Below are 56,875 nucleotides of genomic sequence, written 5' to 3'. Positions count from 1 at the left end.
TCAGCGGGCTCAGACCCAGCGCCTCGGCTATCTCGGTGTTGTTGAGGCCCCGCGCGACCAGCGCCAGCACCTCCCGCTCACGGCCGGACAGGCACTCCGGCCCGCCGGTCTCCGGTGCCGAGGGGCTGCGCAGGAACCGCTCGATCAGCCGTGCCGTGGGCCCGGGCGACAGCAGGGACTCCCCGGCCGCGACCGTACGGATGGCGTCGAGGAGTTCGGCCGGCCTGGTGTCCTTCACCAGGAACCCGGAGGCGCCGGCGCGCAGGGCGTCCACGATGTTCTCGTCGGTGTCGTACGTGGTGAGGACCAGGACCCGGACGCCCGCGAGGTCCTCGTCGGCCGCGATGAGCCGGGTCGCCTCGATGCCGTCCAGGTCGGGCATGCGGATGTCCATCACCACGAGGTCGGGGCGCTCGCTGCGGGCCAGCCGCACGGCCTGCCGGCCGGTGGCGGCCTGCCCGACGACCTCCATGTCCCGGGCCGACTCCACGAGCATCGCGAACGCCTCCCGTACCAGCGTCTGGTCGTCCGCGAGCAGCACTGTGATGGTCATCCGGCCATCTCCCCCGTCGTCAGCGGCAGGACCGCGGTCACCTCGAACCCGCCCCCGGTGCGCGGTCCGGCGTCGAGTGTGCCACCGACGCTGCGCGCCCGCTCCCGCATTCCGACGAGCCCGAACCCCGGGGTGCCGCCCGGTGCCGGTCCGGTGCCGTCGTCGCTGACCGTCAGGTGCAGGGCGCCCTGCCGCTCGTCCAGTTCGACGCGGACGGCCGGTTCAGGTCCGGCATGCCGTACCGCGTTGGTCAGCGCCTCCTGCACGATGCGGTAGGCGGCGGCACCGACGGCGGGCGGTGCCTGCCGTACCCGGACGCTCTGCTCGACCCGGGCACCGGCGAGCCGCGCGGCCTCCGCCAGGTCGGTCAGACCGTCCAGGCCGGGCAGCGGGCCGCGGACGTCCGGGGCATCGTGCTCGCGCAGCACCTCCAGTGTCGTACGGAGTTCGCCCCGGGCACTGCGACAGGTCTCGGCGATGTCGTCCAGCGCCTTGGCCACCGTCTCCCGGTCGAGCCGCTCGGGGTCGGCGGACAGCACGTGGGCGGCGACCGAGGTCTGCACGCCGATGAGGGTGATGCTGTGGGCGAGCAGGTCGTGCAGGTCCCGGGCGATCCGCAGCCGCTCCTCGGCGACCCGCCGCCGGGCCTCCTCCTCGCGGGTGCGCTCGGCACGTTCGGCGCGTTCCACGATGGAGGCGACGTACTGGCGGTAGAAACGCACGTCGACGCCGAGGAACAGCACGGCGACGACCCAGCCGGATGCCTTCAGCAGCCCCAGCGCCTCGTGGGCGCTGATGGTGAGCATCACGCTCACCGACAGGGTGATGACGCCGACGCCGACCAGGGCGGTGCGCAGCGGCCGGCCGGTGACGGCGACGGTGTAGAGGGCGACGTACGCGGCCTGGGTGGCCGCGGTGTGCGGGTAGTCGAGGAAGTGGTAGGGGACGACGCAGGCCACCACGGCGAGCAGGACGAGCACGGGGCGGCGCCGGCGCCACACCAGCGGCACGTGGGAGACGAGCAGCAGGGCCCAGCCGAGCGCGTCGGGCCTGCGGCCGTCGTCGACGAACAGCGCGAGGACGACGGCGAGCGCGGCCGTCAGAACGGCGAGCAGCGCGTCGTTGCGCACGGCGTGCGGAGCGGTCAGCGGATCACGGTTGATCACCGCCATGACCCGATTACCTGTGGTGGGCACCTGCACGGACACCATCCTCGGCCACAAAGAACCTAGCTGCGGGCAGTCGTGCCGCCAGGGGCGGCACGGGTGGGCGCAGCGGCACCCCGCTCCGCCGGGCTGCGCAACCCCCCGCCCTCAGCAACGACAGGCAGCTCCGGTGCACGCGAGAGCCTCCCCGGCCACCAGACCCTCCGCCGCAGCACCACACTCGCCGTCGTCACCAGATACGTCCTCACAAGAAACGTATCCAGCAGCACCCCGACCGCGATGACGAACCCGAGCTCGACAAGCCCGACCAACGGCAGCGTCGTCAGCACAGCGAACGTGGCCGCGAGTACGACACCCGCGGACGCGATGACCCCGCCGGTCGTCCGCAGAGCGGTCAGCGCCGCAGCCTCCGGCTCCGCCCCCTTTACCGACTCCTCCCGCATTCGATGCATCAGAAAGATGCCGTAGTCCACGCCAAGGGCAACCAGGAACACGAACGACAGCAACCCGAGCCCAGGATCCGTACCACCGAACCCGAACACCGGCTCGAACACCAGCCCCCCGATGCCGAGGGCCGCGCCCCACACCGCCACCACGGCCGCCAGCAGCAGCAACGGCGCGACAAGACCGCGCAACAGCCCGACCAGGATGACGAACACGGCGGCCAGCACCAGCGGCACGATCACCTTCCGGTCCCGGGACTCACTGTCGGCCAGGTCGATCTGCTGCGCGCTGGGCCCGCCGACGTAGGCGCCCTCGGGGTCGAGCCCGGCGCGCAGGGCCTCGATGGTGCGGGTTTCGGCCGGTGTCTCGGGGGCGGCCGTGGTGAAGACGGCGATCTCGGTCCAGCCCGAGCCGCTGCGCCCCGGGGCCACTTCGGCGACTTCGTCCGTCGCACGGGCCCGGTCCAGGACCCCGTCGGCCCGGTCGGCCGGGGCGATGACGGTGAGGGGCCGGCTGCTGCGCTCCGGATACTCCCGCGCCAGCGTCCGCATCGCGCTGATCGACTCGGGCCGTTCCGTGAAGGAGTCCTCCTGCTTGATGCTGCCGGACAGGTTCAGCGTGCCGAGGGCGAGCGCACCGAGCAGTACGCCCCCACCCACGAGCACGGTCACGGGCCGGCGCGTCGCCGAGGTCCCCATCGCGGCGAACAGCGACCGGCGGGCCTTCGGCTCGCTGCCGAACGCGGGGATCAGCGGCCAGAAGACCCGCCGTCCGAGCAGCACCAGCACGGCGGGCAGCAGGGTCGTCATGGCGACCAGCGCGGCGAGCACCCCGACCATGCCGACCGGGCCCATGCCTCTGCTGCTGTTGAGGTCGGCGGCGAGCAGGCACAGCAGCCCCGCCGCGACGGTCCCGGAGGAGGCGAGGATCGCGGGCCCGCAACCGCGCAGGGCGGTGCGCATGGCGTCGTACGGCCGCTCGTGGCGCCGCAGTTCCTCGCGGTAGCGGGCGATGAGCAGCAGCGCGTAGTCGGTGCCGGCGCCGAGGACGAGCACGGTCATCACGCCGCCGCTCTGGCCGGTGACGGTGACGTCGAACAGTTCGTGGAGTCCGTACCCGGCGGCCATCGACACGGCCGCGGCCACGCCCGCGACGGCGAGCGGGACCAGCCACAGGAACGGGCTGCGGTAGATCAGGATCAGCAGGACCGTGACGACGGCGAGCGTGGCCAGCAGCAGGGTGCCGTCGATCGTCTCAAACACCTTGCCCATGTCGGTGTTGAGCGCCCCGGGCCCGCCGACCTCGACGCTCAGCCCGCCGCCGCCCTCGGCGACCTCCCGTACGCCGTCCACGAAGGCGTTCCGGGCCTCCTCGTCCTGGCCCGGCTGGGTGCTGGAGACCGGGTACATCAGGGTGGAGCCGTCCTCGGACGGCACACCCCGCGGTTCGCCGGTCAGGTCGTAGGCGCCACGCACCTCGGCGACCTGCTCGGCGGCCGTGCGCCGGTCGGCGTCGGTCAGACCGCCGTCCCGGTGGTACACGAGCACCAGGTCGGTGGACTCGCCTCCCGGGAGCCGGTCCTGGATCCGTGCCACCTGCGTGGAGTCGGCGCTGTCGGGCAGGTAGTCGACCGCGCGGTTCTGCTGGATGCCGGCGAACTTCCCGGCGAGCGGCCCGAGCAGTACGAGGGCGGCGAGCCACAGCCCGACCACCGCCCAGGGCACGGCTCGCCGCCGTGCGGTATTCCTCGTGTCCCCCGCTGTCCTTGTGTCCCCCACTGTTCGGGCTCCCTCCGGTCCGGGTGTCTGGAACGGTCTCCAGACTCCCGGCACACGGGGGCCGATTCGTCGGGCCCGAGGCCGAGTCGGGGGGTACTGCACAGGGCGGTTCAGGCGGCGGATTACTCCTCGGGGAGTAACGGCCTCCAGGCGGCTGGGGAAGGGCCCCCGCTCTACGACGGCGTACGCGCCGCCGCCGCCAGGACCCGTGTCACGTCGTCCGAGCAGATGGTGAGCGCCGCCCCCACCGTCGCGAGCACGTCCCGCTCGGCCGGTGTGTAGGGCCCGTCCGCCAGGGCGATGCGCGCCCCCTGCAGCAGGATCGATTCGCGGCCGACCGTGGCGAGGTGCGGGGCGAGCGGGTCCAGCGCCTCGTGCAGCTCTATGGCCAGCCCCGCACCGCAAGGCTCCCCGGTGATCCGGCCGGTGTCCGCCTCCAGCGCCTCCACGAGGGCGGCGAGTTGCTCCTCCGTGCAGTCGTCGAAGCCGGCCGCGCGCACGGCGAGCACCGCGGACTCCAGCGCCGTACGGGAACCGGCGCCGCCCGCGGCCAGCACGGCCAGGGCGACGGTGTGCACGGCGTCGCGGAGCATCGCGGAGAAGCGGGTGGTGGTCGGGTGGTCGAGGGCCTCCGTGCCGAAGTGGCGGCGGCAGGCGGCGCACTCCACGACCGGGCCGGTCTCGCCGCGCGGCAGCACGGGCAGACCGAGCAGGGTGAAGCGGCGTTGTCCGGTCAGCCGCTGGTAGTTGCGGTCGCCGCCGCAGCCGGGGCAGAAGAACTCCCCGTCACCGGCGGGCGTCCACGCGGTACGGGTGCCCAGGATGCTCGAGAACCTGGCGGCACGGCCGTTTCGTACCCGTCCTGGCAGCACGTCGCACCTCCGTCACGCCGCACGGCAGCGTCGCCGCGCTTGCGTGATGTTAGCCACATCCGTGAGGAGGAGTCAGTACCCCGGAGGAGACCTTTCCGTGACCCTCACAGGGATTGGCCGGTATGCGACGGGGCTCCGACCGCCGGACATCAGCGGACGGAGCCCTCAAACCGCCTACGGGGCTGGTCAGCGCGTCGCGCGGTTGACGGCCGAGACGACCGCCTTCAGCGAGGCCCGCGTGGTGTTCGCGTCGATTCCGATCCCCCACAGGACCTTGTCGTCGATCGCGCATTCGATGTAGGAGGCGGCCTGCGCGGAGGCGCCCTCGCTCATCGTGTGCTCCTGGTAGTCCAGCAGGCGTACGTCGATGCCGACGGACTGGAGCGCGTCGAAGAAGGCCGAGATCGGTCCGTTGCCGGAGCCGGTCAGGACGGTGTCCTGGCCGTCGACCGTGGCCTCCACCGTCAGCGTGTCCACGCCGTCGGTGTCGGTCGTCGACTGGTTGTTCTTGACCTGGATCCGGCCCCACGGGTTCTCGGGGTTGGGCAGGTACTCGTCCCGGAAGGTCGCCCAGATGTCCTTCGGCGTGACCTCTCCGCCCTCGGCGTCCGTCTTCGCCTGGATGATCTTCGAGAACTCGATCTGCATCCGGCGGGGCAGTTCCAGCTTGTGGTCGTTCTTCAGGACGTACGCGATACCGCCCTTGCCGGACTGCGAGTTGACCCGGATGACGGCCTCGTAGGAGCGGCCGACGTCCTTGGGGTCGATCGGCAGGTACGGGACCGCCCACTCGATGTCGTCGACGGTGACGCCCTTGGCGGCCGCGTCGGCCTCCATCGCGTCGAAGCCCTTCTTGATGGCGTCCTGGTGGGACCCGGAGAAGGACGTGTAGACCAGGTCGCCCACGTACGGGTGGCGCGGGTGGACCTCCATCTGGTTGCAGTACTCCCACGTGCGACGGATCTCGTCGATGTCGGAGAAGTCGATCTGCGGGTCGACGCCCTGGGAGAAGAGGTTCATGCCCAGGGTGACCAGGTCGACGTTGCCGGTGCGCTCGCCCTGCCCGAACAGGCAGCCCTCGACGCGGTCGGCACCGGCCATCAGGGCCAGCTCGGCGGCGGCGACGGCCGTGCCGCGGTCGTTGTGCGGGTGGATCGACAGGCAGACGTACTCGCGGCGGGAGAGGTTGCGGCCCATCCACTCGAAGCGGTCGGCGTGGGTCGAGGGGGTCGAACGCTCCACCGTGGCGGGCAGGTTGAGGATGATCTCGCGGCCCGGGCCGGGCTGCCAGACGTCCATGACCGCCTCGCAGACCTCCAGCGCGAAGTCCAGCTCGGTGTCCGTGAAGATCTCGGGGCTGTACTGGTAGCCGAACTCGGTCTCCGGGCCCAGCAGCTTCTCCGCGTACTCCATGACCAGCCGCGTGCCGTCGACGGCGATCTGCTTGATGTCGTCCTTGGAGCCCCGGAAGACGACCCGGCGGAAGACGGGGGCGGTGGCGTTGTAGAGGTGGACGGTGGCGCGCTTGGCGCCCTTCAGCGACTCCACCGTGCGCTCGATCAGGTCCTCGCGGGCCTGGGTCAGTACGGAGATGGTGACGTCGTCGGGGATGGCCCCGGGCTCCTCGATGATGGAGCGTACGAAGTCGAAGTCCGTCTGGCCCGACGCCGGGAAGCCGACCTCGATCTCCTTGTAGCCCATCTTGACCAGCAGGTCGAACATCGCGCGCTTGCGGGCGGGCGACATGGGGTCGATCAGGGCCTGGTTGCCGTCGCGCAGGTCCGTGGAGAGCCAGCGGGGGGCGGTGGTGATGCGCTGGTCCGGCCAGGTGCGGTCCGGGATGTCGACCTGCTCGTAGCGGCCGTACTTGTGGATCGGCATGGAACTGGGCTGCTGGCGGTTCGCCATGATGCGGGGGCTCCTCAGAGTGTCCGGAAGGACGGCCGACGACGCAGCACCAAGCTCCGCGGGGAGGGAGTCGGCCTCGACTACAGGCCCTCGCCGCGGCAGCTAAGGAGAAGCAGCCCGAAACGCATGATGCGCAGCATGCTAGCCGAGGCCCTCCGGGTGCGCGGGTCCGTATCAGTATGCGGGACCGGGCGCGCATACGGGACAAAAAGTGCGCTATACCACTTCACCACGGAGCGTGAGGGCCCTTGTCCCGGTATTTCACCAATCATGGTGGCGACTAGTGACAGTATCGTCACGCAGTGCAAGGGTGCCGGGCATGACGACTCACGGGGGCTTCGAGCCCGTCTTCTGCACCATCGTTCCACCGCATGTCCTCGACAAGCTCGCCCAGGCCGAGGACCCCGCGCTCGCCGGGCCCGCCCGCCGGACCCTGGAGCGCGACGCCCTGGAGCGCACCCATCGCCGGCTGACCACGGTCGTCGGCGCCCCGTCCGTGGCCTCGCCCGCCGGAACCGAGCCGGCCAAGCCGCACCGCACGGTCCACGACGCCCGGCACGGCACGGACCTGCCCGGGCACAAGGTGCGGGGCGAGGGCGACAAGCCCGGCAAGGACGCCACCGTCAACCGCGCCTACGCCGGCCTCGGCGCCACCTTCGAGCTGCTGCTGAAGGCGTACCAGCGCGACTCGATCGACGGCAACGGCCTTCCGCTGAACGCGACCGTGCACTACGACCGCGAGTACAACAACGCCTTCTGGAACGGCGAGCAGATGGTCTTCGGCGACGGGGACGGCGAGATCTTCCTCGACTTCACCATCCCGATCGACGTCATCGGCCACGAACTCGTCCATGGCGTCACGCAGTACACCGCCAACCTCACCTACTTCGGCCAGCCCGGCGCGCTGAACGAGTCCGTGTCGGACGTCTTCGGCTCGCTGATCAAGCAGTACACGCTCGGCCAGACCGCCGCCGAGGCCGACTGGCTGATCGGCGCGGGCCTGCTCGCCCCGCGGGTGACGGGCAAGGCGCTGCGCTCCATGAAGGAGCCGGGCACGGCCTACGACGACGACGTCCTGGGCAAGGATCCGCAGCCGGCGACGATGGACGACTTCGTCCGCACCGGCCGCGACAACGGCGGCGTCCACATCAATTCGGGCATCCCGAACCACGCCTTCTACCTGGCGGCCACGGCCCTCGGCGGCCACGCCTGGGAGCGGGCGGGGCTGATCTGGTACGACGTGCTGACCGGCGGCGAGCTGAAGCAGCAGGCGATGTTCGCCGACTTCGCCACGCTCACCGTCAAGGCCGCGCGGGAGCGGTTCGGCGACGGGAAGGAACTGGACGCCGTGTCGAAGGCCTGGGAGCAGGTCGGGGTGCGGACCCTGTAGTTCCGTACTAGACAGGTGCCATGCGTATTCAGGTGAGGCGCACGGGCGGGTTCGCGGGCATCGAGCGGCATGCCGAGGTGGACACCTCCGGCCGCCCCGATGCCCCCGAATGGCACGCACTGGCCGAGCAGGCGGTCGCCGCCGGCCGGCACACGCCGCCGATCGGGGTTCCGGACGGGTTCAGCTACCAGATCACCGTGGACGGGAAGACGGTGTACGCGGCCGACCCGCGACTGACGGACGAACAGCGGAAGCTGATCTCGCGGGTGCTGAAGGAAGGTGCGTAACAGCTCTTCCGCAGCGGCCTGTTGACTTCCGTTACCGGCGGTACGGATGATCCAGCGCATGGCGACTGACGCAGGCAATCCGATCCCCCGCTTCCCGGCCGGCTTCCTCTGGGGCGTGTCGACCTCGGCGCACCAGATCGAGGGGGCCGCGGACGAGCGCGAGCCGTCCGTGTGGGACGCCTTCACGGCCGAGCCGGGCCGGGTGAAGGACGGCTCGACGGCGGCGGTGGCCTGCGACCACTTCCACCGCCACCGCGAGGACGTGGCCCTGCTGGCCGGCCTCGGCGTGAACGCCTACCGCTTCTCGGTCTCCTGGCCACGCGTGCGCTCCGAGAAGGGCCTGGACTTCTACGACCGGCTGGTGGACGACCTGTGCGCGGCGGGCGTCCGCCCGGTGCCGACCCTGTTCCACTGGGACCTGCCGACGGACCTGGACTGGCTGCAGAGGGACACGGCCGCGCGCTTCGCCGAGTACGTCTCGCAGGTCGCCGGCCGCCTCGGGGACCGGGTGACCAAGTGGATCACTCTGAACGAGCCCGCCGAACACACCCTGCTGGGCCACGCCCTGGGCGTGCACGCGCCGGGCAGGCAGCTGCTGTTCGACGCGCTCCCGGCCGCCCACCACCAGCTGCTGGCCCACGGCCTGGCCGTACGCGCCCTGCGCGCCTCGGGCGCCACGGACATCGGCATCGCCAACTCGCACGGCCCGACCTGGGCGGCGTCGACGGAGGCGGAGGACGTGGAGGCGGCCGAGTTCTACGACGTGCTCCTGAACCGCCTGTTCGCGGACCCGCTGCTGCTGGGCCGGTACCCGGACGGCATCGGCGAGCTGATGCCCGGGGACGTCGAGGCCGACCTGGAGGTGATCGCCGAGCCGCTCGACTGGTACGGCGTCAACTACTACGCGCCGACGCGGGTGGGCGCCCCGCAGGGTACCGACATCACCTTCGGCGGTGTCGCCATGCCCGCCGAACTCCCCTTCGCGGTCCGGGAGATCACGGGCCACCCGGTCACCGACTTCGGCTGGCCGGTGGTGCCCGAGGGCCTGACCGAGCTCCTCACCACCTTCCGGGACCGCTACGGCGACCGGCTCCCGCCCGTCGTCATCACGGAGAACGGCTGCTCCTACCCGGACATCGACGACCAGGACCGCATCACCTACCTGGACGGCCACCTCCGGGCCCTGCACCGGGCACTGGAGGCGGGTGTCGACGTGCGCGGCTACTTCGTGTGGTCCCTGCTCGACAACTTCGAGTGGGCGGAGGGCTACGCACGCCGCTTCGGCCTGGTCCACGTCGACTTCGAGACCCTTCAGCGGACCCCGAAGTCGTCGTACGGCTGGTACCGGGAAGTGCTGCGGGCCCAGGCGGCGGGGACTACGGCTTGATGCCCACCCCGGTCCACAGGCTGACCTCGGCGTCCGTCGGGGCGTCGCCGTCGGTGGCGTCGGGCCGCCAGCGGTGGCCCACGGTGACGCCGGGGTCGAGCAGCTCCAGGCCGTCGAAGAAGCGGGCGACGTCCGCCCGGGAGCGGAACTGCACGGGCGTCCCGGCCGAGGTGTAGATGTCGGTGACCTTCTGCCAGGTCGCCGGGTCGAAGTCGGGCGTGCAGTGGCTCAGCGCCAGGGCGCTGCCGGAGGGCAGGACGTCCAGCAGGCGGCGCACGATGCCGTACGGGTCCTGGGCGTCGGTGACGAAGTGCATCAGGGCGTTGAGGGAGAGCGCGACCGGGCGGCTCAGGTCCAGGACCTCGGCCAGTTCGGGTGCGGTCAGCAGCGTCTGTGGGTCGTTGACGTCCGCCTCTATGTACGTCGTCCGGCCCTCGGACGTGCTGCGCATCAGGCGCTCGGCGTACTTGAGGACGAGCGGGTCGTTGTCGGCGTAGACCACGCGGGCGTCGGGGACCACGGACTGGGCCACCTGGTGCAGGTTGGGCTCGGTGGGGATGCCGGTGCCGATGTCCAGCCACTGGCGGATGCCGTGCTCGCGAGCGAGGACGCGGGTGGCGCGGTGCATGAAGGCCCGGTTCTCGCGGGCGCAGACGAAGATGGCGGGGTAGGCCTCGGCGACCCGCTCGGCCGCCTGCTTGTCGACCTCGAAGTGGTCCTTGCCGCCGAGGTAGTAGTCGTACATGCGGGCGGAGTGCGGCCTGCTGGTGTCGATGTCCCGCGCGGCCTGCGAGTTGCTCATGGGGGTGCCTCTCGTGGGGGGGTGGTGCGAGTCCGGCTCGGTGGGGGCTCAGTGGGGGTCAGTGGGCCGAGTGGGCCGAGTGGGCCGAGTGGGCCGTGAGATGGTCGGCGAGGCCCTGCTTGACCCCCGCGACGAACGCGGTGATCTCCTCGGGCGTGTAGATCAGCGCGGGACCTGCGGGATCGGCCGACTGGCGGACCGCCACGCGGCCGTCGGCCAGTTGCTTGGTCTCCACGCACTGGCCCCCGTTGGGGCCGCTCCACGGACGTTCCCAGCCCTGTTCCCCGAGGTCCGACGCGGGCATCCCGTTGTAGACGGTGCCCTCGGCGATGGTCATGAGTACTCCTTCCGCATGCGGTGCAACAGCGCCTTGCTGTCCGCGGACGAGGTCTTCAGCGACAGCCGGTTGTGGGCCTCCAGATGGGCCACGACGTCGGCGCGCTGGTCGAGGTAGACGGAGGCGGAGAGGATCTCGCTGTAGACGATGTCGGGCAGCTCCCGCTCCTCGAACCGGAAGTAGGTGAAGGGCGCGCACGCCCCGACGTGGGCGGCCGCGTCGAACGGCACGATGTCGACGCTGACGTGGTCCAGCTCGGAGGTTTCCAGGAGCCGGTCGATCTGCTCGCGCATCACCTCGGGGCCGCCCACCACCCGGTGCAGCACGGCCTCCTCCATCACCACCCACAGCGTGGGCGCGTCCGGCTTGGTGAGCAGGCTCTGGCGGCGCAGCCGCAGCTCCACGCGCCGCTGCAGGTCCTCGTCGTTGTCGTTCGGGAAGCCTCCGCGCAGCACGGCACGCGCGTACCCGGGTGTCTGGAGCAGGCCCGTGACGTACTGCGGCTCATAGGTGCGCAGGGTTTTCGCGCCGGTCTCCAGACTCACGTAGGCGGTGAACCAGGACGGCATCACATCGCGGTACGGGTGCCACCAGCCGGGCTCGTTGGCCCGCTCGGCCAGGGTGACGAACTCGTCGATCTCCTGCTGCTCCGCCCCGTAGGTCTGGAGCAGCTTCTCGACGTAGAGGATCTTCAGGCCGACCTCGGCCTTCTCCAGGCGGCGGATGGTCAGCGGTGTGACGCGCAGGGCCTTGGCGGCGGCGTCGAGGGAGAGGCCCGCGGTCTGCCGGGCCTCCTGGAGGCGGCGTCCCAGGATCATGCGGAGAACGGTGGGCGCGCCGGCGCCGGTGCCTGATCGCGCGTCGCTCACGCCGTGCCTCCCGAGGGGTCGTCACCGGCGCAAGCGTGGCAGGGAGTTGATCGTTCCGCCAAGCGGCCCGGAGCAGCGATACCTTCCTTCTGAAATTATCAGGCAGATGGTTGCAGCGTGAACTGCTCTGCGAGCATAGTTACTTGTGCGAACAGGACACCGGAACCCCCAACTCCCCTTTCCGGCCGCTCCGATTCGCGCCTCGCCCCTTCCTTGACTGCGCCCACCCCCACGGAAGGCGAACGCCGTGTCCCCCCACACGACTTCCACCCCCCAGTTCCTGGACGCGGTGCGCCCGGGCCGCACGCACTGGCTGGAACTGCCGTCCCACCGGACCAGCGTCAGAGTCGCCCGTCATGCCACGCAGGCGCGGCTGGCCTCCTGGCGGATACCCGACGACGTGTGCGCGAACGCGGTCCTGCTGGTGTCCGAGCTGGTGACCAACGCCGTTCTGCACACGCCCGGCGCGTGGGTCCTGTGCGGCGTCGGCCGCAGGACGCAGGGGCGTTTCCGGCTGGAGGTGCACGACGGCGACCTCACGGGCCGGGGCATCCCCGACCACTGTCCCGGCCTCGACGACGAGGGCGGCCGCGGCCTGCTGCTCGTCCGCGAGATAGCCGACAGCTGGGGAGTCACACGCTCGCCCCTCACCGGCGGCAACGCGGTCTGGGCGAGCCTGGCGACAGCGTTATAGCGCGCCCTGCAACCTCAGAACCCCAGCTTGCGCAACTGCCGCGGATCCCGCTGCCAGTCCTTGGCGACCTTCACATGCAGGTCCAAGAACACAGGGGTGCCCAGCAGCGCCTCGATCTGCTTGCGGGACTTGATGCCGACCTCCTTCAGGCGCTTGCCCTTGGGGCCGATGATGATGCCCTTCTGGCTGGGGCGCTCGATGTAGACGAAGGCGTGGATGTCGAGCAGGGGCTTGTCGGCGGGGCGGTCCTCGCGCGGGAGCATCTCCTCGACGACCACGGCGATGGAGTGCGGGAGCTCGTCGCGGACGCCTTCCAGCGCGGCCTCCCGGATCAGCTCCGCGATCATGACCTGCTCGGGCTCGTCGGTGAGGTCGCCCTCGGGGTAGAGCGCCGGGCCCTCCGGCAGGAGCGGGACGAGCAGGTCGGCCAGCAGGTCCACCTGCTGGTCGGCGACCGCCGACACCGGGACGATCTCCGCCCACTCGAAGCCCAGCTCCTTGCCGAGCTGGTCGATCGCGATGAGCTGCTCGGCGAGCGTCTTGCTGTCCACCAGGTCGGTCTTGGTGACGATGGCGATCTTCGGCGTCTTCTTGATGGACGCCAGTTCCTTCGCGATGAAGCGGTCACCGGGGCCGAGCTTCTCGTTCGCCGGCAGGCAGAAGCCGATCACGTCCACCTCGGCCCACGTCGTGCGCACGACGTCGTTCAGCCGCTCGCCCAGCAGCGTGCGCGGCTTGTGCAGCCCCGGGGTGTCGACCAGGATCAACTGGGCGTCCGGACGGTGCACGATGCCCCGCACGGTGTGCCGCGTCGTCTGCGGCTGGTTCGCCGTGATCGCCACCTTCTGGCCGACCAGAGCATTCGTGAGGGTGGACTTGCCCGCGTTGGGACGGCCCACGAAGCAGGCGAAGCCGGCCCGGTGGACAGCCTCGGCCGGCTCTTCGGATGACTGGGTACGAACGCTCATGGCGCCCATTCTCCCTGATCCACGGAGCCCTGCCGCACAGGCGCCCGAACCGCCCGCCCCGTGCCTCCGGCCACAGACGCCCCGGACCTTCCGGCGCACTCCGGGACGGCCTACGATCACGGCATCCCGGGCCACGGCGGCCCCGGTCTCCCCGCCCCTCGTCTCCCCTGCCCAGAAGGTCACCCCAGGCATGAAGCTCATCACCGCGATCGTCAAGCCGTACCGCCTCGACGAGATCAAGAACGCCTTGCAGGAGCTCGGCGTGCAGGGCCTGACCGTGAGCGAGGCCAGCGGCTACGGCCGGCAGCGCGGCCACACCGAGGTGTACCGCGGTGCCGAGTACCAGGTCGACCTGGTGCCGAAGGTCCGGATCGAGGTCGTCGTCGAGGACGCGGACGCGGAGGCCGTCATCGACGCGGTCGTGAAGGCCGCGCACACCGGCAAGATCGGCGACGGCAAGGTATGGGCACTGCCCGTGGACACGATCGTGCGGGTGCGGACGGGCGAGCGCGGGCCGGACGCGCTGTAACGTGCGCGCCCGGCCCGGCCGGGATCAGTCGAACACGAACGGGCCCGGCGACTGCGGCCCGGTCGCCGTGCAGGTGATGGTGATGCCGAAGACGGTCATCTTCAGCGAGCCGCCGAAGGCCTCCAGGCTGTCGCCGGAGGCCACGGTGCCGCTGAGGGGGCCGACCTCGACGGGGGCGCCGGCGGCCATCGCCGGGTTCTGCGTGCCGGTGAAGTCGACGGTGCCGCCGCCGGCCTTCACGAGGGTGAGGGTGGACGCGATCGAGTCCTCGCCGAGGGCGATCGGCGCCGTGATCGCCGAGGACTTGACGGTGAGGGTGGCGGCGGTGCCGTCCTGCGTGGCCGTGAGCGTGGCCTCGCCACTGCCGAAGGTGCCGCAGTCGGCACTGATCGTCGCCGTCTGGGGGGTGACGGCGAGTGCGGCGGGGGCGAAGGCCAGCCCGGTGACCGCGAGGGCCCCGGCCGCCAGGGCGGCACCTGCTCCGATTCGCTTGCGTCTCATGGGATTCCGGCTCCGTTTCCGTGTGGGGGGACGCTCGGCCGTGCGTGCGGGCACGTCATGCGAGCGCCGAACCTGACGGTCCGTCGGAACTTGCGGTTCCCATTGATGCGCCTGGGACAGACGGCGGCAAGGTTGAATTCGCGCCTAATTACCGCCGGTTACAGCAGACTTCAGCCGGCCGTCACGGTGGTCCGGACCGTCCCGTCGGGCCCGGCCACCAACACCGGCGTCCGGGCGCCACCGAGATCCCGTACCGCCGCCCGGTCCTCGTCGGACGCGGTCTCCGCCTCCGTCACCACGGCCGCGGCCTCCAGGGACGTCGCACCCGAGGCCACCGCCATCGCCACGGCCGTCCGGAGGGCACTGAGCTTCAGGGAGTCGAGGGCCACGGTCCCCGCGACATACGTACGTCCGGTCTCGTCCCGTACGGCCGCCCCCTCGGGCACGCCGTTGCGGGCCCGCGCGGAACGGGCCAGGGTGACGATCTTGCGGTCCTCGGGGTCGAGCGCGCTGCTGTCGGTCATGATCCGAGCATACGGAAGCTTCAGGACCGGTCGAGGCGGAGGCGGTCCGCTCGCGGCAGGCCCGCGACGACGAGGTCGTACGAGTCCTCGATCAGCTCCCGGACCAGCCGGTCCGGGAGTCCCCCGTCACACGTGACCGTGTTCCAGTGCCGCTTGTTCATGTGCCAGCCGGGGACGATCAGGCCCTCGTGCTCGCGGCGGAGCCGGATCGCGTCGTCCGGGTCGCACTTGAGGTTGGCCTTCAGGGGACGCGCGTCGAGGTGCGACAGGGCGAAGAGCTTGCCCTGGACCTTGAAGACCGAGATCTCGGGGCTGAACGGGAAGTCCTCGACCGCGGCGTTGAACGACAGGCAGAACGCGCGCAGTTCCTGCGGAGTCATTCCGGCTGCTCCTCCTCGTCCGGTGGAGGATCCGCCGGGTCCACCGGCTCCACCAGCACCGTCACGATCTTGTTCCGGCGGCCTGCCGCGGCCTCCGCGGTCAGGCGCAGTTCCCGGCCGTCCGGGAGGGCGACGACGGACGACGCGCCGGCGATGGGAACCCGGCCCAGCGCCTTCGCCAGCAGGCCGCCGACCGTCTCGACGTCCTCGTCGTCGAAGGCCTCCAGGCCGTACAGCTCGCCCAGGTCGCCGATGTCCAGGCGGGCGGTGACCCGGTAGCGGTCCTTGCCGAGGTCCTCCACCGGCGGCAGTTCGCGGTCGTACTCGTCGGTGATCTCGCCGACGATCTCCTCGAGGATGTCCTCGATGGTGACGATGCCGGCGGTGCCGCCGTACTCGTCGACGGCGACGGCGACGTGGTTGCGTTCCTTCTGCATCTCGCGCAGCAGGTCGCCCGCGTTCTTGGTGTCGGGCACGAAGAACGCCGGGCGCATCGCCGTGGACACCTGCTCGGACTCGGCGTCGCGGCTGATGTGCGTCTTGCGGACCAGGTCCTTCAGATACACGATCCCGACGATGTCGTCCTCGCTCTCGCCGGTCACCGGGATGCGGGAGAAGCCGGAGCGCAGGGCGAGGGTGAGGGCCTGGCGGATGGTCTTGTAGCGCTCGATGACCACCAGGTCCGTGCGCGGCACCATGACCTCCCGGACGAGGGTGTCGCCCAGCTCGAAGACCGAGTGCACCATGCGGCGCTCCTCGTCCTCGATGAGCGACTCCTTCTCGGCGAGGTCGACGAGCGCCCGCAGCTCCGCCTCGGAGGCGAACGGGCCCCGGCGGAAGCCCTTGCCGGGGGTGAGCGCGTTGCCGATGAGGATGAGCAGCGACGGGATCGGGCCCATGATCCGGGCCAGCGGCACCAGGACGTACGCCGAGACCGTCGCCGTGTTCAGCGGGTGCTGGCGGCCGATGGTGCGCGGGGAGACGCCGACGGCGACGTACGACACGAGGACCATGACCGCGATGGCGATCAGGAGGGCCTCGGTCGTGCCGTCGAACTCCTTCAGGCAGCCGTAGGTGATCAGCGCGGCGGCGGCCATCTCGCAGGCGACGCGCACCAGCAGCGCCACGTTCAGGTAGCGGGTCGGGTCGGCGGCGACCTGGGACAGCCTGGCGCTGCCCCGGCGGCCGGAGCGCACGGCCTCCTCGGCGCGGAAGCTGGAGACGCGCGCGAGGCCCGCCTCCGCGCAGGCGAAGAGCCAGGCCACGACGACCAGGGCCACCGCGCCCAGGGCCAGTTGCGGACTCATCGGCGGGCTTAAGAGACCGTCGGCGCCGGGGAGGGCCCGGTCAGGCCCCGCTCCGCGCGCCAGCCGTCCACGATGGCCGCCTGGAGGCCGAACATCTCGGCCTTCTCGTCCGGCTCCTCGTGGTCGTAGCCCAGCAGGTGCAGCACCCCGTGGACGGTGAGGAGCTGGAGCTCCTCGTCCATGGAGTGCTGCGTGTCCGCTTCCTTGCCCTGCTTCTCCGCGACCTCGGGGCACAGCACGATGTCGCCGAGGAGCCCCTGCGGCGGCTCGTCGTCGTCCTTGGACGGCGGGCGCAGCTCGTCCATCGGGAAGGACATGACGTCCGTGGGGCCCGGCAGGTCCATCCACTGGATGTGGAGCTGCTCCATGGCGGCGGCGTCCACGACGATCACCGAGAGCTCGGAGAGCGGGTGGATGCGCATCCGCGCGAGCGCGTAGCGGGCGATGTCGAGGATCGCCTGCTCGTCGACCTCGGTACCGGACTCGTTGTTGACGTCGATCGACATGCTGGTGCTCGGTCTACTTCCCCTTGTGCCCGGACTTGCCGCGGCCCTTGTGCGTGCCGTTCTGGGTGCCGTGCTTGGTGTCGTACTGCTCGTACGCGTCGACGATACGGCCCACGAGCTTGTGCCGGACGACATCGTGGGACGACAGCCGGGAGAAGTGGACGTCCTCGACGCCGTCCAGGATGTCCTGCACCTGCCGCAGACCGCTCTTCGTCCCGTCCGGGAGGTCGACCTGCGTCACGTCACCCGTGATCACGATCTTCGAGTCGAAGCCGAGGCGGGTGAGGAACATCTTCATCTGCTCGGGGCTCGTGTTCTGGGCCTCGTCCAGGATGATGAAGGCGTCGTTGAGCGTGCGGCCGCGCATGTAGGCGAGCGGCGCGACCTCGATCGTGCCCGCCGCCATCAGCCGGGGGATGGAGTCCGGGTCGAGCATGTCGTGCAGCGCGTCGTAGAGCGGGCGCAGGTAGGGGTCGATCTTCTCGTAGAGCGTGCCCGGCAGGAATCCGAGCCGCTCTCCGGCCTCGACCGCCGGGCGGGTCAGGATGATGCGGTTGACCTGCTTGGACTGCAGGGCCTGCACCGCCTTGGCCATCGCCAGGTACGTCTTGCCGGTGCCCGCCGGGCCGATGCCGAAGACGATCGTGTGCTTGTCGATCGCGTCCACGTAGCGCTTCTGGTTGAGCGTCTTGGGGCGGATCGTGCGGCCTCGCGAGGACAGGATGTTCTGCGTGAGCACCTGGGCCGGGGTCTCCTGGCCGTCGCTCTCCCCGTTCTCGCTCGCCTTGAGCATGGCGATCGAGCGTTCCACTGCGTCCTCCGTCATCGGCTGTCCGGTGCGGAGCACCAGCATCATCTCGTCGAACACGCGGGCGATGAGGGCGACGTCCACGGGGTCGCCGGCCGCGCTGATCTCGTTGCCCCGGACGTGGATGTCGGCCGCCGGGAAGGCCTTCTCGATCACGCGCAGGAGGGCGTCGCCGGAACCCAGCACGGTCACCATGGGGTGCTGGGCGGGGACGGTGAACTGCGCTCTCGCCTGCTCCTGCGCGGGGGTGTGAGCTGTGGGTGTCTGAGTCATGGGCCGGCGCTGAAGGCCTGCGGTTCCTCCTCTTCACGGCCGCGTAGCTGAGGGCGGCCTCGCGATTCCCAGGGTACGACGGGGGACTGACAACGCCGTAGGGGTTTTGGGGGCGGGGTTTCCCACCAGGGGATCTGGAGCGACGGTTTCGGAGGCGAGGGCACTTCTTGGCCGACCGATTCGGGCGGTGGGTGGACATAGGTCCGGGGGTCCAGGAGCGGAGCCCCCTGGACGGCCAGGACGGTCACGCCGAGCGCCGGAACCCGATCGTCGGCACGGCACGCCGCAACGGCCAGGGCCTGACCAACTCCTCCGACACCAGCCCCGCCAGGAACCCGTACCGCCGCAAGGCCTCCGGATCCTGCCCCTCCACCGACTGCACCCGCCGCCACCACGCCGCGATCTCCGACCACCCCGGCGCCGACAACGACCCCCCGAATTCCTGCACCGACAGCGCCGCCGTCAGCCCGGCGAAGGCCAGCCGGTCCGCCAGCGGCCAGTCCGCCAGCGTCCCGGTCAGGAACCCGGCGACGAACACGTCCCCCGCCCCCGTCGGATCGAGCGCCTCGACCTCGATCGCCGGCACCTCCGCGGTCTCCCCCGTGCGCCGGTCCACCGCGTACGCCCCGTCCGCCCCGAGCGTGACCACCGCGAGCGGCACGTAGTCGGTCAGCGCGTGCGCCGCCGCCCTGGGGCAGTCCGCGCCCGTGTACCGCATGGCCTCCTCCGCGTTCGGCAGGAACGCCTCGCAGTAGCGCAGGTCGGGCAGCGCCGCCAGGTCCCACGCGCCGGTGTCGTCCCAGCCGACGTCGCCGAAGACCCGGGTGCCCTTGCCCGCGGCCTGGGCGATCCAGGGCGCGCTCACACCGGGGGCGAGGGAGGCGACGGCGGCACGCGCGCGGGGCGGGCACTCGGGGGCGGGCTCCTCCGGGGGCGGCTCGTGGCCGTGCGAGACCATCGTGCGCTCCCCCTCGTAGGCCATGGAGACCGTCACCGGGGAGTGCCAGCCGGGCACCGTGCGCGACGGGGAGAGGTCGATGCCCTCGCCGTGCTCCAGGGCGTCCCAGCAGTAGTCGCCGTAGTGGTCGTCGCCGAAGGCCGCCGCGAGTGACGTGCGCAGGCCGAGGCGGGCCAGGGCGGTGGCCATGTTGGCGACGCCGCCGGGGCTCGACCCCATCCCGCGCGCCCAGGACTCCGTCCCGCGCACCGGGGCGGAGTCGAGGCCGGTGAAGATGATGTCGAGGAAGACGGTGCCGGTGAGGTAGACGTCCCAGGGCGGGTCGTCCGGCGCGCGCAGCGGGGCGAGGGGATCGACCTGGCTCTGGCGGTGCGATCCCTTTCCGGCCGGGCCCTTTCCTGCCGGGGCGGTGGACGCGATCACGATGCGCTCCCTGACGTGGTGCGGATCAGGCCAGTCTGCACCACATCACTGACAACGTGACGCCGATCACGCCGGACCCACCCGTTCCGTCAGCTCGCACCGGCCGCCCGCGCGCCCCCTGAGCGACCGGAGAGCCGGGGCTACCAGCGGGGCATCGAGGGCGCCACCCACTCCGGGTCGGCGACCCGCATGGCCGCCGCGTCGTCGCGGTCGCGCAGCGCACCGTCGTCATCCAGCCACCGTCGGTGCAGCACGGCCAGCCGCTCACGGTCGAGCTCCACGCCGAGCCCGGGGGCGTCGGACACGGTCACCGTGCCGCCCTCGAAGGTGAGCCGCTCGGTGAGCACGTCCTCCGACTGCCAGGGGTAGTGGGAGTCGCAGGCGTGGTGGAGGTTCGGGACGGTGGCCGCGACGTGGGTCATCGCGGCGAGCGAGATGCCCAGGTGGGTGTTGGAGTGCATCGACACGCCGACTCCGAAAGTGCGGCAGATGGCCGCCAGTTGCTGGGTGTTGCGCAGTCCGCCCCAGTAGTGGTGGTCGGAGAGCACCACCTGGACGGCGCCCCTGGTGAACGCTTCCTTGATCTCGGCGAAGGTCGTCACACACATGTTGGTCGCGAGCGGCACCCCGGTCCGCTCGGCGACCTCGGCCATGGCGGGGGTACCGAGGGTCGGATCCTCCAGGTACTCCAGGACGTCCCCGAGCTCCCGCGCCACCTTCAGCGAGGTCTGAAGGGACCAGGCGCCGTTGGGGTCGAGCCGCAGCGGGTGCCCGGGGAACGCCTCGGCGAGCGCCCGGACGGCCGCGATCTCCTCGTCGGGCGGGAAGACACCGCCCTTGAGCTTGAAGGAGGTGAAGCCGTACCGCTCGGTGAACCGGCGGGCCTGTGCCACCACCCCGGCCGGGTCGACGGCGGCTCCCCAGCCGTCCTTCTCGCAGGCGACACCCTCCGGGTGGCCGGCCCACTTGTAGAACAGGTAGGCGCTGTACTCGACGGCGTCGCGCACCTTGCCGCCGAGCAGCGCGTGCACGGGCAGTCCGAGGGTCTTGCCGAGGGCGTCGAGGCAGGCGACCTCGAAGGCGGAGACGACGGAAAGACGCAGCTTGTCGGCGGTCTGGACGCCGCGCAGCCCGCCGACGTCGACGGCGTTGTCGACCCGGGACCGGTCGACGGCGACCTGGTCCGCGACCGTGAACAGCCCGTTGAGGTCGCTGACCTGCCGCCCCTTCAGCCGCTCGGCGAAGGGCCGGGCCAGCTCCAGGTACTTGGTGTCGCCGTAGGTCTCCCCCAGGCCCGTGACCCCGTCCGCCGTGACGACTTCGACGATCAGCCGGGGCGTGTAGGGCTGGTGCACGCCCTGCGTGTTGAGCAGCGGCGGGTCCGCGACCAGGATCGGCGTCAGCCGTACGTCGGTGATGGCGAGGTTCACAGGGCGGCTCCTACGAGGTCGAGTCCCGCGGTGAGGAGGGCGGTGAGGGCGGCCAGGTCGGCGGGCGAGGGGTCGGTGAGCGGGGCGCGGACGGGACCCACGGGGTGGCCGCGCAGCCGGGCCGCCGCCTTCACCAGGGACACGGCGTACCCGGGGACGCGGTCGCGCAGTTCGACGAGCGGGACGTAGAAGCCGCGCAGCAGTTTGTCGACGGTGCCGTGGTCGCCGTCGCGCAGGGCGGTGAAGAAGGCGCCGGCGATCTCGGGGGCGAAGGCGTGGACGGCGGAGGAGTAGGCGGGTACGCCGACGGCGGCGTAGGCGCGGGCCTGGACCTCGGCGGTGGCGGCGCCGTTGAAGAACAGGAAGTCCTCGGGCGCGGCGAGGGTGAGGCGCTGGAGCCGGTCGAGGTCGCTGTGGCCGTCCTTGAGGCCGATGACGCCCGGCAGGGCCGCGATGCGCCGGAGCGACTCGGCGGTGAACGTGACCTGGCCGCGCTGGTAGGCGATCAGGGGCAGCCGGGTGCGGGCGGCGATCTGTTCCAGCTGGGCGACGAGTCCGTCCTGCGGGGCGGCGACGAGGTAGTGCGGCAGCACGAGGAGCGCGTCGGCGCCGGCGTCCTCGGCGATGCGCGCGAACCTGACGGCCTGCGCCCAGCCGTAGCCGATCCCCGCGACGACGGGGACGCGGCCCGCCGCCTCCTCGACCGTGATGGTGACGACCTGCCGGTACTCGTCCTCGTCGAGCGAGAAGAACTCGCCGGTCCCGCAGGCGGGGAAGACGGCTCCGGGCGAGGCGGCGAGCCGGTCCGCGACGTAGGCGCGGAAGCCGTCCGGGTCGAGGCCGCCGTCGTCGCGGAAGCTGGTGAGCGGGAAGGACAGCACGCCCCCGGCCATGCCCTTCCGCAGCCGGTGTGCGACCGCACCCGGGCCGGCGCTCACGGTCGTCTCCTCGGTCATCCCCCGCCATCTCCTTATGTAGACGTCATTTATGTATGAGAATGAGGGCTGGGTAGGCGAACGTCAACCGCACGGGGCGGCCCGATTACGATCGGCACATGTCAGACACAGGTGGCGTCCGCGAAGTGAAGTCCGCGGCCCGCACGGTCGAGTTGCTGGAACTCCTCGCGGCGCGCGGCGACCGCCCGGCCCGGCTCCAGGAGCTGGCCGACGCACTCGGCGTGCCGCGCAGCTCGATGTACGCGCTGCTCCAGACCCTGGTCTCGCGCGGCTGGGTCCGCACGGACGTCACCGGATCCCTGTACGGCATCGGCATCCACGCCCTGCTCACCGGCACCAGTTACCTCGACTCCGATCCGCGGGTCAGGGTCGTGCGGCCGTATCTCGACGAGGCGTCCGAGGCGCTCGGCGAGACGATCCACATGGGCCGGCTGGACGGCCGGGACGTGGCCTATCTGGCGACGCGGGAGTCGCACGAGTACCTGCGCACGATCAGCCGGGTGGGGCGGCGCCTGCCCGCGCACGCCGGGGCCCTGGGCAAGGCCCTGCTGGCACAGCGCCCGGACGCGGACCTGCCCGAGGGGCCGTACGAGGCGCTGACCCCGAACACGCACACCAGCAGGGAGTCCCTGGCGGCCGACCTCGCACGGGTCCGGGCCCGCGGCTGGTCCGTGGACCGCGAGGAGGGCGTGATGGGCATCGTCGGCTTCGGGTTCGCGCTGCGCTACGACACCCCGGCGCTGGACGCGATCAGCTGCTCGGTGCCGGTGGCCCGGCTCACGCCGGAGCACGAGGAGCGGATCGTCGCCGTGATGCGGGAGATCCGGGCCAAGGTGGAGGCGACGGTTCCGGGGGCCGGATCGGTGCACTGGCGTTAGCGGAAACCCCCACGCCACCTGGCGAAAGGCCCTCGTCTACCCGGCCTTCACCGCACCAAACGCAACGTGCGCCACATCACACCCCGCGGGTTAACTCGTACGACTACTTGCTTGATACAAATTGCCCGCGCGTTCCTGTCCGTCGACGGTCGTCGCCCTCCCCCACCTCCACCGCTCCTTTCGCATGCCCTGGGAACGCCCGTGCTCGCCCCCCGCACCACCCCCTGGCCCCTCGTCGCCCTTTTCACGGCCGGGTACCTCGCCCCGTACCTGCTGCCGACCACCGTCGGCAGACTCGACTCGGGCCTTCCGCTCTCCGCCACCCAGGCCGGCGCCGTCGGCAGTGCGCTGCTGCTGAGTTCGGCTGCCGCCGGATTCGCCCTGGCCTCACGGGTCGAACGTGTCGGGGCCCGCAGCCTCGCCCGGCTCGGACTCGCGCTGGCCCTGCTCGGCTACGGCAGCGCCGCCCTGACCACCACGGTCCCGGCGGTCGTCGCCGGCGCGATGGTCGGCGGATTCGGATCCGGCACGGCCACCACCGTCGCCGCCACCCTGATAGCCGCCCAGCGGGATCCGCACCGGGCCTCCACAGCCGGGCTGCTCACCGTCTCCGCCCTCGCGGGCGCCGTGTATCTGACGGTCCCGCACCTCGGCCCGGGACACGGCCTGCCCCTGGCCGCGATCGCCCTCACGGCCCTGGCCGTATGGCCGTTGACCGGCCGCCTGCCCGCCGGTACGCCCGCCGCGCCCGCGCGGCACCACAACGCCCGGCTGCCCCATGCCCGTTCGGGCCTGGTGCTGGCCGCTGCCATGCTGTGCTGGTCGCTCGCCCAGAACTCCCTGTGGGGCGTCAGCGGACAGATCGGGCTGACCCAGGCCCGCCTCGGCGAGGCCACCGTCGGAGCGGTCTTCGCCGTGGCGCTGGGCGCCGGACTGACCGGCGTCCTCGCGGCGGGCGCGATCGGGGCGCGGTTGGGACGTGCGGTGCCGATCGGGGCGGGCACGGTCCTGATCGCCGGCTGCATCGTGCTCAGCGCCTCCGCGACCGACCTGACGAGCTTCGCCACCGGCGAGATCGCCTGGAACACCCTGTACCCGGTGGTGCTGTCGTACCTGATCGGGCTCGCCGCCTCGCTCGACCCGCGCGGCCGCTGGGCGGTGCTCGTCGGCTCGGCGTCCTCGCTGGGCACGGCCGCCGGGCCGCTGGCCGGCAGCGTGCTGTCGGCGCAGGCCGGGTTCCCGGTCATGGGCGCGATCCTGGCCGCCGGTCTGCTGGTGATCGCCCTGCCGATGACCGCCGTCGCCCTGCACACGAGCGGGCGCCCGCTGCTCGCCGGGGCGATCCGCCGCCGCGGCGGCCACCCGGCCGCCCTGGTCGCCGCCACCACGGGCACCCCCACCGGCGCGGTCCCCGAGATCGGCGCCCGGGAACAGCAGGTGGTGGAGATCCCCGTGGACGCCCCGGCCGTCCCGGCCCGGCGCGCCTACGGCCAGGCGGGGTCGGAGGTCTTCTGACGCCTACGGGTGGTTCCTCAGCGGAACTCGTAGGCCTCCACCTCGGCGAGATACCGCGCCCGCAACTCCTCGTCGTCCTCCAGGAACGAGGCGAGGAAGGAGTTGCGGGCGAGCTCGCGCAGCCGCTCCTCGCCCAGGCCTAGGGTGTCGCGCACGGCGTCGAAGTTGTCACCGGCGTACCCGCCGAAGTACGCCGGGTCGTCCGAGTTGACCGTGCACACCAGCCCGGCGTCCAGCATGGCGGGCAGCGGATGGTCGGCGAGGGTGTCGACGGTCCGCAGCCGGACGTTCGACAGGGGGCACAGCGTCAGCGGCACCCGCTCCCGCACCAGCCGCTCCACCAGCGCCGGGTCCTCCACGCAGCGCAGCCCGTGGTCGACCCGCTCGACGCCGAGGACGTCCAGGGCCTCGGTGATGTACTCCGGCGGCCCCTCCTCACCGGCGTGCGCGACCCGCCGCAGCCCGAGCGCGGCGGCCGCCTCGTACACCTCGCGGAACTTCGCCGGCGGATGCCCGACCTCGGCCGAGTCGAGTCCGACGCCGGTGATCCGGTCCAGGTACGGCTTGGCCGCGTCCAGGGTCGCCAGCGCCGACTCGGCGGACTCGTCGCGCAGGAAGCACAGGATCAGCCGGGTCGAGACACCGTGGTTCGCTTCGCTGTCGCCCAGCGCCCGCCACAGGCCCTCGACGACCGTGCCGAGCTCCAGCCCGCGGCTGGTGTGGGCCTGCGGGTCGAAGAAGATCTCCGCGTGCCGCACGCCCTGGGCGGCGGCGCGTGCGAGGTAGGCGTTCGCGAGGTCCTCGAAGTCCCGCTCGGTGCGCAGGACGGCCATGAGCTCGTAGTACAGGTTCAGGAACGACTGGAGGTCCTCGAACCGGTACGCCTCGCGCAGCTCGTCCGTGTCCGCGTACGGCAGCGTGACGCCGCTGCGCGCGGCGAGCTCGAAGGCGAGTTCCGGCTCCAGGGTGCCTTCGATATGAAGGTGCAGTTCGGCTTTGGGGAGGGACATCAATTCATCGTACGGGCGTTTCACCGACGCTTCGGAACCGGCACCCGCAGAAGGTCGTGCGCCACGGTCAGCTCCCCGTCGTACCCGGCGGCCCGCGCCTGCCGCTCGAACTCGTCCGGGTCCGTGTAGCGCTGGCTGAAGTGGGTGAGCACGAGGTGTCGCACCCCCGCGTCCCGGGCCACCCGGGCGGCCTGACCGGCCGTCAGGTGCCCGTGCTCCACCGCGAGTTGCTCGTCCTCGTCGAGGAAAGTCGACTCGATGACGAGCATGTCGCAGCCCTCGGCGAGCGCGTACACTCCCTCGCACAGCCGGGTGTCCATGACGAACGCGAACCGCTGCCCGCGCCGCACCTCGCTGACGTCCTCCAGCAAGACCCCGCCGAGCGAGCCCTCGCGCTGGATCCGGCCGACGTCCGGCCCCTTGATGCCGTGCGCGGCGAGCCGCTCGGGCAGCATGCGGCGGCCCTCGTGCTCGGTGATCCGGTAGCCGTACGACTCGATCGAGTGCGACAGCCTGCGGGTGTCCAGCGTGTACGACGGCGTGACCGCGAGCACGCCGTCCCCGTCGGCCGGGGCCTCGGTGAGGAAGACGGTCGCGCGGTAGGGCGTGGCGTACTGGAGCCGCTCGTAGAAGCGCTGCCCGGACTTCGGGTAGTGGGCGGTGATCTCGTGCGGCACCTGGTCGAGGTTGATGCGCTGGATGACCCCGGGCAGACCGAGGGCGTGGTCGCCGTGGAAGTGCGTGACGCAGATCCGGTTCAGGTCGTGCGCGGCGACCCCGGCCCGCACCATTTGGCGCTGGGTGCCCTCGCCGGGGTCGAACAGGATGCCCTCGCCGTCCCAGCGGAGCAGGTAGCCGTTGTGGTTACGGTGGCGGGTCGGGACCTGGCTGGCCGTGCCGAGCACCACGAGTTCACGTACGGACAAGGCGTTGTCCCGTTATCCGGGGGGCCATTCGAGGCCGCGGCCTCCGAGCACGTGGCCGTGCACGTGCCAGACCGTCTGGCCGGCGCCGCTGCCGGTGTTGAAGACGAGGCGGTAGCTGTCCAGCTTTTCCTCGTCGGCGACGGCCTGGGCCTCGCGGAGGACGTCCGCGGTGAGGGCCGGGTCGGCGGCGGCGAGGGCGGCGGCGTTCTCGTAGTGCGCCTTGGGGATGATCAGGACGTGGGTGGGGGCCTGGGGGTTGATGTCGCGGAACGCGACGGTGGTGTCCGTCTGGCGGACGATCGTCGCCGGGATGGTTCCCGCGACGATCTTGCAGAAGAGGCAGTCGTCCTGGGGTTCCCCTGCCATGTTCCCTCCGGGGGTTGGCCGAATTTCGGTCTTGCCGGGCATCGTATCGTCGTCGGGTGCGGGTGCCTTGTGGCTGGTCGCGCAGTTCCCCGCGCCCCTTAGGTAGGCAAGCCTGGGGGCGTTTTCGCCGGTACTGTCTCCAGGCTTTCCAGTGCCAGTCGGATGGCCTCGTCCAGTTGGGCATCCCTGCCCGCCACGTGGTCCTGGGGGCGCTGCACCACTTCCACGTCCGGATCGACGCCGTGGTTCTCCACCCTCCACTCGTAACCCTCCAGCCAGAAGGCGTACTTGGGTTGGGTGACCAGGGTGCCGTCGACCAGGCGGTAGCGGCTGTCGATGCCGATGACGCCGCCCCAGGTGCGGGTGCCGACCACCGGGCCGAGGCCCAGGGCCTTGATCGCGGCGTTGACGATGTCGCCGTCGGAGCCGGAGAACTCGTTGGCGACGGCCACGACCGGGCCGCGCGGGGCGTCCTCGGGGTAGCTGTAGGGGCGCATGCCGCGCGGGACGGCCCAGCCGACGATGCGGCGGGCGAGTTTCTCGACGACCAGCTGGGAGGTGTGGCCGCCGCGGTTCTCGCGGACGTCGACGACCAGGCCCTCGCGGGCGACCTCGATGCGCAGGTCGCGGTGGATCTGGGCCCAGCCGGGGGCCTGCATGTCCGGGACGTGGAGGTAGCCGAGGCGGCCGCCGGACTTCTCGTGGACGTAGGCGCGCCGGTCGGCGACCCAGGCGTGGTAGCGCAGCGGCTCCTCGTCGGCGACCGGGACGACGACGGCGTGCCGCGGATCGCCGCCGCCGGACGGGGAGATGGTCAGCTCGACCGGCTTGCCCGCCGTGCCGATCAGCAGCGGGCCGGGGCCGGTCACCGGGTCGACCGGCTGGCCGGCGATGGCGAGGATCGCGTCCCCGGGGCGTACGGCGACGCCGGGCGCGGCCAGCGGGCTGCGGGCGTCCGGGTCGGAGGTCTCGGAGGGCAGGATGCGGTCGACGCGCCAGCTGCCGTCCTCGTGGCGGGAGATGTCCGCGCCGAGCAGGCCCTGGCGGGGGCCTCCGCCGAAGCCGCCGCGCGGGGTGACGTAGGCGTGCGAGGTGCCGAGTTCGCCCTGTACCTCCCACAGCAGGTCGACCAGGTCGTCGTGGGTGGCGAGCCGGTCCAGGACCGGCCGGTAGCGGTCGAGGACGCCGGCCCAGTCGACGCCGCTCATGTCGGGACGCCAGAAGTGGTCGCGCATGATGCGGCCGTTCTCGTCGAACATCTGCCGCCACTCGGCGGCCGGGTCGACGAACTGGCGTACGCGGCCCAGGTCGACGGTGATGTTGGTGTCGCTGTCGTCGTCGCTGGAGGCGCGCCGGTCGCTGGGGACGACCTTCAGCCGCCCGTCGGTCCACAGCAGCACCCGCTTGCCGTCGCCGCTGACCTCGAAGTGGTCGGCGTCGACGGCGAGATGCTCGACCCGCTGCTGGGCGAGGTCGTAGCGCTCCAGCTCGGACTTGGGGTCGGGGTCGTCCGGAGTGGCCCGGGACGCGCCGAGCACACCGGCGACCGGGTGGCGCAGCCACAGGACCCCGTCCTTGGCGGCGCGCAGGTTGGAGTAGCGGGCGGCCTCGACCGGGAAGGGCACGATGCGGTCGGCGAGGCCTTCGAGGTCGATACGGGTGGTGGGGGTGCCCTCGCTGTCGGGGGTCTCCTCCCGGTCGGGCGTCTCGAAGGACCGGCCGTGCCGCTGCGGTCCGAACGGGGAGGGCGTGGTGGCCGCGAGCGTGATCAGATGCGGCCGGGCGCCCTCCACGAAGGCCAGGTCGAAGACGTGCTCGTCGTAGACCGGGTCGAAGGAGCGGGTCGACAGGAACGCGAGGTGCTTGCCGTCCGTCGTGAACGCCGGCGCGTAGTCCTGGAAGCGCAGCGGGGTCGCCTCGGTGACCGACAGGTCGGTGGTGTTGGCGAGCTTCAGCTGCGACAGGGGGCGCGGGCCGGGGTGGGACCAGGCGAGCCAGGAGGAGTCGGGCGAGAAGACGAGCCCGGACACATCACCGTCGTCGCTGCGGTCCACCTCCCGCACCTCGCCCGTCTCCCGCTCGACGAGCAGCAGACGACCGTCGTGGGAGGCCACGGCCGCGCGGCTGCCGTCCGGTGCCATGGCGAGGTCCAGCACCCTGCCGAGCTGCCCGGCGGCGAGCCGGCGCGGTGTCGCCCCCGGGGCGAGGCCGGTGGCGGGCGCGAACTCCAGGGCGTCGTCGCCTTCGGCGTCCGTGACCCACACCACCCACTCCTCGCCGTCCGCGCGGAACGTCCGCGGCAGCCGGGCCCGGACGCCGGGCGTCGCGGCCAGGGCGCGGGCCGGGCCGGAGCGGTGGGTGACCCAGTGGACGGAACCCCGTACGGACACGGCGCTGCCGCGTGCGGTGTGGTCCGGGGCCGCCGAGCCGAACCACCGGGAGGCGTTGACCGGGAACGGCTGGAGGTCGACGCGCTGCCCTCCCAGCCTCACCTCCAGCCGCCGCGGCTCGGCCCCGTCCAGGTCGTCCAGCACCCACAGCTCACCGGCGCTGGAGTAGACGACACGGGTGCCGTCGGTCGCGGCGTGCCGGGCGTAGAAGCCGTCGAGTGGCGTGTGCCGGCGCAGGTCGGACCCGTCGGCGAGGGAGGAGTACAGCGCGCCGGTGCCCTCGTGGTCGGAGAGGAAGGCCACCCGCTCGCCCACCCACAGCGGGTACTCGATGTTGCCGTCGAGTTCCTCGTGCAGCCGGACGAACTCCCCGTCGCCGTCCCGGTCGATCCACAACTTGCCCGCCGTACCGCCCCGGTACCGCTTCCACCAGGCGGCCTCGCGCCCCATCGGGGCGGACAGCAGGACGACGCCCGGCCCGTAGGCGATGTCCCCGACCGGCCCGTACGGCAGGGTGGTGGCCGGACCGCCGTCGAGCGGGACGGCACGCGCCCAGGTGCGGCGCAGGCTCGCCTGGCCCTGGGTGCTGATCGCGAGCACGTCGCCGTCCGGGGTCCAGCCGCGCACCTGGGTCTTGAGACTGCCCCAGTACGTCAGGCGCTTGGCGGGGCCGCCGTCGACCGGGGCGATGTGCACCTCGGGGGCGCCGTCGCGGGTGGAGGTCCAGGCGACCGTGGTGCCGTCGGGCGAGATACGGGGCAGGGTCACCGGCACGTTCTCGGCGCTGACCCGCCAGGCCCGTCCGCCGTCGAGAGGAGCGAGCCACACGTCGTCCTCGGCGGTGAAGGCGACCAGGTCACCGTGCACGTGCGGGAAGCGGAGGTAAGCAGGCGATGCGGACTGTGTCACCCGATCACCCTATGCAGGGAGGCCGTCGTACGGACAGGGTTCGGATCACTTGCCCTCGACAGGGCGGCAGTCCGGGTACCGGTCGCACCAGATGGTCTGCGTGACGGTCACGGTGACGGTGGGACCGGGCTGCCCGTTCGAGGGCCCGCCTCCGACGGGCGGCGGGCTGGTGGAGTTGCAGTCGCCGAGCCCGTCGACCTCGAACCACACCTTGCCGTCCACCTTGGCGGTGATGTTCCCGCGCACACAGGCGCCGTCCACCGCGTGGGTGACCTTGCCGTCGACGGTGATGTCCTTCCCGTCCTCCGTCTCCCCCTCGCAGTCGACGGTGACGACGGTCCTCTCACTCGCCGACGGCGACGGCTTCCCGCCCTGGCCGGAATCCCCGTAGGAGCCGGTGCACGTCAGCCAACGCACGGCCGCTTTCTGCCGGTTGAGCTCCTTGGTGACGGCTTCGTCGGTGGTGTACGCGACGGTCGCGGAACTGATCCCGCCACCGGGTTCACACGCCACCACGCCGCCGACGGCAGCCACCGCGCAGGTCACCGCGACCGCCACCGTACGGTTGCGCGGCCCTCGCCAAATCCTCCTCAGTGCCCCCATGGAGGGGAGCCTGCCACCGTCGCGGGCCGCGCGGTAGGGCGCAAAGGCGTCAGCCGCGCAGCAGCAACCACTCCTGCAGCTCGACCAAGTTGCCCTCGGGGTCCTTGAGGTGGGCGACGCGCAGGCGGTCGGTCAGGTGGGCCGGGCCGTGGAGGATCGTGGCGCCGCGCATCGTGATCTCCTCGCAGTACCCTTCCAGGGCGTCGACGCGCAGGACGACCAGGGAGCGGTGGCCGTTCGCCGTGTCGCCCAGCTCGTCCAGGACCTCGGCCATCATCGAGCGATCCTGCAAGGCGATGCCCGCGGAGCCCACCGCGGGGCTGAACTTCTCGTACGGCCCGTCCACCGCTCCCGACTGCGGCTTGAGGCCGAGGACCTCGCCGTAGAAGTGGTAGCAGGCGGCGAAGTCGGTCACGAGCAGTCGTACCTGGGCGAGTTCCACGGTGCCTCCGAGAGGGGTTCAGGTCCAGCGGCCGGTGCGAGCCAGGAGCACGGCCGCGGCCGCCGTCCCGGCAGTCGATGTGCGCAGCACGCTGCGCCCGAGGCGATACGCCTTGCCCCCCGCTTGTGCGAACAGCGCCAACTCCTCCGGCGCCACGCCCCCTTCGGGCCCCACGACGAGCACGATCTCCCCGGACGACGGCAGTTCGGCCGTCGCCAGCGCCTCGTCCCCGCTCTCGTGCAGCACGGCGGCGAAGTCGGCGGCGGCCAGCAGTGCGGCGACCTGCTTGGTCGTAGCCGCCTCCGCGACCTGCGGGAAGCGCACCCGGCGGGACTGCTTGCCCGCCTCCCGGGCCGTGGCCCGCCACTTGCCCAGCGCCTTCAGCCCGCGGTCGCCCTTCCACTGCGTGATGCAGCGCGCCGCCGCCCACGGCACGATCGCGTCGACGCCGACCTCCGTCATCGTCTCGACGGCCAGCTCTCCGCGGTCGCCCTTGGGCAGCGCCTGGACGACGGTGAGGCGGGGCTGCTCCGGCGGTTCCTCCGTCACCGGGTCCAGCCGGACGATCAGCCGGTCCTTGCCCTCGGTGTCGAGCACGACACCGTCCGCCCAGCGCCCGGCCCCGTCCGTGAGGACGACGTCCTCACCGGGCCGCAGCCGCTTCACGGAGACGGCGTGCCGCCCCTCCGGGCCGTCGAGGACGTGACGGCCGCCGCCGGCCGCGTCGAAGTGCTCGACCACGAACACCGGAGCCGTCATCGGATCCCGCCTCCGCCCGACAACGCTGTCCGCGCGGAGGCGAGTTCACCGGCCAGCACCTCCACGAGCTGTCCGGCGGGCAGCTCCCGCGCCATCCGGTGGCCCTGCCCGGCCCACAGCGCCATGCCCTGCGCGTCCCCCGCCTTGGCGGCGGCCTTGCGCAGCGGCGCGGTGAGGTGGTGGATCTCGGGGTAGGCGGCGGGCGCGTACGGGCCGTGCTCGCGCAGGAAGCGGTTGACCAGACCGCGCGCCGGGCGCCCGGAGAAGGCCCGGGTCAACTCCGTTCGGACGAACAGGGGGTTGGTCAGCGCCTGCTTGTGCAGGGCGTTCGCGCCCGACTCGGCGGTGGCGAGGAACGCGGTGCCGAGCTGGGCCGCGCTCGCGCCCGCCGCGAGGACCGCGGCGATCTGGCCGCCGCGCATGATGCCGCCGGCGGCGATGATCGGGATGTTCACGGTCTCCCGGATCTGGGCGACCAGCGACAGCAGCCCGATGCCGGAACCGTCCGTCTCGGGGATGTCCCGGTGCGTGCCCTGGTGGCCGCCGGCCTCGACGCCCTGCGCGATGACCGCGTCCGCGCCGGACCGCTCCACGGCCCGGGCCTCGTCCGGCGTGGTGGCGGTGACCAGGACGAAGGTGCCGACGCGGTGCAGGGCGTCGACGACCTCCCGGCTCGGGGCGCCGAAGTGGAACGACACCACCGGCACGGGGTTGTCGCGCAGGACCGCGAGCTTGGTCTCGTAGCCGTCGTCGCGGCCGCTCTCGGGGTCGCCGAGCTCGGCCTCGTACCAGGAGGCCTCGCCGGCCAGCTGGTGGGCGTAGACGTCGATAGCGGCCGGGTCGGCGTACTCCGGCTGCGGCATGAAGAGGTTCACGCCGAAGGGCCTGCCGGTGAGGCTCCTCAGCTGCTTGATCTCCTCGTACATCCCGTCTGCGGTCTTGTACCCGGCGGCGAGGAACCCGAGCCCGCCCGCCTCGCACACGGCGGCGGCGAGCTTCGGCACGGAGACGCCGCCCGCCATGGGGGCCTGCACGATCGGGTGGGGGAAGAGATCGGTCAGCGCGGAGGACATGACCGCATGTTGTCACGTCCTCCGGACTGCTCCGAAACCGGCCTGCCGTGTGGCATAGACCAGAGGAAAAGCCACCTGCCGACCCTCGGGGAAGCCCCTGTCACCGCCCGTTGAACGCGTCCTTCAGCCGAGAGAACACCCCCTGCTGCCCCGGCTGACTGTGCCTGCCCGGGGCCCGACCCCCGGACCCCCAGCAGAGGCCGGACCGCCGGCGTCACCGGCCGTTGAACGCATCCTTCAACCGCGAGAACAACCCCTGCTGCCCCGGCTGGAACTGCCCCTGAGGCCGTTCCTCGCCGCGCAGCTTGGCCAGCTCGCGGAGCAGGCGCTCCTGCTCGACGTCCAGCTTGCTCGGGGTCTGGACCTCGACGTGGACGATGAGGTCGCCGCGTCCGCCGCCGCGCAGGTGCGTGACACCGCGGCCGTGCAGCGGGATCGACTGGCCGGACTGGGTGCCCGGGCGGATGTCGACCTCCTCCAGGCCGTCCAGCGTCTCCAGCGGCACCTTCGTGCCGAGGGCGGCCGCCGTCATCGGGAGCGTGACCGTGCAGTGCAGGTCGTCGCCGCGCCGCTGGAACTGCGAGTGCGGCAGTTCGTGGATCTCGACGTACAGGTCGCCCGCGGGACCGCCGCCGGGCCCGACCTCGCCCTCACCGGCGAGCTGGATGCGCGTGCCGTTGTCGACACCGGCGGGGATCTTCACCGTCAGCGTGCGACGGGAGCGGACGCGGCCGTCGCCGGCGCACTCCGGGCAGGGGGTCGGGACGACCGTGCCGAAGCCCTGGCACTGCGGGCAGGGCCGCGAGGTCATGACCTGGCCGAGGAAGGACCGCGTGACCTGGGACACCTCACCGCGACCGCGGCACATGTCACACGTCTGGGCGGAGGTCCCCGGCGCCGCGCCCTCACCACTGCAGGTGTTGCAGACGACCGCCGTGTCGACCTGGATGTCCTTCGTCGTGCCGAAGGCAGCCTCGTCGAGCTCGATCTCGATGCGGATCATGGCGTCCTGGCCGCGGCGGGTGCGCGAGCGCGGTCCGCGCTGCGACGCCGTGCCGAAGAACGCGTCCATGATGTCGGAGAAGTTCCCGAAGCCGCCGGCCCCGAAGCCGCCCGCGCCGCCGCCTCCGGCCTGCGAGAGCGGGTCGCCGCCGAGGTCGTAGACCTGCTTCTTCTGCGGGTCCGACAGCACCTCGTAGGCGGCGTTGATCTCCTTGAACCGCTCCTGGGTCTTCGGATCGGGGTTGACGTCCGGGTGCAGCTCGCGCGCGAGCCGCCGGAAGGCCTTCTTGATCTCTTCCTGCGACGCGTCGCGGCGCACGCCGAGTACGGCGTAGTAGTCCGTGGCCACTACGACTCCGCCAGGATCTGTCCGACGTACCGTGCCACTGCGCGTACCGCTCCCATCGTTCCCGGGTAGTCCATGCGGGTCGGTCCGACCACGCCGAGCTTGGCGACAGCCTCGCCGCCCGAACCGTAGCCGACCGACACGACGGACGTGGAGTTGAGTCCTTCGTGGGCGTTCTCATGACCGATCCGTACGGTCACGCCCGGATCCTGCGCCTCGCCGAGCAGCTTGAGGAGCACCACCTGCTCCTCCAGCGCCTCCAGCACCGGCCGGATCGTGAGGGGAAAGTCATGCCCGAAGCGGGTCAGGTTGGCGGTGCCGCCGATCATCAGCCGCTCCTCGTTCTCCTCGACGAGCGTCTCCAGAAGTGTGGAGAGCACCGTGGAGACCGTACCCCGGTCCTCGTGCTCGAACGCCTCCGGCAGATCCTCCACCAGACTCGGCACATCCGTGAAACGGCGGTTCGCCACCCGGCTGTTGAGCCGCGCCCGCAGATCCGCGAGCGAGGCCTCGCCGAAGGGCGCCGGGCAGTCGACCACGCGCTGCTCGACCCGCCCGGTGTCCGTGATCAGCACGAGCATCAGCCGCGCGGGCGCGAGAGCGAGCAGCTCCACGTGCCGCACGGTCGAGCGGGTCAGCGACGGGTACTGCACGACGGCGACCTGGCGTGTGAGCTGGGCCAGCAGCCGTACCGTACGCGCCACGACGTCGTCGAGGTCGACGGCGCCCTCGAGGAAGTTCTGGATCGCGCGCCGCTCGGGCGCGGTCATCGGCTTGACGCCGGCCAGCTTGTCCACGAACAGCCGGTAGCCCTTGTCGGTGGGGATGCGCCCGGCGCTGGTGTGCGGCTGGGCGATGTACCCCTCGTCCTCCAGGGCCGCCATGTCGTTGCGGACCGTGGCCGGCGAGACGCCGAGGTTGTGCCGCTCGGTGAGGGCCTTGGAGCCGACCGGCTCCTCGGTGCCGACGTAGTCCTGGACGATGGCGCGCAGCACCTGAAGCCTGCGTTCACTGAGCATTCGCGCGCACCTCCAGAAGTCGTCCGCCTCGTGTCCTGCCTGTGGGCCTGGCACTCTGCGCGTGCGAGTGCCAGCATTCCCCGCCAAGTGTACGGCTGTGGGGTACACCCCCGGCAAGGCTGGTCGCGTGCTGTCGTGCCCGGGGCGGCGGTCACCGCTAGCGTCGCCGTATGACGGTGACTTGGGAAGAGCTCGGATGGGAGCGCGTGGCCGCGGGGGTGGGGCGGTGCCGGCTCCCGGTGTGGGACTGCACGGTGGGGCTGGTCGCCGGTGAGGGCGCGGTCCTCATGATCGACGCGGGGTCGAGCCCGGCCGAGGGCGCGCGGTTGCGCGAGCAGGCGCGGTCGCTCACCGGTCACCGTGTGACGCATCTCGCGCTGACCCACCCCCACTTCGACCATGTCTTCGGGGTGGCGGAGTTCACGGACGCGGAGGTGTTCGGCGCGGTGGGCGTGGACGCGGTGCTGACGCGCCTGCGGGACCGCGAGGAGCTGCGCGCGGACGCGGTGCGTCACGGCCTGGCGCAGACCACCGCGCGGGAGGCGGCGGACCGGCTGGTCGCGCCCCCCCACCTGGTCTCCGGCGAGTGGACCCTCGACCTGGGCGGCGGACGCCAGGTGCTGCTGGCCAACGTGGGCCCCGGGCACACCGCACACGACCTGGCGGTGCTGGTGCCGGGGGATCCGGAGGTGGTGTTCTGCGGCGACCTGGTCGAGGAGTCCGGCGAGCCGCAGGCGGGCCCCGACGCCGTGCCGTCGCACTGGCCGGCCGCCCTGGACCGGCTGCTCGACCTGGGCGGCGAGGACGCGCTGTACGTGCCCGGTCACGGAGCGGTGGTGGACGCGGCGTTCGTCCGTGCCCAGCGTGACGCGCTGGCCGCCGGTTTCGGCGTGTCTCCGTGACCACCCACCGGCTTCTCCTATCGTCATCAGAATGCGCCAGTACTCGCCCGATCTGACTCCGCCGTGGAAGAAGCCGCAGCAGCCGGTGCCCGAGGTTCCGGCGGAGCCGGGTCTGGTCGTCGAGGAGGCCGGGACCGGCTTCTGCGGTGCGGTGATCCGCTGCGAGGCGGGCACGGTGACACTGGAGGACCGCTTCGGCAAGCACCGGGTGTTCCCCATGGAGCCGCGCGGCTTCCTCCTGGAGGGCAGGGTCGTGACCCTGGTCCGCCCCGCGCCCGCCGGCCCCGCACGCCCCACCCGCACGGCCTCCGGTTCGGTCGCCGTCCCCGGTGCCCGCGCACGCGTGGCCCGCGCCGGGCGCATCTACGTCGAGGGCCGGCACGACGCCGAGCTGGTCGAGCGGGTCTGGGGCGACGACCTGCGCATCGAGGGCGTGGTCGTGGAGTACCTGGAGGGCGTCGACGACCTGCCGTCGATCGTCGCCGACTTCGCCCCCGGCCCGGACGCGCGGCTGGGCGTGCTGGTGGACCACCTGGTGCCGGGCTCGAAGGAGTGGCGCATCGCGCAGTCGGTGACGAGCGACCACGCCCTGGTCGTCGGCCACCCCTACATCGACATCTGGGAGGCGGTGAAACCGTCGTCCCTGGGCATCGAGGCGTGGCCCCGGGTCCCGCGCGGCCAGGACTGGAAGACGGGCGTGTGCAGGGCGCTGGGCTGGCCGGACAACACGGGAGCGGCCTGGCAGCGCATCCTGTCGGCCGTACGGTCGTACAAGGACCTGGAACCGGAACTCCTGGGCCGAGTGGAAGAACTGATCGACTTCGTAACGGCTCCCTAGCTGCGGGCAATCGTGCCTCCCCCAGTGCCTTAAAGGCCTGGGAGGTGTCCCCGGGCGGCACGGGTGGGCGCAGCGGCACCCCGCTCCGCCGGGCTGCGCAACGCCCCGCACCCCAGCCCCAACGCGGCAGCACCTCAGTCCACCAGGTCGCGCACCACGCCGTCCGCCAGCAACCGCCCCCGCAGAGTGAGCACAGCCCGCCCTGACTCGTACGGTCCCTCCTCCAGAAGCCCGTCCGACAACGCCCGCCGCGACGCCGCAAGCCCCTCCTCCCGCAGCAACGACAACGGCACACCGTCCCGCAACCGCAACTCCAGCAGAATCCGCTCGACCCGCCGGTCCTCCCCCGACAGCACCTCACGCCCGGCCCCGGGCGACCGCCCCGCCGCCAGCGCCCCCGCATACGCCCCGGGATGCTTCACGTTCCACCACCGCACCCCGCCCACATGACTGTGCGCGCCCGGCCCGGCCCCCCACCAGTCGGCCCCCCGCCAGTACAACTCGTTGTGCAGGCACCGCCCGGCCTCCGAGACCGCCCAGTTCGACACCTCGTACCACTCGAAGCCCGCGCCCGAGAGAACCTCGTCCGCGATCAGGTACCGGTCGGCATGCACATCGTCGTCGGTCATCGGCACCTCGCCCCGGCGGATCCGACGCGCCAGCTGCGTCCCCTCCTCGACGATCAGGGCGTACGCGCTGACATGGTCCGGCCCGGCTCCCAGCACCGCGTCCAGCGACGCCCGCCAGTCGTCGTCGGACTCCCCCGGCGTGCCGTAGATCAGGTCGAGATTGACATGCTCGAACCCGGCCGCCCGGGCCTCCGCGACACACGCCTCGGGCCGCCCCGGCGTATGCGTCCGGTCCAGCACCTTCAGCACATGCTGCCGCGCACTCTGCATCCCGAAGGAGATCCGGTTGAAGCCCCCCTCGCGCAGGGCCTCCAGATACGCCGGATCCACCGACTCCGGGTTCGCCTCGGTCGTGACCTCGGCGTCCTCGGCCAGCCCGAACTCGTCACGGACGGCCGCGAGCATCCGCACCAGGTCACCGGCGTCCAGCAGGGTGGGCGTCCCCCCGCCCACGAACACCGTGCGAACGGGCCGCGGGTCGTCCCCGAGCACCTTCCGCGCCAGCCGGACCTCGTCGACCAGCGTCTCGGCGTAGTTGTCGCGCGAGGCCAGCACGCCACCGGTGCCGCGCAGCTCGGTCGCCGTGTAGGTGTTGAAGTCGCAGTAGCCGCAGCGGGTCGCGCAGTACGGAACGTGCAGGTAGAACCCGAGCGGACGGTCGGCGGCACCGGCGAGCGCGGACGCGGGCAGCGCGCCGTCGTCGGGGACGGGCTCACCGTCGGGGAGTGCGGAAGGCATGTCCTCCATTGTCCAGCACCCGGGCGGTCACTCCGCCTGGAGCACCAGCAGCGCCAGATCGTCCGCCGGGGGCCGCGCCCCGAACTCGTGCACCAGCCGCTTGATCCTTTCGGCTATCAGCTCCGCGTCCAGCCCCGCGCACCCGGCCAGCGCCGCCGCCAGCCCGTCCCCGTCGTCGAACTGGCGCGAGCCGGAGCGGCGCTCGGTGACGCCGTCGGTCACGCACAGCAGCGTGTCGCCGGACCGCAGCTCGAAGGTCTCACTGGCGTACGTGGCGTCCTCGACGACGCCCAGGAGCGTCTGGGGCTGCGCGGCCGTGTGGACCTCGCCGCCCGCTCCGAGCAGCAGGGGCAGCGGGTGCCCGGCGGAGGCGACGGTGCAGCGGACGCCGCCGTCGAAGGGGACGAGTTCGCCGTACAGCAGGGACAGGAAGCGCGTCTGGGGGCCGTCGCCGGGCGGGGTCGGCCGCGCGCCCGCCGCGACCAGCGCCCGGGCCGCCGCGTCCGCGGCCTCCGTCGCGTCGTCGAGCAGGAGCTGGTTGAGGCGGTCGAGGACGTCGGCGACGCGGTAGCCCTCACGGGCCAGCAGCCGCAGCCAGGGCCGGGCCAGGCCGATCACGACGGCGGCCTCGGGGCCCTTGCCCTGGACGTCCCCGACGGCGAAGCACCAGCGGCCGTCGCCCGCTGGGAACAGGTCGTAGAAGTCGCCGCTGGGCCCGCCCTTGTCGCACGGCTCGTACACGAGGGCGCTGCGCACCCCGGGGATCTCGGCCACGGCGCCGGGCAGCAGTCCGCGCTGGAGTACGGCGCTGATGGTGGCCTGGCGGGCGTACTGGCGGGCGGCGCCGATGGCGAGCGCGACCCGGCGGCTGAGGTCCTCGACCAGGCCGGTGATCTCGTCGGGGAAACCGGCGGACCCGGACCGTCCGATGACGAGGGTGCCCAGCGGGCGCCCGCCGGCGACGAGCCGGTACGCCAGGGCCGAGCCCGGCTCGCCGGGGGCGTCACCGAGCGCCTCGCCGGGCCAGGGGTAGTCGGACGGCCCGGACCCTGACGGGTCGGACGGGTGCGGTGTGTCCTTCTCCAGGGCCCGGCGCAGCTCCTCGATGCGGTTCTCGCTGCCGTGCCAGACCCGCGCCAGCCGGGGCCCACCCGCTCCGGCCCCGCCGCTCCAGCCGCCGGCGGTGGCCTCGTCCTCCAGCCACACCGCGCACCAGTCGGCCAGCCGGGGCACGATCAGCTGCCCGGCGAGCGCGGCGACCAGGTCCTCGTCGAGCTGTCCGGCGAGGAGGTCGGACGCCTCGGCGAGGAAGGACAGGGCCCCGCGGCCCAGCCAGGAGCCGTCGCGTCCGTCACGGCCGTCGCAGTCCTCGTACCGCTCCCGCCAGTCGCGCAGGTCCTGCCAGTCGCGCAGGTCGCCCGAGCCGCCGCCAGGGTCATGCGGGTGGCGTGCGTCCCTCGGTCCCCTCTCCGGGGTTTCCTGCCCGGGGGGCGGCTCCGGCGCCAGGATCTCCGCCACGCGCAGCCCGTGCGCCAGCGCGTGCTCCCCGGCGTACGCCTCGATCTGATCGCCGGCGTCACATCCCCCGGCGGGCAGCCGCGCCCACACGGTCTTCCGGCCCGTGCGGTACGTGATGCCCCAGGCCTCGGAGAGCGCGCCGACGAGCCGCAGGCCGCGCCCGTACTCCGGGGTGTCGTGCGGCGTTTCCGGCTCGCCGCCGCGCGGGGCGCGTGAGGGGTGGTGGTCGGAGACCTCGACGAGGAGCGCGGCGGTGTCCTTGTCGTCGCCTTCCAGCCGGCATTCCAGCTGGACGTCGGTGCCGGCGTGCACGACGGCGTTGGTGACGAGTTCGCTGACGACGAGCAGGGCGTCGTCGGCGAGACGGTCGGTGAGATGCCCGGCGGCGGGCAGGCCGAGTCCGGTCCACTCGGCGATCGCCGCGCGCAGCAGAGCGCGAGCGGAGCCCGGCGCGAGAGAGCTGCCGGACAGGGTCGCGTACGCCCGCGCACGCTCCTTGGCGGGCGCCTCGGACACCACGACGGGCGCCTCGGAAGCGACCCCGGCCCTCTCGGATGCGAACACGGGCACCTCCGCCCCGAGCGCCTGCACCTCAGCCCCGAGCCCCGACGCCTCAGCCCCGAGCGCCGGTGCCTCGGCCCCGAGCGCCGGTGCCTCGGCCCCGAGCGCCGGTGCCTCGGAAGGCAGCGCACACCCCTCGGAGACGGCCCCCTCGTGCGGGGGCCCAGGCACCTCCGAAGCGTGCGCAGGCGCCTCTGAGGCACGGGAAGCGGTCTCCCGTTGCGTCGGAATGGCCCCCATGGACAGCTCCCCGGGCAGTTCGTACGAATACGCCACAGTCGATGCCGACAGGGTGACAGACTGGCCACGCCCATAAGCGCCGAGTTACCGAAGTGGGCCGTCATGAGTGAGAACAGTGCTACTCCTGTGGTCGAAGACCGGTACGAAGACGGTCAGATTCGTGCATCCGATCTGCGTCCCCTGCTCGCGGCCATGACGGCCGCACGCGACGGCGACTTCAGCAAGGTGCCGGAAACCGGCCACGGGATGGTGGCCGAACTCACCGCGGTCTTCAACCAGGTCATGGACCGCAGCATCCACTTCACCACCGAGGTGCAGCGGGTCAGACGTGAACTGGTGCGGTACGGCCGGCTCGACGAGCGGCTGTCGGCCAGTCCGGGGCAGGGCCTGTGGACGTCCCGCGTCAACGACGTGAACCAGCTGCTCGACGCCCTCGTCGCCCCGGCCGCGAACGCCACGCGCGTACTGGACGCGGTCGCCGGCGGCGATCTGACCCAGCGGGTCGATCTGCACGACGGGACGCGGGAGTTACGCGGCGACCTGCGACGCCTCGGCCGGGCCGTGAACAAGATGGTGGACCAGCTCTCCCTGTTCACCGGTGAGGTGACGCGGGTCGCGCGCGAGGTCGGCACCGAGGGCCGGCTCGGCGGACGGGCCAAGGTGCAGGGACTGTCGGGCAGTTGGCGGGACGTGACCGAGGCCGTCAACACGATGGCGTCCCGGCTGACGGCCCAGGTGCGGGACATCGCGGCGGTCACGACGGCGGTGGCACGCGGCGATCTGACCCGCACGGTCACGGTGGAGGCGACCGGCGAGCTGCTGGAGCTGAAGCTGACCGTCAACACGATGGTCGACCAGCTCTCCGCCTTCGCCGACGAGGTGACGCGGGTCGCCCGCGAGGTCGGCACCGAGGGGCAGTTGGGCGGCCGGGCGCAGGTCCGGGGCGTGTCCGGGGTCTGGAAGGACCTCACCGACAACGTCAACTTCATGGCGTCGAACCTGACCTCGCAGGTCCGCAACATCGCCCAGGTGACGACCGCCGTGGCCAACGGCGACCTGTCCCAGAAGATCACGGTGGACGCGCAGGGCGAGATCCTGGAGCTCAAGTCGACCATCAACACGATGGTCGACCAGCTCTCCGCCTTCGCCGACGAGGTCACCCGCGTCGCCCGCGAGGTCGGCACCGAGGGCAACCTCGGAGGCCGGGCGCAGGTCCGGGGCGTCTCCGGCGTCTGGAAGGACCTCACCGACAACGTCAACTTCATGGCCGACAACCTCACCTCCCAGGTGCGGAACATCGCCCTCGTCTCCACCGCCGTCGCCCAGGGCGACCTCGGCAAGAAGATCACGGTGGAGGCCAAGGGCGAGATCCTGGAGCTCAAGTCCACGATCAACACGATGGTCGACCAGCTCTCCGCCTTCGCCGACGAAGTGACCCGGGTCGCCCGCGAGGTCGGCACCGAGGGCAACCTCGGCGGTCAGGCCCAGGTCCGGGGCGTCTCCGGCGTCTGGAAGGACCTCACCGACAACGTCAACTTCATGGCGCTGAACCTCACCTCACAGGTCCGCAACATCGCCCAGGTGACGACCGCCGTGGCCAACGGCGACCTGTCGAAGAAGATCACGGTCGACGCCCGCGGCGAGATCCTCGAACTGAAGGACACCGTCAACACGATGGTGGAGCAGCTCCGCGCCTTCGCCGACGAGGTCACCCGCGTCGCCCGCGAGGTCGGCACCGACGGCCGGCTCGGCGGCCGGGCCCAGGTGCTGGGCGTCTCCGGCGTCTGGCGGGACCTGACGGACAACGTCAACTCCATGGCCGACAACCTCACCTCCCAGGTGCGCAACATCGCCCAGGTCGCGACGGCCGTGGCGCAGGGGGACCTGTCCCGGAAGATCGACGTGGACGCGCGCGGCGAGATCCTGGAGCTGAAGACCACGATCAACACGATGGTCGACACGCTGTCCTCCTTCGCATCGGAGGTCACACGCGTGGCCCGCGAGGTCGGCTCCGAGGGGCAGCTCGGCGGCCAGGCCCGCGTCGAGGGCGTCTACGGCACCTGGAAGCGCCTGACGACGAACGTCAACGAGCTGGCGTCGAACCTCACCACCCAGGTCCGCGCGATCGCCGAGGTCGCCTCCGCCGTGGCCCAGGGCGACATGTCCCGCTCGATCACGGTCGAGACCCGCGGCGAGGTCACCGAGCTCAAGGACAACATCAACCTGATGGTGGCCAACCTGCGCGAGACGACCCGCGCGAAGGACTGGCTGGAGTCCAACCTGGCGCGCCTGGCCGCCCTGATGCAGGGCCACCGCGACCTGATGGAGGTCGCCGACCTGATACTCCGGGAGCTGACGCCGCTGGTGAACGCCCAGTACGGCGCGTTCTACCTGGCCGATCCGGAGCAGGACGGAGCGACGGTTCCCACCAAGGGGCTCGCCTTCATCGCCGGCTACGGCGCCGCCCAGGACGCGACCGTCGAGACCGGCGCCCTCCCGGTGCACGGCCTGGTCGCGCAGGCGGCCCGGGAGAAGAAGCGGATCCTGGTCGAGGGCGCCCCGACCGACTACATCAAGATCAACAGCGGTCTCGGCGAGGCGGCTCCCACGACGATCGTCATCATCCCGATCCTGTTCGAGGCCAAGCTCCTCGGCGTCATCGAACTCGCCTCCTTCTCCCGCTTCTCCGACGTGCACCTGGCCTTCTTCGACCAGTTCGTCAACACCATCGGCGTCGCCATCAACACGATCATCGCCAACTCCCGCACGGAGTCCCTGCTCGGCGAGTCCCAGCGCCTGGCCATGCAGCTCCAGGAACGCTCGGACGAACTCCAGAAGCAGCAGGGCGAACTCCAGCGTTCCAATGCCGAACTGGAGGAGAAGGCCGCCCTGCTGGCCACGTCCTCGCAGTACAAGTCGGAGTTCCTGGCGAACATGTCGCACGAGCTGCGCACGCCGCTCAACTCCCTGCTCATCCTGGCCCGGCTGCTCTCCGACAACCCGGACGGTCATCTCTCCGACCAGGAGGTGCAGTTCGCGACGACGATCCACCGCTCGGGCTCGGACCTGCTCCAGCTGATCAACGACATCCTGGACCTGTCGAAGATCGAGGCCGGCCGGATGGACGTACGCCCCAAGCGGCTCCCCCTCATCAAGCTGCTGGACTACGTCCACGCCACGTTCCGCCCCCTCACCATCGACCGGGGGCTCGCCTTCGAACTGGCGGTCGGCGAGGACGTACCGCGCGAGATGTACTCGGACGAGCAGCGCCTCCAGCAGATCCTGCGCAACCTCCTCTCCAACGCGATCAAGTTCACCGCGTCGGGCAAGGTCGAGCTGCGGGTCGACCGGGTGAAGGACGCCGAGCACCACTACGTGCGGGACACCGACGACGTCATCGCCTTCACCGTCTCCGACACGGGCATCGGCATCGCGCCGGAGAAACTCCCGGTCATCTTCGAGGCGTTCCAGCAGGCCGACGGCACCACCAACCGCAAGTACGGCGGCACCGGCCTCGGCCTGTCCATCAGCCGGGAGATCGCGGGCCTGCTCGGCGGCCGGATCGTCGCCGAGAGCGAACCCGGCAAGGGCTCCACGTTCACCCTGTACGTGCCGGTCGTGAGCCCCGGTCACACGGCGCCCGCACCGGCCCCCGAGGATCCCCCCGGACCGTCCCCGACCCTCGAGCCCGCCATCGCCGGCCCCTTCCCGGCCGCGTACGACACGGACGACGCCTGGCCCTCGCCGGCCAGGCTGGAGACGTGGACGTCCGGCAGGCCGGGCCGGATCCTGGCCGGGCGGCGGGTGCTGATCGTCGACGACGACATCCGCAACGTCTTCGCCCTCACCCATGTCCTGGGCCGCGTCGGCATGACCGTGCTGTACGCGGAGAACGGCCGTGAGGGCATCGAGATGCTGGAGCGCAGCGAGGGCGTCGAACTGGTCCTGATGGACATCATGATGCCGGAGATGGACGGCTACGAGACCATCTCCGCCATCCGCCGCACCCCGCGCTGGGCGGACCTGCCCATCGTGGCCCTGACCGCGAAGGCGATGCCCGGCGACCGGGAGAAGTCCATCGCCCGCGGCGCCAACGACTACGTGCCCAAGCCGGTGGACATCGAGCGGCTGCTGACGGTCGTGTGCGAACGGCTGGACCCGGACGACCCACCGGAACCGGAGGCCACGGAGGAGGCCCGACCGTCATGAGCACCGAACGCGCCGGAATCCTCCTGGTCGACGACATGGAGGACAACCTGACCGCCCTGGAGGCCGTCCTGGCCTCCCTCAACGAGCCTCTGATACGCGCCCGTTCAGGCGAGGAGGCGATGAAGGCCGTACTGCGGCAGCCCATCGCCCTCGTCCTGCTCGACATCCGCATGCCCGGCATGGACGGCTTCGAGACGGCCGCCCACATCAAACGCCTGGACCAGACACGCGACGTCCCGATCATCTTCCTGACGGGCGCGGACGACGACTCGGGCTACGCCTTCCGCGGCTACGCGACGGGCGCCGCCGACTACGTGACCAAGCCCTTCGACCCCTGGGTCCTCAGGGCAAAGGTCGGCGTCTTCCTGGACCTCTACCGCAAAGGCAGAGAAGTGGAACGCCTACGCGCAGAGGTCCAGGACCTAAAACGCCGGGTGGAACAGGAACCTTAGGGGCGCGGAGAACTGCGCGAGCAACCACGAACGACCCGCAGCCGCCGACGAATCCCCGCACCACCCGTCACGCCTCGCGCGACCCCTCGTACATCTCCTCGATCAGATGCTTGTACTCCCGCTCCACAACCGGCCGCTTCAGCTTCAGACTCGGCGTGATCTCACCGTGCTCCACGTCAAGATCCCGCGGCAGCAACCGGAACTTCTTGATCGTCTGCCACCGCTGAAGCCCCTCGTTGAGCTGCTTCACATACCCGTCGACCATCTCCACCGTGACCGGCGAGGACACGATCTCCTCGTACGACTTCCCGGCCAGCCCGTTCTCCTCCGCCCACTGAGTGATCGCGACCTCGTCGAGCGCGATCAGCGCCGTGCAGAAGTTCCGGTCGGCCCCGTGCACGAGGATGTTGGACACGTACGGGCACACCGCCTTGAACTGCCCCTCGACCTCGGCCGGCGCGATGTACTTGCCGCCCGACGTCTTGATGAGGTCCTTCTTGCGGTCGGTGATCCGCAGGTACCCGTCGGGCGACAGCTCCCCGATGTCCCCGGTGTGGAACCAGCCGTCCGCCTCCAGCACCTCGGCGGTCTTCTCGGGCAGCTTGTGGTAGCCCTCCATGATGCCCGGGCCGCGCAGCAGGATCTCCCCGTCGTCGGCGATCCGCACCTCCGTGCCGGGCAGCGGCTTGCCGACCGTGCCGGTGCGGTACGCCTCACCCGGGTTCACGAACGACGCCGCCGAGGACTCGGTCAGGCCGTAGCCCTCCAGGATGTGGATGCCGGCGCCGGAGAAGAAGTACCCGATCTCGGGTGCCAGTGCCGCCGACCCCGAGACGCAGGCCCGCAGGTTCCCGCCGAAGGCCTCCCGGATCTTGGCGTACACCAGCGCGTCGGCGACCTTGTGCTTGGCGCCCAGCCCGAACGGCACGGACGCGGTCCCGGTCCGCCGGAAGTTGTCCTGGGAGACCTTGGCGTACTCGCGGGCGACCTCGGCGGCCCACTGGAAGATCTTGTACTTGGCGCCACCGCCCGCCCGGGCCTTCGCGGCGACGCCGTTGTAGACCTTCTCGAAGATGCGCGGCACGGCCGCCATGTACGTCGGCTGGACCACCGGCAGATTCTCGATGATCTTGTCGACGCGGCCGTCCACGGCGGTGACGTGCCCGACCTCGATCTGGCCCGAGGTGAGGACCTTGCCGAAGACGTGCGCCAGGGGCAGCCACAGGTACTGCACGTCCTCGCCGCTGATCAGCCCGGTCGCGGCGATCGCCTTCGCCATGTACGACCAGTTGTCGTGCGGGAGGCGCACGCCCTTGGGGCGGCCTGTGGTGCCGGAGGTGTAGATGAGGGTGGCCAGCTGGTCCTTGGTGATCGCGCCGACCCGCTCCCTGATCAGGTTGGGGTCCTTCTCCAGCCGGGCCGCGCCGCGCTTTTCCAGCTCGTCCAGGGTGAGGATCCAGTCGGCGGTCTCGACGCCGGCCGGGTCGATGACCACGACGTGCGTGAGATCGGTCAGCTCTGCGCGCTTCTCCTGCGCCTTGGCCAGCTGCTCGACGTTCTCCGCGATCAGCACCCGGCTCTCGGAGTCCGACAGGATGTAGGCCGACTCCTCGGCGTTGGTCTGCGGGTAGACCGTGGTCGTGGCGGCGCCGGCGCACATGATGCCGAGGTCGGCGAGGATCCACTCGATGCGGGTGCTGGACGCGAGGGCGACGCGCTGCTCGGACTGCACGCCGAGCTCGATGAGCCCGGCCGCGATGGCATAGACCCGCTCGGCGGCCTGCACCCAGCTCAGCGACTTCCAGTCGTCCGGCCCCTGCCCCGAGGACGCGGGCACCGGATAGCGGTAGGCCTCGGCGTCCGGCGTGGCGGCCACGCGGTCCAGGAAGAGGCCCGCCACGGACGGCGGACGGTTCTCGATCAGTGTCTGTGTGTCGCTCACGACATCCTCCGGGGCCCGCGACGGCGCGGCTGGCTCAAGTGCGGCTGGTTTTCACTCACGAGCTGCTGTTCGCGAGCCATTGTTTAACTCACGAGTAACTATCGAGCAGGGATCAGAGTAAAGGCCGACCGGCCCCTGCGTAAGGGGCCGCGGCCTGTCACTTCCAACAGAGAGCTACCCCGCGTACGCACAGGGCCCGCCGCACTTTCGCACGACGGGCCCCTGTTCTACCCGGTTTGCCGTGTAACCCGCGGTAATCCGTGATTACTTCTTGCCCTTGCCCGACCCCGCGCTGTCATCGCTCGACAGGACGGCGATGAACGCCTCCTGCGGAACTTCCACGGAACCCACCATCTTCATCCGCTTCTTGCCCTCCTTCTGCTTCTCCAGCAGCTTCCGCTTACGGGAGATGTCACCGCCGTAGCACTTGGCGAGGACGTCCTTGCGGATGGCGCGGATGGTCTCGCGGGCGATGACCCGGGAGCCGATGGCGGCCTGGACCGGCACCTCGAAGGCCTGGCGCGGGATGAGCTCCTTGAGCTTCGCGACGAGCCGCACCCCATAGGCGTACGCCTGGTCCTTGTGGGTGATCGCCGAGAACGCGTCGACCTTGTCGCCGTGCAGCAGGATGTCGACCTTGACCAGGCTGGACGTCTGCTCACCGGTGGGCTCGTAGTCCAGGGACGCGTACCCACGCGTCTTCGACTTCAGCTGGTCGAAGAAGTCGAAGACGATCTCGGCGAGGGGCAGGGTGTAGCGGACCTCGACCCGCTCCTCGGAGAGGTAGTCCATGCCGAGCAGGGTGCCGCGCCGGGTCTGGCACAGCTCCATGATCGAGCCGATGAACTCACTGGGCGCCAGGATGGTGGCCCGCACGACCGGCTCGTAGACCTCCGAGATCTTGCCCTCGGGGAACTCGCTCGGGTTGGTGACCGTGTGCTCGCTGCCGTCCTCCATGACGACGCGGTAGACCACGTTCGGGGCGGTCGCGATCAGGTCGAGCCCGAACTCGCGCTCCAGCCGCTCGCGGATCACGTCCAGGTGGAGCAGGCCGAGGAAACCGACGCGGAAGCCGAAGCCGAGGGCGGCGGAGGTCTCCGGCTCGTAGACCAGCGCGGCGTCGTTGAGCTGGAGCTTGTCGAGGGCCTCGCGCAGCTCCGGGTAGTCCGAGCCGTCCAGGGGATACAGGCCCGAGAAGACCATGGGCTTGGGGTCCTTGTACCCGCCGAGCGCCTCCTGGGCCCCCTTGTGCTGGCTGGTGACGGTGTCACCGACCTTGGACTGGCGGACGTCCTTCACGCCGGTGATGAGATAGCCCACCTCGCCGACGCCGAGACCGTCGGACGCCAGCATCTCCGGCGAGTTGGTGCCGATCTCCAGCAGCTCGTGCGTGGCACCGGTGGACATCATCTTGATGCGCTCACGCTTGTTGAGCTGCCCGTCGATGACACGGACGTACGTCACCACGCCCCGGTAGGAGTCGTAGACGGAGTCGAAGATCATGGCGCGCGCGGGGGCGTCCTTCACGCCGACCGGGGCCGGGACCTGTTCGACGACCTTGTCCAGCAGCGCCTCGACACCGAGCCCGGTCTTGGCGGAGACCTTGAGCACGTCGTCGGGCTCGCACCCGATGAGGTGGGCGAGCTCCTCGGCGAACTTCTCGGGCTGCGCGGCCGGCAGGTCGATCTTGTTCAGCACGGGGATGATCGTGAGGTCGTTCTCCATCGCCAGGTAGAGGTTGGCGAGGGTCTGCGCCTCGATGCCCTGGGCGGCGTCGACCAGGAGGATGGTGCCCTCGCATGCGGCGAGTGACCGCGAGACCTCGTAGGTGAAGTCGACGTGCCCCGGGGTGTCGATCATGTTCAGGATGTGCGTCTTGCTCTTGTCGTGGGAGGGGGCCCACGGAAGTCGCACCGCCTGAGACTTGATCGTGATGCCGCGCTCACGCTCGATGTCCATGCGGTCGAGGTACTGAGCACGCATCTGCCGCTGCTCGACCACTCCGGTCAGCTGGAGCATCCGGTCGGCGAGCGTGGACTTGCCGTGGTCGATGTGCGCGATGATGCAGAAGTTGCGGATCAGAGCCGGGTCGGTACGGCTCGGCTCGGGCACATGGCTAGGGATCGCGGGCACGCAGGGTCCTGATTCTTGAGGCGTCCGCAGTGTCTGCGGTCTCGGGTCGGATCGGATCGATACGTAGCCTCCATGGTCCCACGGGTGGGGACCACGGACGGGTTTGGGCCATGAATGAGCCCGCTGGTACCGTGGGGGGCTGTGCCTCATGCCCTCTCGCAGGAGGCACTCCTCAAGAAATCACCCGGTGCAGGACCGTGCGGCATCCGTGCGGCCCCGTGCCAGAACCTGAGAAGGCTCATTCGTGGCGAACATCAAGTCCCAGATCAAGCGGATCAAGACCAACGAGAAGGCGCGGCTGCGCAACAAGGCCGTCAAGTCCTCCCTCAAGACCGCGATCCGCAAGGCCCGTGAGGCTGCTGCCGCGGGTGACGTCGAGAAGGCCACCGAGTACCAGCGCGCTGCCGCGCGTCAGCTCGACAAGGCCGTCTCGAAGGGCGTCATCCACAAGAACCAGGCTGCCAACAAGAAGTCGGCGCTGGCTCAGAAGGTCGCCGCGCTCAAGGGCTGACGTCTGATGTGACGCCGGAGGGAATCGAGCGGGCCCTCTCTCATCCGCTCCCGTCCGGCACCCTTCGGGTCCGCGCGCGGCCTGCGTTCGCCACGCGGGCGCGGATCCAACAGCTTGAAGCGAAGGCCGGGTGTCCTCCTGTTCCCCATGGGAGGGCGCCCGGCCTTCGGCCTGTTCAGGACCAGAATTCGTTGTTCTTGTCGATGTCCTCGACACACTCGTCGAGGTCGGTGACCTTGTCTCCGACGATCCGGAAGATGATGCATCCGGTGTCGTCCAGGTGCTTGCCGCCCCGCTCGGCCGTGAAGCGGGTCATGCCGACCGCGTGACCGCGGCCGTCGACAGCGATGCCGATCAGTTCGGCGTGCATCGTCCCGTTGGTCTCCGCGCCGAGCCGCTCGTACATCTCGATGATCGAGTCCACGCCTTTGAAGTCACCCGACAACGGGTGATTTCCGGGCACGTGGTGTGTGGCGTCCCCGGCGATCAGCCCGCGCAGGGTGTCCATGTCACCGCGCGAGAAGGCCTCGAATCCCTTGCGGACCAGCGCTGCGTGCGGGTGTTCAGCCATGTCCTTCGCCACCTCTCCGTGTCTTGGCGAGTACGGCTGACACTCCCGATTCTCCCTCCGGACGGTTCTGGCGGCACAGTGGAGACATGGACGCAGACGACAGGAACGTACTGGCCGGGGCCCGTGCGGCGACCAGGCTTCCCGCCCAGGACCTGGACCGGGCGCGGCGCTTCTACGCCGAGAAACTCGGCCTGGAACCCGTCGACGAACGGCCCGGTGGGCTGCTGTACCGCTGTGGAGGTGCGGAGTTCGCGCTGTTCCGGTCGGCGGGGGTCTCTCCCGGCACCTTCACGCAGATGGCGCTGGAGGTCGACGACATCGAGGCCGTCGTGGTGGAGCTCAAGCGGCGCGGCGTGGTCTTCGAGGAGGTCGACGTACCCGGCCTCCGCACGGAGGGCGGGATCGCCGAGGTCGAGGGGCACTACCCGAGCAAGGGCGCACGAGGTGAACGCGGCGGCTGGTTCCGTGACAGCGAGGGGAACCTGCTGGGGATCGGTCAGCCCCTGTACTGAGCCCCGCGGCCCTCAGCCCCGGCCCCGGGAGCGGGCCGCCCGCGCGATCGTGACCACCGCTTTCTCCAAGGCGTACTCGGGATCGTCCCCGCCGCCCTTCACGCCCGCGTCCGCCTCGGCCACCGCCCGCAGCGCCACCGCCACCCCGTCCGGGGTCCAACCCCGCATCTGCTGCCGCACCCGGTCGATCTTCCACGGCGGCATGCCCAGCTCGCGCGCGAGATCGGCCGGACGTCCGCCACGCGCCGACGACAGCTTCCCGATCGCCCGGACGCCCTGCGCCAGCGCACTCGTGATCAGCACCGGCGCCACTCCGGTCGACAGCGACCAGCGCAACGCCTCCAGCGCCTCCGCCGCACGCCCCTCGACCGCCCGGTCGGCGACCGTGAAGCTCGACGCCTCCGCCCGGCCCGTGTAGTACCGCCCGACGATCGCCTCGTCGATCGTCCCCTCGACGTCGGCGACCAGCTGGGAGACCGCCGACGCCAGCTCCCGCAGATCACTCCCGATCGCGTCGACGAGGGCCTGGCACGCCTCCGGCGTGGCGGACCTGCCCACCGCCCGGAACTCGCTCCGCACGAACGCCAGCCGGTCCGCCGGCTTCGTCATCTTCGGGCAGGCCACCTCGCGCGCCCCGGCCTTGCGGGCCGCGTCGAGCAGCCCCTTGCCCTTGGCTCCGCCGGCGTGCAGCAGCACCAGGGTGATCTCCTCGGCGGGCGCCCCGAGGTAGGCCTTCACGTCCTTGATCGTGTCGGCCGACAGGTCCTGCGCATTGCGTACGACGACGACCTTGCGCTCCGCGAACAGCGACGGGCTCGTCAGCTCGGCGAGCGTGCCGGGCTGCAACTGGTCCGGGGTCAGGTCCCGCACGTCCGTGTCGGCGTCGGAGGCCTTCGCGGCGGCCACCACCTCCTGCACGGCGCGGTCGAGCAGCAGCTCCTCCTGGCCCACGGCGAGCGTCACGGGGGCGAGAGGGTCGTCATTCGCAGTCTTCCTGGCCATCGCGACAAGCATCCCACGCGGCACTGACAACCAGGCCTACGGTTCTTGACCGGGCCTACTGGTTCCCGACCGGGCCTACGGTTCCTCCCGCCAGCCCTCCCACTCACCGGCGAACCGGTCCAGCTCACCGGGATCCAGCCGCTCTTCCTCGTCCCTCAGGACGACCAGCCACTGCGCGTCCTCGGCGTCGTCCTCACCGGCCAGCGCGTCCCGCACCAGCTGCGGCTCCTCGACGACGCCGAAACGCTCGGCAAGCGCCTGCACCACTTCTTCCGCCGCGTCCCTGTCGGGCAGCACCAGCACATGTCGCACATCACTCACGCCGGCCATTGTCCGACACCGGCTCGCGGACCGGCCGCTCAGCCCTTGCGGACGACCTGCACGTCGAGGTTGACCTTGATGCTCGGCCCCACCACCGCGATGCCGCGGGCCAGCATCGTCTGCCAGCTCACCGTGAAGTCGTCCCTGTGCAGCTCGGTCGTGGCCCGGCAGGCCGCCCGCACCTCACCCTCCATGCCGTTGCCCAGCCCCAGGTACTCCGTGTCCAGCGTGACCGTGCGCGTCACGCCGTGCAGCGACAGCGCCCCCGTCACCGCCCACCGGTTCCCGCCCTTGTGCACGAACCGTTCGCTGTAGAACTCGAGGGTCGGGAACTTCGCGACGTCCAGGAAGTCCGCCGACCGCAGATGGTCGTCGCGCATCTTCATGTTCGTGTCGATGGACGCCGCGTCGATCACCACGTGCATCGCCGACCGTTCCAGCGGCTCGCCGAGGCGTATGACGCCCGCGAAGGACTTGAACTGTCCGTGGATCCGGGCCATGCCGATGTGCCGCGCGGTGAACCCGATCGAGGAGTGCGCCGACTCGATCTCCCAGTCGCCGGCCTCGGGCAGCTCCGGCGGCCTGGCCACCTGGAGCGTCACGTCACCGAGCGAGGCGAGCGAGTTCTCAGCGACCTGCGTGGTCGCCCGGTACGGCGTGTATCCCTCCGCCGACACCGCGAGCCGGTACTCCCCGGCGGGCACCGTCGTCAGGAACGACCCATAGGGGTCCGCTCCCCCGCTGACCACCGGACGCCCCATGGTGTCGGTGACCGTGAACTCGGCATGCCGCACCGGCTCGTTGACCGGGTCGAGCACTCGGCAGGCCAACACGCCGGCGCTGGGCGGCGTCAGCACCGCCGCCAAGGGGCCCGTCCGTTGCACCCGGTTGGTTCTGTTTCCCAGCCAGCGGCCGATCATCTGGACACCTCGTCCGACTCGAAGTCAGCGGTTTGATCACTGTTCACCGAAGAGGCATTCGACCACCGATGAGGCTTTCGAGGCAACACGGGACCACATCACGGGAATCCAGCACTTGTGCTGGGACTACGCACGAGTAGCACCCATGTGGGCCAACTGGGGTGTCTGGTCCCTGTGCCCCTTCTGGTCCCGCCGTTCCCGGCCCGTCCCTGCGGCCCGGATCAGCCGTCCTGGCCGGTGCCCCGGACCGTCGGCACCGAGCCGAGCTCGATCCCGAACCGCTCCCGGTACACCCCGAGCACCTCCTCGTCCGTCCCCAGCTCCCGCTCCTCCCGGGTGCCGTCGGCTCCGGTCACCGTGAATCTGCGGCCGCTGAGCGTGATCCTCCCTCCGTCCTCCGTGACCCGTGAGCAGACCAGCGACCGCGTGAAGTGCGACACCGGCGATGTGCTGTGCCACCACGCCCCTGCCACGAAGTCCCCGAGCACCCGCGGCCGTACCTCCAGGCGGTACTGCGCTCGGCCGTCGCGGATCACGTCCAGGTCCGCCGCCTCCACCGTGTCGTGCCCACCGCGCACCCCGGCCGCGTCCGGCTGCGCCTCGACGATCCGGAACGTGCCCCCGGGATCCTCCTGTTCTCCCCTCTCCCCGAACGCCAGCGGCAGGTGGCTGTGCGCCCCGAACCCGACGTCGGCCAGCCAGTCGCCCCCGTCCACCGTCCGCACCCGCAGCGCGAGATGGTCGTACGGGATCCCGAGCCGCTCCCCGTCCCCGTACACCCGCCCCGCGAGCAGCGCCACGTCGTACCCCAGCGCGGCGAGCAACGCCCCGAAGGCGCCGTTGAGTTCGTAACAGAACCCGCCCCGCCGGGCGCCCACCACCTTGTCCAGCAGCCGCTTCTCCTCCAGCACGATCTCCTCGCCGAGATGGATCGACAGGTTTTCGAACGGCACCGCCCTCAGGTGGCGCAGATGCAGTTCGCGGAGCACGTCGACGGTGGGCCACGCCGGGTGCTCGGCTCCCAGACGGCGGAGATAGGCGTCAACCTGTGCTGAGTTCATGCCCTCAGTCTCGCGCGACCCTCAGCCTCCCGCCCTCTCCTACGACCGCCAGTGCGCCGTCCCGGTCCGTCCGCAGCACCACCGCACCCCCGGCGCGCAGCGCCGCGACCGTGCCGGGCGCCGGATGCCCGTAGCTGTTGCCGTCACCGCAACTGATCAGAGCCAGCCGCGGGGCTGCCCGGCCCATCAGGCCCGGGTCCTGGTACGCCGATCCATGATGGGCGACCTTCAGCACGTCCACGCTCTCCAGGGCCTCGGCCGCCGGTGATCTCGCCAGTGCCCGCTGGGCCGGGGGTTCGAGGTCCCCGAGGAGCAGCAGGCGCAGTCCGGCCGACCGGACCAGCATGGCCACACTGGCGTCGTTCGGCCCCTCAGGAACCGAGTGAGCCGGGTGGGCAGGGAGCACCTGCGGATGGGGGCCCGGTGGAGCAGCCGGGAGCTGGCCCGGCGGCGGGCTCGGGGGCGGGCCAGGGGGCGGCCACACCACCTGCCAGGACAGCTCCCCCGCGCGGCGCTGTTCCCCGGCGGCGGCCCGCGTCACGGGAATCCGCCGGGCCGCCGCGTGTCTGCGTACGAATGCGGCCTGGTCCGCGGGCTCTTCGAAGCCGGTCGTCTCGATCGCGGCCACCGCCCTCCCGCGCAGCACACCGGGCAGGCCCGCCACGTGATCGGCGTGGAAGTGGGTGAGCACGACCAGCGGAATCCTCGTGATGCCGAGTGAGCGCAGACAGTGGTCGACGAGCTGCGGATCGGGTCCCGCGTCCACCACCACACCGGCGCCCCCGCCCGCCGCGAGCACCATGGCGTCGCCCTGCCCCACGTCGCACATCACCAGCCGCCAGCCGGGCGGCGGCCAGCCCGTGATCACCCGGGTCACCGGTGGGGGCTGCACCAACACGAGCACCAGCACCAGGCCGCAGACCCCGCACCACCAGGGATGCCCGAGCAGCCGCCGCCCCACGAGCAGCACGACCAGCGTCACGGCCGCGAGCAGCGCCGCACCCGCCCAACTGCCCGGCCAGTCCACTCCCGATCCCGGCAGCGCGGCCCCCGTGCGGGCGACCTCGGCGATCCACTCGGCGGGCCACTGCGCGCACCACGCCAGGGCCTTGGCCACGGGCATCGCCATCGGTGCCGTGGCCAGCGAGGCGAAGCCCAGGATCGTGGCCGGAGCGATCGCGAACTCCGCGATCAGGTTGCACGGCACCGCCACCAGGCTCACCCGCGCCGACAGCACGGCGACGACGGGCGCGCACAGGGCCTGCGCGGCGGCAGCGGCCGCCAGTGCCTCGGCGAGCCGCGGCGGCACCCCGCGCCGCCGCAGCCCGGCGCTCCAGCGCGGCGCGAGCGTGAGCAGGGCGCCGGTGGCCGCGACGGAGAGCAGGAACCCGTAACTCCGCGCCAGCCACGGGTCGTACAGCACCAGCAACAGGACCGCCGTCGCCAGCGCCGGGATGAGTGACCTGCGACGGCCGGTCGCGAGCGCGAGCAGCGCGACGGCTCCGCAGGCGGCGGCCCGCAGCACGCTCGGGTCCGGTCTGCACACCACGACGAACCCGAGGGAGAGCACACCCCCGAGCACGGCGGTCGCCCGCAGGGAGACACCGAGGCGAGGCGCGAGCCCCCGCCGCTCGACGTGCTGCGCCAGACCCGGCGGGCCGAGCAGCAGCGCGAGCAGGATCGTGAAGTTGGCCCCCGACACGGCCAGAGTGTGGGTGAGGTCGGTCTCCTTGAAGGCCTCCTCCAGCTTCGGGGTGATCCGCGAGGTGTCCCCCACGACCAGCCCCGGCAACAGCGCCCGGGCATCCGCCGGCAGCCCGTCGGTCGCCTTCCGCAGCCCGGCCCGCAACCGCCCGGCGAACCGCTGAGCGGCCGAGGGCCCCCCGACCACGTCCGGTTCCGCCCGGCCCCGGACCCGCAGCACCGCCGCGACCCGGTCACCGCCCGTCATCGCGGGAGCCAGCCGCCCGCTGACCCGCAGCCGCGTCGACGGCAGCAGCCCCGTCCACGGCGACCTCACCGGCCCACCGGCGGCAGACCGCCCGCCTTCGACGGCCCCTGTCGCGGGGGCCGACCGCCCATCCCCCGCGCCCGCCGTAGCCTCACCCGCGGAGGCCGACCGCCCCTCCTCGGCCGTCCGGCCGGCCCGCCCCAAGTCGATGATCATCAGCACCGGCGTCCGCGTCCCCACCGTCACGCCGCCCGCCTCCTGGACGCGCCGCACCTCGGCCTCGATCAGCACGGCGGTCGGAGCCACGTGATCGCCCCGGACCTTCGGCCGGGTGAGCCGGGGGTCGGACGTCAGCTCCACCTCGGCGGTCGCCGTCGCGTACTCCCGCGCCAAGCCGGGCACAGGCCCCCGGCGCAGATCGGCCCCGTGCAGCCCGGCCGAGGCGGCAGCCGCGGCCACGCACAGCAGCACGGCTGCGGCCGACGCGCGCGGCCAGGAGGCCCACCCCGCCCGCCGGGCGAGCGGCAGCAGGCCGACGGCGGCCAGACAGCCGGCCACGACGCCGAGGACCCACCT

At 71.5% G+C, this 56,875-nt stretch carries 51 protein-coding genes (2 of these 51 only partly in view); 13 read left to right on the top strand and 38 right to left on the bottom strand.

All coding sequences use genetic code 11. The features are described 5' to 3' along the window. The 5 genes from ABZ192_RS10815 to leuA all read right to left on the bottom strand — a co-directional run. On the bottom strand, positions 1–553 hold the 5' portion of the coding sequence (locus ABZ192_RS10815) for a response regulator transcription factor (protein WP_356924158.1). It extends 110 nt beyond the left edge of the window; 553 of the gene's 663 nt are visible here — the first part of the coding sequence; it begins with the start codon at positions 551–553; the stop codon falls past the left edge of the window. Then, positions 550–1,764 carry a sensor histidine kinase gene (locus ABZ192_RS10810; RefSeq protein WP_356924157.1) on the bottom strand — a complete coding sequence of 405 codons (1,215 nt, stop codon included), beginning with the start codon at positions 1,762–1,764 and terminating at the stop codon, positions 550–552. The genes ABZ192_RS10815 and ABZ192_RS10810 overlap by 4 nt, the downstream gene beginning before the upstream one ends. A gap of 17 nt (positions 1,765–1,781) precedes the next feature. Continuing rightward, positions 1,782–3,887 (bottom strand): MMPL family transporter, encoded by a 2,106-nt coding sequence (locus tag ABZ192_RS10805; protein WP_356924156.1) that lies wholly within the window; start codon positions 3,885–3,887, stop codon positions 1,782–1,784. A gap of 227 nt (positions 3,888–4,114) precedes the next feature. Continuing rightward, positions 4,115–4,813, bottom strand: a complete 699-nt coding sequence (locus tag ABZ192_RS10800) for a TerB family tellurite resistance protein (RefSeq protein ID WP_356924155.1) — start codon at positions 4,811–4,813, stop codon at positions 4,115–4,117. 186 nt (positions 4,814–4,999) lie between these two features. After that, complete coding sequence (gene leuA / locus ABZ192_RS10795; RefSeq protein WP_356924154.1) at positions 5,000–6,721, bottom strand: 2-isopropylmalate synthase; 1,722 nt, start codon at positions 6,719–6,721, stop codon at positions 5,000–5,002. A 319-nt stretch (positions 6,722–7,040) separates the two neighbouring features. On the opposite strand from leuA, the gene ABZ192_RS10790 reads away from it, so the two are divergent. From ABZ192_RS10790 to ABZ192_RS10780, 3 genes are read left to right on the top strand one after another with little or no spacing between them, the layout of a single operon-like run. Next, positions 7,041–8,111, top strand: coding sequence for a M4 family metallopeptidase (locus tag ABZ192_RS10790; protein ID WP_356924153.1), 1,071 nt, complete (start codon positions 7,041–7,043; stop codon positions 8,109–8,111). Between the two features lie 20 nt (positions 8,112–8,131). Beyond that, positions 8,132–8,398 carry a protealysin inhibitor emfourin gene (locus ABZ192_RS10785; protein ID WP_020273176.1) on the top strand — a complete coding sequence of 89 codons (267 nt, stop codon included), beginning with the start codon at positions 8,132–8,134 and terminating at the stop codon, positions 8,396–8,398. Between the two features lie 58 nt (positions 8,399–8,456). Continuing rightward, positions 8,457–9,785, top strand: a complete 1,329-nt coding sequence (locus ABZ192_RS10780) for a GH1 family beta-glucosidase (protein ID WP_356924152.1) — start codon at positions 8,457–8,459, stop codon at positions 9,783–9,785. Here ABZ192_RS10780 and ABZ192_RS10775 read toward each other — a convergent pair. The 3 genes from ABZ192_RS10775 to ABZ192_RS10765 are packed head-to-tail and all read right to left on the bottom strand — an operon-like array spanning position 9,775 to position 11,793. Further along, positions 9,775–10,587, bottom strand: coding sequence for an SAM-dependent methyltransferase (locus ABZ192_RS10775; RefSeq protein ID WP_356924151.1), 813 nt, complete (start codon positions 10,585–10,587; stop codon positions 9,775–9,777). The genes ABZ192_RS10780 and ABZ192_RS10775 overlap by 11 nt on opposite strands. 58 nt (positions 10,588–10,645) lie before the next feature. After that, on the bottom strand, positions 10,646–10,924 hold the full coding sequence (locus ABZ192_RS10770; protein ID WP_356924150.1) for a DUF397 domain-containing protein: 279 nt from the start codon (positions 10,922–10,924) through the stop codon (positions 10,646–10,648). Further along, on the bottom strand, positions 10,921–11,793 hold the full coding sequence (locus tag ABZ192_RS10765; protein WP_356924149.1) for a helix-turn-helix transcriptional regulator: 873 nt from the start codon (positions 11,791–11,793) through the stop codon (positions 10,921–10,923). The genes ABZ192_RS10770 and ABZ192_RS10765 overlap by 4 nt, the downstream gene beginning before the upstream one ends. A 247-nt stretch (positions 11,794–12,040) precedes the next feature. Here ABZ192_RS10765 and ABZ192_RS10760 point away from each other — a divergent pair, with 247 nt between their 5' ends. Further along, a complete protein-coding gene (locus tag ABZ192_RS10760) occupies positions 12,041–12,487 on the top strand; it encodes an ATP-binding protein (protein WP_356924148.1) in 447 nt (148 codons plus the stop codon). Positions 12,488–12,501: 14 nt separating this feature from the next. Here the strand turns inward: ABZ192_RS10760 and era are convergent, their stop codons facing one another. Next, positions 12,502–13,464 carry a GTPase Era gene (gene era, locus ABZ192_RS10755; RefSeq protein ID WP_356924147.1) on the bottom strand — a complete coding sequence of 321 codons (963 nt, stop codon included), beginning with the start codon at positions 13,462–13,464 and terminating at the stop codon, positions 12,502–12,504. Between the two features lie 181 nt (positions 13,465–13,645). On the opposite strand from era, the gene ABZ192_RS10750 reads away from it, so the two are divergent. After that, positions 13,646–13,984 carry a P-II family nitrogen regulator gene (locus ABZ192_RS10750; RefSeq protein WP_020270516.1) on the top strand — a complete coding sequence of 113 codons (339 nt, stop codon included), beginning with the start codon at positions 13,646–13,648 and terminating at the stop codon, positions 13,982–13,984. A gap of 24 nt (positions 13,985–14,008) precedes the next feature. Here the strand turns inward: ABZ192_RS10750 and ABZ192_RS10745 are convergent, their stop codons facing one another. The 9 genes from ABZ192_RS10745 to ABZ192_RS10705 all read right to left on the bottom strand — a co-directional run bounded on the left by ABZ192_RS10745 (position 14,009) and on the right by ABZ192_RS10705 (position 22,050). Then, complete coding sequence (locus tag ABZ192_RS10745) at positions 14,009–14,485, bottom strand: hypothetical protein (protein WP_356004251.1); 477 nt, start codon at positions 14,483–14,485, stop codon at positions 14,009–14,011. Between the two features lie 170 nt (positions 14,486–14,655). After that, the gene (locus tag ABZ192_RS10740) at positions 14,656–15,009 is read right to left on the bottom strand and encodes a cytidine deaminase (RefSeq protein ID WP_356924146.1); all 354 of its coding nucleotides are present in this window, start codon (positions 15,007–15,009) and stop codon (positions 14,656–14,658) included. A gap of 20 nt (positions 15,010–15,029) precedes the next feature. Then, positions 15,030–15,389, bottom strand: a complete 360-nt coding sequence (locus tag ABZ192_RS10735; RefSeq protein ID WP_356924145.1) for an MmcQ/YjbR family DNA-binding protein — start codon at positions 15,387–15,389, stop codon at positions 15,030–15,032. Next, a complete protein-coding gene (locus ABZ192_RS10730; protein ID WP_356924144.1) occupies positions 15,386–16,696 on the bottom strand; it encodes a hemolysin family protein in 1,311 nt (436 codons plus the stop codon). Before ABZ192_RS10730 ends, ABZ192_RS10735 begins: the two co-directional genes overlap by 4 nt. A gap of 8 nt (positions 16,697–16,704) precedes the next feature. After that, a complete protein-coding gene (gene ybeY, locus ABZ192_RS10725; protein WP_059414063.1) occupies positions 16,705–17,202 on the bottom strand; it encodes an rRNA maturation RNase YbeY in 498 nt (165 codons plus the stop codon). A gap of 13 nt (positions 17,203–17,215) precedes the next feature. Next, a complete protein-coding gene (locus ABZ192_RS10720) occupies positions 17,216–18,283 on the bottom strand; it encodes a PhoH family protein (RefSeq protein WP_356924143.1) in 1,068 nt (355 codons plus the stop codon). Positions 18,284–18,527: 244 nt separating this feature from the next. Further along, positions 18,528–19,664 carry a PfkB family carbohydrate kinase gene (locus ABZ192_RS10715; RefSeq protein ID WP_356924142.1) on the bottom strand — a complete coding sequence of 379 codons (1,137 nt, stop codon included), beginning with the start codon at positions 19,662–19,664 and terminating at the stop codon, positions 18,528–18,530. A 140-nt stretch (positions 19,665–19,804) separates the two neighbouring features. Then, the gene (locus ABZ192_RS10710; RefSeq protein ID WP_356924141.1) at positions 19,805–21,094 is read right to left on the bottom strand and encodes a glucarate dehydratase family protein; all 1,290 of its coding nucleotides are present in this window, start codon (positions 21,092–21,094) and stop codon (positions 19,805–19,807) included. Next, positions 21,091–22,050, bottom strand: a complete 960-nt coding sequence (locus ABZ192_RS10705) for a 5-dehydro-4-deoxyglucarate dehydratase (RefSeq protein ID WP_356924140.1) — start codon at positions 22,048–22,050, stop codon at positions 21,091–21,093. Before ABZ192_RS10705 ends, ABZ192_RS10710 begins: the two co-directional genes overlap by 4 nt. 98 nt (positions 22,051–22,148) lie before the next feature. Here ABZ192_RS10705 and ABZ192_RS10700 point away from each other — a divergent pair, with 98 nt between their 5' ends. Next, a complete protein-coding gene (locus tag ABZ192_RS10700) occupies positions 22,149–22,928 on the top strand; it encodes an IclR family transcriptional regulator (RefSeq protein WP_356924139.1) in 780 nt (259 codons plus the stop codon). 201 nt (positions 22,929–23,129) lie between these two features. Continuing rightward, positions 23,130–24,443, top strand: a complete 1,314-nt coding sequence (locus ABZ192_RS10695; RefSeq protein WP_356924138.1) for an MFS transporter — start codon at positions 23,130–23,132, stop codon at positions 24,441–24,443. Between the two features lie 17 nt (positions 24,444–24,460). Here ABZ192_RS10695 and ABZ192_RS10690 read toward each other — a convergent pair whose 3' ends face one another. The 10 genes from ABZ192_RS10690 to hrcA form a co-directional block, all read right to left on the bottom strand. Continuing rightward, on the bottom strand, positions 24,461–25,453 hold the full coding sequence (locus ABZ192_RS10690; RefSeq protein ID WP_356924137.1) for an adenosine deaminase: 993 nt from the start codon (positions 25,451–25,453) through the stop codon (positions 24,461–24,463). Positions 25,454–25,473: 20 nt separating this feature from the next. Further along, the gene (locus tag ABZ192_RS10685; RefSeq protein ID WP_356924136.1) at positions 25,474–26,379 is read right to left on the bottom strand and encodes a ribonuclease Z; all 906 of its coding nucleotides are present in this window, start codon (positions 26,377–26,379) and stop codon (positions 25,474–25,476) included. Between the two features lie 12 nt (positions 26,380–26,391). After that, positions 26,392–26,745, bottom strand: coding sequence for a histidine triad nucleotide-binding protein (locus tag ABZ192_RS10680; protein WP_351413587.1), 354 nt, complete (start codon positions 26,743–26,745; stop codon positions 26,392–26,394). 98 nt (positions 26,746–26,843) lie between these two features. Continuing rightward, positions 26,844–30,044: a S41 family peptidase gene (locus tag ABZ192_RS10675; RefSeq protein WP_356924135.1), complete on the bottom strand. Its 3,201-nt coding sequence runs from the start codon at positions 30,042–30,044 to the stop codon at positions 26,844–26,846. Between the two features lie 45 nt (positions 30,045–30,089). Then, a complete protein-coding gene (locus tag ABZ192_RS10670; RefSeq protein ID WP_356924134.1) occupies positions 30,090–30,647 on the bottom strand; it encodes a hypothetical protein in 558 nt (185 codons plus the stop codon). A gap of 49 nt (positions 30,648–30,696) precedes the next feature. After that, on the bottom strand, positions 30,697–31,089 hold the full coding sequence (locus ABZ192_RS10665) for a VOC family protein (protein WP_356924133.1): 393 nt from the start codon (positions 31,087–31,089) through the stop codon (positions 30,697–30,699). An 18-nt stretch (positions 31,090–31,107) separates the two neighbouring features. Beyond that, complete coding sequence (locus ABZ192_RS10660) at positions 31,108–31,848, bottom strand: 16S rRNA (uracil(1498)-N(3))-methyltransferase (RefSeq protein ID WP_356924132.1); 741 nt, start codon at positions 31,846–31,848, stop codon at positions 31,108–31,110. Then, entirely contained in the window at positions 31,845–32,921 is a 1,077-nt protein-coding gene (locus ABZ192_RS10655; RefSeq protein WP_356924131.1) for a nitronate monooxygenase, read from the bottom strand. The genes ABZ192_RS10660 and ABZ192_RS10655 overlap by 4 nt, the downstream gene beginning before the upstream one ends. 214 nt (positions 32,922–33,135) lie before the next feature. Continuing rightward, positions 33,136–34,272, bottom strand: coding sequence for a molecular chaperone DnaJ (dnaJ, locus tag ABZ192_RS10650; protein ID WP_086603819.1), 1,137 nt, complete (start codon positions 34,270–34,272; stop codon positions 33,136–33,138). After that, complete coding sequence (hrcA, locus tag ABZ192_RS10645) at positions 34,272–35,288, bottom strand: heat-inducible transcriptional repressor HrcA (protein WP_086563135.1); 1,017 nt, start codon at positions 35,286–35,288, stop codon at positions 34,272–34,274. Before hrcA ends, dnaJ begins: the two co-directional genes overlap by 1 nt. 170 nt (positions 35,289–35,458) lie before the next feature. Here hrcA and ABZ192_RS10640 point away from each other — a divergent pair, with 170 nt between their 5' ends. After that, positions 35,459–36,190: an MBL fold metallo-hydrolase gene (locus ABZ192_RS10640; protein ID WP_356924130.1), complete on the top strand. Its 732-nt coding sequence runs from the start codon at positions 35,459–35,461 to the stop codon at positions 36,188–36,190. A 31-nt stretch (positions 36,191–36,221) separates the two neighbouring features. Further along, positions 36,222–37,028 (top strand): DUF3097 domain-containing protein, encoded by an 807-nt coding sequence (locus ABZ192_RS10635; RefSeq protein ID WP_356924129.1) that lies wholly within the window; start codon positions 36,222–36,224, stop codon positions 37,026–37,028. A 134-nt stretch (positions 37,029–37,162) separates the two neighbouring features. Here ABZ192_RS10635 and hemW read toward each other — a convergent pair whose 3' ends face one another. Then, a complete protein-coding gene (gene hemW, locus ABZ192_RS10630; RefSeq protein WP_356924128.1) occupies positions 37,163–38,395 on the bottom strand; it encodes a radical SAM family heme chaperone HemW in 1,233 nt (410 codons plus the stop codon). Between the two features lie 27 nt (positions 38,396–38,422). Beyond that, entirely contained in the window at positions 38,423–40,432 is a 2,010-nt protein-coding gene (locus ABZ192_RS10625; RefSeq protein WP_356924187.1) for a SpoIIE family protein phosphatase, read from the bottom strand. 384 nt (positions 40,433–40,816) lie between these two features. Between ABZ192_RS10625 and ABZ192_RS10620 the strand changes: the two genes are divergently transcribed. Both ABZ192_RS10620 and ABZ192_RS10615 read left to right on the top strand, forming a co-directional pair. Then, on the top strand, positions 40,817–44,923 hold the full coding sequence (locus ABZ192_RS10620) for a HAMP domain-containing protein (RefSeq protein WP_356924127.1): 4,107 nt from the start codon (positions 40,817–40,819) through the stop codon (positions 44,921–44,923). Next, complete coding sequence (locus ABZ192_RS10615; RefSeq protein WP_356924126.1) at positions 44,920–45,375, top strand: response regulator; 456 nt, start codon at positions 44,920–44,922, stop codon at positions 45,373–45,375. The genes ABZ192_RS10620 and ABZ192_RS10615 overlap by 4 nt, the downstream gene beginning before the upstream one ends. Before the next feature lie 67 nt (positions 45,376–45,442). Here ABZ192_RS10615 and ABZ192_RS10610 read toward each other — a convergent pair whose 3' ends face one another. Both ABZ192_RS10610 and lepA read right to left on the bottom strand, forming a co-directional pair. After that, a complete protein-coding gene (locus tag ABZ192_RS10610; protein ID WP_356924125.1) occupies positions 45,443–47,317 on the bottom strand; it encodes an AMP-dependent synthetase/ligase in 1,875 nt (624 codons plus the stop codon). 264 nt (positions 47,318–47,581) lie between these two features. Further along, entirely contained in the window at positions 47,582–49,450 is a 1,869-nt protein-coding gene (gene lepA / locus ABZ192_RS10605) for a translation elongation factor 4 (RefSeq protein WP_356924124.1), read from the bottom strand. Positions 49,451–49,694: 244 nt separating this feature from the next. Here lepA and rpsT point away from each other — a divergent pair, with 244 nt between their 5' ends. Continuing rightward, on the top strand, positions 49,695–49,961 hold the full coding sequence (gene rpsT / locus ABZ192_RS10600) for a 30S ribosomal protein S20 (RefSeq protein WP_010042013.1): 267 nt from the start codon (positions 49,695–49,697) through the stop codon (positions 49,959–49,961). Positions 49,962–50,136: 175 nt separating this feature from the next. Here rpsT and ABZ192_RS10595 read toward each other — a convergent pair whose 3' ends face one another. Beyond that, positions 50,137–50,532, bottom strand: coding sequence for a nuclear transport factor 2 family protein (locus ABZ192_RS10595; protein ID WP_356924123.1), 396 nt, complete (start codon positions 50,530–50,532; stop codon positions 50,137–50,139). An 86-nt stretch (positions 50,533–50,618) separates the two neighbouring features. Here ABZ192_RS10595 and ABZ192_RS10590 point away from each other — a divergent pair, with 86 nt between their 5' ends. Further along, a complete protein-coding gene (locus tag ABZ192_RS10590) occupies positions 50,619–51,044 on the top strand; it encodes a VOC family protein (RefSeq protein WP_356924122.1) in 426 nt (141 codons plus the stop codon). A gap of 12 nt (positions 51,045–51,056) precedes the next feature. Here ABZ192_RS10590 and holA read toward each other — a convergent pair whose 3' ends face one another. The 5 genes from holA to ABZ192_RS10565 all read right to left on the bottom strand — a co-directional run. After that, a complete protein-coding gene (gene holA, locus ABZ192_RS10585) occupies positions 51,057–52,046 on the bottom strand; it encodes a DNA polymerase III subunit delta (protein WP_356924121.1) in 990 nt (329 codons plus the stop codon). A 75-nt stretch (positions 52,047–52,121) separates the two neighbouring features. Continuing rightward, positions 52,122–52,367 carry a hypothetical protein gene (locus ABZ192_RS10580; RefSeq protein ID WP_086561908.1) on the bottom strand — a complete coding sequence of 82 codons (246 nt, stop codon included), beginning with the start codon at positions 52,365–52,367 and terminating at the stop codon, positions 52,122–52,124. A gap of 38 nt (positions 52,368–52,405) precedes the next feature. Beyond that, positions 52,406–53,287, bottom strand: coding sequence for a YceI family protein (locus ABZ192_RS10575; RefSeq protein WP_356924120.1), 882 nt, complete (start codon positions 53,285–53,287; stop codon positions 52,406–52,408). A gap of 221 nt (positions 53,288–53,508) precedes the next feature. Then, positions 53,509–54,348: an arylamine N-acetyltransferase gene (locus tag ABZ192_RS10570; RefSeq protein WP_356924119.1), complete on the bottom strand. Its 840-nt coding sequence runs from the start codon at positions 54,346–54,348 to the stop codon at positions 53,509–53,511. 4 nt (positions 54,349–54,352) lie between these two features. Beyond that, positions 54,353–56,875 carry the 3' portion of a ComEC/Rec2 family competence protein gene (locus ABZ192_RS10565; protein WP_356924186.1) on the bottom strand. It continues 129 nt past the right edge of the window, so the window shows 2,523 of its 2,652 coding nt (coding positions 130–2,652); its start codon lies beyond the right edge, outside the window; its stop codon occupies positions 54,353–54,355.

The organism is Streptomyces sp. NPDC006235, from assembly GCF_040613735.1.
GTDB lineage: Bacteria > Actinomycetota > Actinomycetes > Streptomycetales > Streptomycetaceae > Streptomyces.
This window is presented reverse-complemented; position numbering and strand designations above follow the sequence as displayed.

Excerpts from the sequence above, each read along its gene's own strand:
- ABZ192_RS10780 (WP_356924152.1), top strand. The coding sequence starts at position 8,457 with ATGGCGACTGACGCAGGCAATCCGATCCCCCGCTTCCCGGCCGGCTTC.
- holA (WP_356924121.1), bottom strand. The coding sequence starts at position 52,046 with ATGGCCAGGAAGACTGCGAATGACGACCCTCTCGCCCCCGTGACGCTC.
- ABZ192_RS10720 (WP_356924143.1), bottom strand. The coding sequence starts at position 18,283 with ATGACTCAGACACCCACAGCTCACACCCCCGCGCAGGAGCAGGCGAGA.
- ABZ192_RS10750 (WP_020270516.1), top strand. The coding sequence starts at position 13,646 with ATGAAGCTCATCACCGCGATCGTCAAGCCGTACCGCCTCGACGAGATC.
- ABZ192_RS10635 (WP_356924129.1), top strand. The coding sequence starts at position 36,222 with ATGCGCCAGTACTCGCCCGATCTGACTCCGCCGTGGAAGAAGCCGCAG.
- ABZ192_RS10735 (WP_356924145.1), bottom strand. The coding sequence starts at position 15,389 with ATGACTCCGCAGGAACTGCGCGCGTTCTGCCTGTCGTTCAACGCCGCG.
- ABZ192_RS10730 (WP_356924144.1), bottom strand. The coding sequence starts at position 16,696 with ATGAGTCCGCAACTGGCCCTGGGCGCGGTGGCCCTGGTCGTCGTGGCC.
- ybeY (WP_059414063.1), bottom strand. The coding sequence starts at position 17,202 with ATGTCGATCGACGTCAACAACGAGTCCGGTACCGAGGTCGACGAGCAG.
- ABZ192_RS10700 (WP_356924139.1), top strand. The coding sequence starts at position 22,149 with ATGTCAGACACAGGTGGCGTCCGCGAAGTGAAGTCCGCGGCCCGCACG.
- leuA (WP_356924154.1), bottom strand. The coding sequence starts at position 6,721 with ATGGCGAACCGCCAGCAGCCCAGTTCCATGCCGATCCACAAGTACGGC.
- ABZ192_RS10640 (WP_356924130.1), top strand. The coding sequence starts at position 35,459 with ATGACGGTGACTTGGGAAGAGCTCGGATGGGAGCGCGTGGCCGCGGGG.
- ABZ192_RS10620 (WP_356924127.1), top strand. The coding sequence starts at position 40,817 with ATGAGTGAGAACAGTGCTACTCCTGTGGTCGAAGACCGGTACGAAGAC.
- hemW (WP_356924128.1), bottom strand. The coding sequence starts at position 38,395 with ATGCCTTCCGCACTCCCCGACGGTGAGCCCGTCCCCGACGACGGCGCG.
- ABZ192_RS10790 (WP_356924153.1), top strand. The coding sequence starts at position 7,041 with ATGACGACTCACGGGGGCTTCGAGCCCGTCTTCTGCACCATCGTTCCA.
- ABZ192_RS10575 (WP_356924120.1), bottom strand. The coding sequence starts at position 53,287 with ATGATCGGCCGCTGGCTGGGAAACAGAACCAACCGGGTGCAACGGACG.
- ABZ192_RS10680 (WP_351413587.1), bottom strand. The coding sequence starts at position 26,745 with ATGGCAGGGGAACCCCAGGACGACTGCCTCTTCTGCAAGATCGTCGCG.
- ABZ192_RS10690 (WP_356924137.1), bottom strand. The coding sequence starts at position 25,453 with ATGTCCCTCCCCAAAGCCGAACTGCACCTTCATATCGAAGGCACCCTG.
- ABZ192_RS10660 (WP_356924132.1), bottom strand. The coding sequence starts at position 31,848 with ATGACGGCTCCGGTGTTCGTGGTCGAGCACTTCGACGCGGCCGGCGGC.
- ABZ192_RS10775 (WP_356924151.1), bottom strand. The coding sequence starts at position 10,587 with ATGAGCAACTCGCAGGCCGCGCGGGACATCGACACCAGCAGGCCGCAC.
- ABZ192_RS10740 (WP_356924146.1), bottom strand. The coding sequence starts at position 15,009 with ATGACCGACAGCAGCGCGCTCGACCCCGAGGACCGCAAGATCGTCACC.
- ABZ192_RS10745 (WP_356004251.1), bottom strand. The coding sequence starts at position 14,485 with ATGAGACGCAAGCGAATCGGAGCAGGTGCCGCCCTGGCGGCCGGGGCC.
- ABZ192_RS10590 (WP_356924122.1), top strand. The coding sequence starts at position 50,619 with ATGGACGCAGACGACAGGAACGTACTGGCCGGGGCCCGTGCGGCGACC.
- ABZ192_RS10615 (WP_356924126.1), top strand. The coding sequence starts at position 44,920 with ATGAGCACCGAACGCGCCGGAATCCTCCTGGTCGACGACATGGAGGAC.
- ABZ192_RS10705 (WP_356924140.1), bottom strand. The coding sequence starts at position 22,050 with ATGACCGAGGAGACGACCGTGAGCGCCGGCCCGGGTGCGGTCGCACAC.
- hrcA (WP_086563135.1), bottom strand. The coding sequence starts at position 35,288 with ATGCTCAGTGAACGCAGGCTTCAGGTGCTGCGCGCCATCGTCCAGGAC.
- ABZ192_RS10655 (WP_356924131.1), bottom strand. The coding sequence starts at position 32,921 with ATGTCCTCCGCGCTGACCGATCTCTTCCCCCACCCGATCGTGCAGGCC.
- era (WP_356924147.1), bottom strand. The coding sequence starts at position 13,464 with ATGGGCGCCATGAGCGTTCGTACCCAGTCATCCGAAGAGCCGGCCGAG.
- ABZ192_RS10770 (WP_356924150.1), bottom strand. The coding sequence starts at position 10,924 with ATGACCATCGCCGAGGGCACCGTCTACAACGGGATGCCCGCGTCGGAC.
- ABZ192_RS10570 (WP_356924119.1), bottom strand. The coding sequence starts at position 54,348 with ATGAACTCAGCACAGGTTGACGCCTATCTCCGCCGTCTGGGAGCCGAG.
- ABZ192_RS10670 (WP_356924134.1), bottom strand. The coding sequence starts at position 30,647 with ATGGGGGCACTGAGGAGGATTTGGCGAGGGCCGCGCAACCGTACGGTG.
- ABZ192_RS10785 (WP_020273176.1), top strand. The coding sequence starts at position 8,132 with ATGCGTATTCAGGTGAGGCGCACGGGCGGGTTCGCGGGCATCGAGCGG.
- ABZ192_RS10810 (WP_356924157.1), bottom strand. The coding sequence starts at position 1,764 with ATGGTGTCCGTGCAGGTGCCCACCACAGGTAATCGGGTCATGGCGGTG.
- ABZ192_RS10595 (WP_356924123.1), bottom strand. The coding sequence starts at position 50,532 with ATGGCTGAACACCCGCACGCAGCGCTGGTCCGCAAGGGATTCGAGGCC.